Origin of the sequence: Fictibacillus sp. UD (genome assembly GCF_043558025.1) — a bacterium.
Lineage (GTDB): Bacteria > Bacillota > Bacilli > Bacillales > Fictibacillaceae > Fictibacillus.
This window is the reverse complement of record NZ_JARUHH010000003.1, coordinates 1-57490: the sequence shown is the minus strand read 5'-3', so window position 1 is coordinate 57490 and position 57490 is coordinate 1. Positions and strand designations below refer to the sequence as shown.

Here is a 57490-nt window from a genome sequence, read left to right as displayed (position 1 = left end):
TGATCGGCAGAAGGTTACCAGACTCCACAAGTGAGTCGAAGTCAGGAATGTCGTTCAGCATCGCATTTTTAAGCTGTGCTGCATAAATGTAGCCTAAAGCATAAGACGGGAAGTAACCGAAGCTTCCGCCTGACCAGTGAACGTCCTGAAGCACACCTTCCGCATCGTTTTTCGGAGTTACACCAATATTTTCTTGCATTTTTTCGTTCCAGATACGCGGCAGGTCTTTCACTTCGATCTCATCGTTAAACAGACCTTTTTCAATTTCATAACGAACGATAACATGCAGCGGATATGTCATTTCATCTGCTTCAATACGGATGAGTGATGGCTCAACCACGTTAATTGAACGATAGAAATCTTCAAGCTCTACTCCGTTAAACTGTGCACCAGAAACGCTCTTTAACATCGCGTAATGGTTCTTCCAGAAACCAAAGTGACGACCAACAAAGTTTTCCCAGAACAGAGATTGAGACTCATGAATTCCCATCGATGTACCCGTTGCAAGAGGAGTTCCTACAAGCTCTTCAGAAATGTTTTGCTCATAAAGTGCATGTCCGCCTTCATGGATCGTTCCGAAAACGGCCGTACGGAAGTCGTTCTCCATATACTTTGTCGTTACACGTACATCCCCAGGATTTAAACCGATCGCAAACGGATGAACCGTTTCATCCAAACGGCCAGAATCGAAATCATAGCCCATGTCTTTTAGAACATGCATACTGAATTCTTTTTGCTTATCTTTTGGGAAATGTTCGAACAAGAACTTCGTATCAGGCTGACCTGCTTCTGTAACTTTTTGAAGAAGAGGCACGATACGGTCACGCAGCTTAGAGAACGTCTCATCTAAGATCTCAACTGTTACGCCTGGCTCATACATATCTAAAAGCGTATTGTATTTGTTGCCTTCATAGCCCCAATACTCAATAAACTTCTTGTTGAATTCAACTAGCTTTTCTAAGTAAGGCTGGAATAAGGAGAAGTCAGATGCGTTCTTCGCTTCTTCCCAAACGGTTTCAGCTTTCGATTGCAAAATTACATATTCTTTAAATTCAGCAGGTGGAATCTTCGCGTTGCGCTCGTAATCCTTTTTCACTTCTTCTAACGTCTTTTTCGTAACGTCAGACAACGAATCCTGAACTTCTGGCTTTGAAAGTTCTTCGATATAATTTTTCATTTCCTCAGACGTAGACATCGCAAATACATCGGATGATAATGTTCCGATTACTTCAGAGCGTTGTTCTACACCTTTTTTAGGAGCCCCCGTACGAAGATCCCAATACATAAGACCGATCGCTTCGTTTACATGCACCATTTTTTTTACATAATCTAAGAATTCTTTTTCAACAGTTAATTTAGTTTGTGTCATTTCATTTCCATCCCTTCACGGTTTCATTAAAAACATACCGTTATAAGATTTCGTGACACAATAAAAAAGTCCTGCTGGTCGATTTTATTTTTTCTAAAAATCTTCCTTAAACATTTCAGCATATGTCGCAAATGATGGGTCGATATTGTTTACGTGTCCAATTGATTGATGAAGCACATTTTGTATTTCATCTTTATGATGATCCGCTAGATGTGGCTGAAGACTGTGAAATGCCTTTTTAATGCTGTCTAAATGACTGTATTGTGTGTACATCGTATTACCTGCCTTTGTTTATTCGTTAGGCATAGTATGTACAGGTCGTTATGTATATTAAACTGATCCTTTTATCGTATTTGGGTACTTTATTTCAGATGTTTGATAATAGATAAATAAAACTTGTACGGTACGTGAAATTATTAGGTGGATTGAGGAATAAATAGTAAAACAGGCCAGCTCTGTATGAGCCAGCCTGTAATTTATTATGAATTTATTGCAGCATTCCACGAATCTACGATTGTCTAGGTGGTCGCTTCCCGAAGTATTGGTAGTAATCCGTCTTAAGATCACCGTTGTACAATTTGCGTTTCTTTGTTGCTGAACGGCCGTAGTATTCTTCAAACTTTTCGTTTGAAGTAATCACATATACACTCCACGTGTCATAGGGTTTCATCGCATGCCCAAGATCACGGTACATCTGTGCTACTTCATCTCTCTCACCTAATCGCTCTCCATAAGGTGGGTTCGTCACAAGGCAACCGTACTCTTTTCGAGTAGTAAAATCACGCACTTGCATCTGTTTAAACGTAATAAAATCTTCAAACCCGGCTTCGTTTGCATTGTTCTTGGACAGCTCAATCATCTTATGATCAATATCCGATCCTTGTATCTCAAGAGGCAAATCGTATTTTGCAACGTCTTGAGCTTCTCCTACTGCCTCATACCAAACCTTTTTATCGATCCAGTTCCATTTTTCAGAAGCAAACTCACGGTTTAAACCTGGCGCGATGTTTTGTCCGATCATCGCTGCCTCAATAGGAAGTGTTCCTGATCCACAGAACGGGTCAGCGAAAGGTTTGTCTGGTGTCCAGTTTGTCAGCATGATAAGCGCTGCTGCCATCGTTTCTTTAATAGGCGCACCACTGTGCAATTCACGGTAACCGCGCTTATGAAGACCTGTACCACTCGTATCAAGCGTTAATGTTGCAATATCTTTATGGATCGCAACTTCAATCCGATACAATGCACCGTCTTCGGGAAACCATGTTTTACGGTTGTAAGCCGTTTTTAAGTTATCGACTACTGCTTTCTTTACGATCGCCTGACAGTCAGATACAGAGAAAAGCTTTGATTTTACCGATCTGCCGATTACAGGGAATTCTCCATCCTCTGGGATAAAATCAGCCCATGGAAGTGCTTTTGTTTTTTCGAACAATTCATCAAATGTTTCTGCTGTAAATTCACCTACCACAAGTTTAACGCGGTCAGCTGTACGCAGCCATAGATTAGCTTTTACGAGTGTTTTCTCATCACCATCAAAATACACTTTTCCATTTTCAACTTTTACGTTTTCAAAACCTAGTGCGCGCACTTCATTTGCTACAAGGGCCTCTAATCCCATAGCAGCTGTCGCGAGCAGTCGTAATTGTGCCATATCATAAAACTCCTTACTTCTCTTGCATTTAGTGTTGTTAACAGTATACCCTTAATTCCAGACTCTTTTTTATGTAAAATAGAAAAAGCCCCGGTAAACGGGGCCCTCATTCAGCTTTAATTTAGGTACCAATAACGTTCTGTAAGCCATGTTCTGTTCCTTAGTACTGCAAACGGCTGGTAGCCTCGTACACCGGTGGTAATCATCTATCTACAAAAAGCCTTAGCTTTTTGTTCTCCCATTCGTTCAATTCCGAAGTGGGAAACTCCCCTACCATAATTTGGGTTTCTCGCTCGTGGGGTTTACCTCGTTCCACTCCCTCTGTTTCCATCGGGACTACGTCACTGTGGCACTTTCAAGTTATTAACACCATATCCAATGGACTTAGGTGCGTTCCCTGCCGTTAACCCAGTAAGCTCAAAAAGAGCAAACCAAGATACCCTGGCTTATTTTTTGGCCAGGCACGATCATTACGGTCATCTCAGATCCGTGCGAGCATGGACTTTCCTCTAAACTAGAAAATCTAGTCCAGCGATTACCCGAACGTTATTGATTTAGTTTTTAAAAGCAAGATTCATTATAGCATGCAAAACTCATAAAAACAAATGGATAATAACTGGAATCAATCGTATAATTTGCTACCAAAAACATGTTTTTCCAAGTTAGACAAACGCTGAAGAATATCGGAGTTCGTCGTACTTGAAGTTACTGCAGGCATTCTGCGTGTCTGCTGATGATCAGAAGAATTTTGAGCATCTCTGCGCAGTCGATTGTTTTCTTGGACAACCGCATCGTACTCTTTTTGGAAGTTTTCATAATCCTTAATGATAAGATCTAAGAATTTGTCTACTTCGTCTTGATCATAGCCACGAAAGCCTTGTTTAAAGTCTTTTTCCAATATTTCTTTCGCCGTTAAATGAAAACGCTGTTCACTCATGTGAATCACCTCACACAAAGATTCTAAGATTTATTTTTTCATTACCTGACCTAAATGTCAATTTCTTTCTACTTTACTCTTACTTATTCATTGCGATTATATTGTTCTTCTTGAACAAGAACATCCAAGTCATAAGGAGTAATATAAAATATTTCGTACGAATTGTCCATTTCCTGCTTTTGTTTGGCTGCATCGAGATAATACTTCGGCGAACCATCCTTTTCTTCGTCGTAAAGAAGAAGAATAGCATCGCTTTTCTGCACCAGAAACTGATTCTTCACACGCAGCTGGCCAGGCGACTCATAAGGCTTCCGGCTTACAGAATCCACAAAATCTGCCTGAGCTAAAATTTCGTGATATTTTTCTTGTACATTTTCTTTCCACCGTGCTTCTTGCTCTAAAAATGGTGTTAAAACGGCAAGCTTCAGATCAGCGTACTCCAGCTGCAGCTCGAACACCACTTCTGCAGCCCACATTTCCACACCAGGCTGGCCGCTGATGATGACCCATTCTAATCCTTCATCAAGTAAAGAAACGATTCTATTCTGTAGTGCTTTCTTTATGTAGTATACCCCTTCATGCTTATCACTAAAGATGCCTAGCTCATGGGCTTTGTAACCGCTTATGAGTAACGTTTGAAGCATTTAATAAACCCCCTATTAATGAAAACACCCGGCTTCATTCATAGCCGGGCTTTTCATTAAAAGTTTTGTGTTGAATGACTGATTTCATTGCCAATCATAAGCGTTAAACCGACTACAACAAAAAATAGAACGACAATCCACTGCTTCACGTACCATCTCTCCATAGCTTAAAATATATCATTTCCCTCTTTACTTTTTGGGTTATTTTGCGAAAACAATCGAACAACACAGAATATTGACGAAAACCACGTAGAAATATGAGGTTTCATGGCGTATTTTGCGCTTACCCGGGGAATAAAAAGAGGGGAAATTTATTTTTTCAAAAACATTTTCATGTCCTCTCTTATTCTACAAAAAACAAAGGCAATTGAGAAGAGATATTTTGAACTTATTCATAAATTTGACGAATTTTTACGAATATTGGATGATGCGTTGTTCTAATCGTTCGATCCTTTTTGCAAAAGCCCGTTTTTCCTGCTCTTCTTTCCTCTTTGTTAATCTTTTTTTACCCTTCCAGACGGTATATGCGGCAACTGCAAAATGGAGCGCTTTTTCATATTCTTTTTGTACGTGCTCATAATATTTAGAAAGCTCAACTGCAGGCTCTTCATCCAGCTCATTTTCCTGAAGCAATTCAAGCCAGTATTGAACAGAAATCTCTATTTTGTTCTGCTTTTTATATAGAGCAGCAAGCGATTTTTTTGATTGAGATTGCAGTGAAGTTCCCGTTTGAAGGACTTCATCGTAAAGGGATGAAGCAAATTCTATTTCATTTAATGATTCAAACCATCGAGCCGCTTCATACGTTTCCTTCTCTGTCCGGAAACTATTCCCTGTCACAACGCCAGACATATGTGTAAAGAGTGTAATTAAAGATAATACATCCCACTCATTATGCTGAAAAACACCTTCAAGCAGCGACGGATCTCCTTCGTTGCAATATTGAAAATAAAGCATTGGAGCTAAAAATCCAGGAGTGTCGTGTATCCGATTTACGCCTAAAATCTCTTTTTCAACAATCGAAAGCTTTACTGCAGGAAGCGTCTCTTTCCAAAGCCTTCTTGCACCATGCAGCAGATCAAAGTGGCCGAACTCAGGCAATGATGGAACATAATCTCTGATTAGCGTATGACGTGTTTTTACTTGCGGCCAATCAAACGATTTTCCGTTATATGTCACAAGGTTCCGCAAATTCTTTACATGATTTAAAAAGTAATGATAAAGTGCCACTTCAGACCCTGGTCCAGGCAAGAAAAACTGATGAACCAAAACGTGATCTTCTTTTATTTGGCTCATTCCGAGCATGAAGATCGTATTTCCGGCTCCACCGCTTAAACCGGTTGTCTCTGTATCGAAAAATAACAGTTCAGAGACGTCCAGACCTTTAGCGTTGAGGGGATGATGCGCATTTACTTCCTGCCACTGGGCCACTGCATGCTTCACATCAGAAAACTGATAGCGCCCCCAAACTTGATCGAGCGGATATTGCACTTTTCGAATGATGCAATAATCGTCTTCAAAAAAGTAAGGTTCGGCTCCAAACTTCTCCCAATATTCTGCATGATCAATAGTAGTATCTTTTGGAGCCTCAGTAGTCGTTTTTGTTTGAAGAGGTGGTGTCGAAACAGGGTTAACCATATGCTTTTTTAGCCGGTTCAGTTTATTTTGAATCGACATGATGTGCCGCTCCTTTAATCTGAGAAATCAGTTTCACAGCAAGCTCTTTGCTGTTATTTCCTTCTTCCAGCGTACCTGTACAAGACGGGCAGCCGTTTTCGCATGGACAGCGTTTTATCATGGCAAGTGCTTGTTCAAGTACCGTATCCCACGATCCATACACTTTTTCACTTAGTCCGATACCGCCTGGATAACGATCATAGATAAAGATCGTCGGCAGCTGATTATGAACGGCTTTCACTTGTGGAACCACATGTAAGTCATTTGCATCGCACATAACAAATAATGGTGCAACGTGGCGCAGCACGTGTGCAATCCCCAGTAGACCCGCTTCTAGCTTTTCTTCACTCAAGTCTTCATTTTGGAACGTTAACCACGTTGCGGAAGTATGAAGCTCCTCTTCAGGCAGATGAATCGGTCCAGACCCAATGTTATCATGAGTTTCGAATTTAATTTTTTTAAAGATTGTCGCTTTAGCGACGACCATAACATCGCCATAGGCTTTAGCATTTTGTTCGTTTGTCGTTTCTTTGTCCACTTCCAGCACGTTTAATGAAACAGCAAGATTTGCATCCGTAAAATAGTCTACGTCCACTTCACGAACAAATGCTTTCTTCTCTTCATAATCGAGTTTTTCGACTTGATATTGTGTACCTTGATGGAGATAGATGGCTTCTTCATGAAGAAGGGTCATCGAACTGAAGCGGTCCATCTCACCGATTACTTTTACATCAGCGACATTGGTTTGATCTATGATGACGACGTTTTCCTGGGATGCTGAACGCAGTGAGATGTTATGAGCAGGAAACGAATCGTTCATCCAATAAAAATGCTTTCCGCGTTTATGAAGGACTTGTTCATCCACTAAAAACTCTAAAACATCCTGAATCTCTTGATTGCCAAATTTATCGTTTTCTTGAAACGGCAGTTCATAAGCCGCACATTTCAGGTGATCTACTAAAATAATTAAGTTGTCTGGATTCATTCGAGCCGATTCTGGTGAACGTTCAAAGAAGTAATCCGGGTTTTGTATAACATACTGGTCGAGTGGTGATGATGATGCTACCATTATGACCACACTTTCATCCTGACGGCGTCCTGCTCGTCCAGCCTGTTGCCACGCACTTGCAATCGAACCTGGATAGCCAGTCAAAATGCATGCATGAAGCTGACCGATATCGACACCAAGTTCTAATGCATTTGTTGAAACGACACCCATAACCTCTCCGTTTCGAAGTCCTTTTTCAATGGCTCGACGCTGTTTAGGCAGATAGCCTCCGCGGTAGCCTTGAATCGACTTCGTGCCAAACTCCTTTTTCACGAGCTCTTGTAAATAAGTAAGCAGAATCTCAACTCTTACACGGCTTCGCGCAAATACAATCGTTTGTATGTGGTTTTCTAAAAACAGTTTGGCTAGATTTCTGGCTTCCAGTGTTGCACTTCGCCTTACGTTAAGCGGTTTGTTTACGACTGGAGGATTATAAAACAGAAAATGCTTACGTCCAGCCGGGGCACCATTGTTATTAATCAGTGTCATTGGGTTTCCTGTAAGCTGTTCTGCTAACTCTTTTGGATTCGCAATGGTTGCAGAGGTACAGATGAAGATCGGATCGCTTCCGTAAAACTTGCAGATGCGTTTTAATCGCCGGATTACATTGGCCACATGGCTTCCGAACACACCTCGATATGTATGCAGCTCATCTACAACGACATATTTTAAGTTCTCAAATAAAGAGACCCATTTCGTATGATGCGGTAGAACAGCAGCATGAAGCATATCAGGATTCGTCATGACGATGTTCCCCGCTTTTCTCACCACTTGGCGGATATTTGCCGGTGTATCGCCATCATACGTATAACTCTTAATATCGAGTTCCATCTCATCGATCAGTTCATTCATCTCTGATTTTTGATCTTGAGCTAGAGCTTTTGTAGGAAAAAGATATAGAGCACGAGATTCAGGATTGTTTGCTACCTCTTGCAGCACTGGCAGGTTGTAGCAAAGCGTTTTCCCTGAAGCCGTTGGTGTTACCGCTACAAAGCTTTCTTTTCTTAGCGCTGCTTCATACGCCGATAACTGATGAATATATAGTGAAGAAATCCCTCTTTTTTGAAGAGCAGATTGAATGTTTATATGCAAAGAGTCTGGCAGTGGAACCGAAACCGCTTCTTTTGGCTCGATCGTCTTCCAGTGCACAATTTGTTTTGATATATCAGGTTCACGTAAAACATCCATGACTTGCTGGATGGATTTTTTTCGAAACATGTCTACCACCTCAATATCTATTTTAACGAATATTTGTTCGTAATGAAACAGGGACTTAATCATATGATCAAGTCCACAAAAGTTTATCGATTTTTTTGTTGGATAATCTCTTCTTAGCTTACCGCAGATGAACAGCAGGACCGTAAGCAGTAAACTGCAATAAAGTACAATCACTTATCAAAATCTCACATACAATATAATAACAAAATGAAGCTGCAGGTGAATGGACTATGAAAGAGGAATTACTGCCACCAAAGGATTTCTACTTTTCAACACTCGATTGGATAAATATTACGGGGAACCAAGAACGTTTATATGAAATTTACCCGGAATTAAAAAATCCAGCTGTTGGAAGAGTAGAAGAATATAAAATAATTGAAGGAAAACCTGAATACAGCAATAAAGCGTTTGTAGCGAGTTTACCAGGTGGACGAGTTTTGTCTGACAGAGCAGTCATCTCACCAGACAATAAACTTCTATACGACCTCTCTGTTGAATGGATGACTCCACCCGAACAGCACTCTATTTTTAAAGAAAAATCTTTGCCTCCTATGACCCTAATTGATGAGACCGTAGCAATGCTAAATCATCCCGCAGGCTATAACTATTTTCATTGGTTGCTTGAAAATTTGGCACGTATTCATTTAATTGAACAAAGCAACATTAAGATCGATAAATATATAATTAATCACCGTTCACTCCCTTTTCAGCTTGAAACGCTTAGGGCATGTGGAATCACCAATGACCGAATTTTAGTCCCGCATGAAAAGTTCCATATTAAAGCTAAAAATTTAGTTGTCCCCTCTTATGTGAATTTGCCAAATGCTTGGTCGTGCAAATATGTTAGAGATTTGCTTTTATCCAAGTTTAGGGTAGAAAAAAAGAAGAAGTATGAACGGGTTTATATTAGACGTAAGAATAGAAGAAAGGTTACTAATGAAAGAGAGATTTTATCTGTTTTGGATAAGTATGGTTTTAATAGCATATTCCTCGAATCGATGCAGGTACAAGAACAGATCGAAGTTTTTTATTCCGCAAGTATAGTTGTTGCTCCCCATGGTGCGGGGTTGGCAAACCTTGTTTTTTGCGATCCAGGAACGACGGTAATTGAATTATTTACACCTAGTTATATCGAACCGCACTATTGGTTAATCAGCAAGCTAATGAATTTAGACTATCGATTTATTTTAGGAAATAGAGAAAATCCAAATAGTTTTTGGTCCGGTTTTGATGACATGTCGATTGATAGCTCAGCACTTATTCATGAACTAGAAAAAGAATAACCTATCTTGAAAAATTAGCTCCATACCGAGTACTTATCATGTTTGCTAAAGAAGATTTCCGATCATACTGATGCACGATTGATGCAACTTTCCCATTCATGAGTAGGATCTGGTCCTTTTCGTTAATCACTAAATTATTTTCATCTTCCAAAGCTACTGTCATGATTGGGCCGGTTTTATTGTCTGAGAATGATACTGGTTTTATTTTTTCACTATAAACTATATAGTTGTGCACTGCTTGATCAGATAATGAAAAATATCCATTATAAAACAATGCGGCATTCATTTCTTTCAAATATTTGATTATTTGTTTAGACGGACCAAATGTAGTACCTGAACATAAAATAGTTTTATTTTGTAAGGAATTATAAATATGATATCCAAATTTTGTTAATATCCACCTCGTATTATGGATTTCTTTGGATATCTCGCAGCATTCCTTAGCAACTGTAAGAGAATCACGCTTCCAATCTTCTTTAAAAGGATCGGATTGGAAAAATACATCTCGGATATCAGTTAATAAAACGTCTTTATAATTACTTTCATTTTCTACCATGAATTTATAATATAGATAATAACGATAATCATTTATTGCAAAACTATATTCTAGTCCCACACGCTGAAAAGGAATTAAATTAACTGCAAAATTTAATCTTTTTATCATTTCTTGAGTTTCTTGATTAATATTTTCTATAAATAATGTAACCTCACCTGTGTAGCCCGTTTGTTCGAGAGACCAAAAAAATACTCCTATTTTATCCCAATCATAATCTGTAGCAACTGCGAGAATAAGGTTCTTTCTACTTCCATTACCCACTATATAAGCCCTCCTCACACGAAATATCCAATTTTGACTATTACTATAAGTTATGAGAGACATGAAGAGCTTATATCAAGTAATTAACGAAGACTAAATACCAAAATTCACAAGTTAGCTTACACTTCTTAAACCTAAAACAGCATGTATGAAATGCTGTCTAACATTACTTTTTATTTTTGGCAATTTGGGCAATAAAAGGATTTGTGCGTAGTACTTTCTGCTCTTTTGATCTCAGCACCACAGCGATTACACGTTTCACCTTCCCTTTCATATACGAGTGTGTTGCTGTTATACCCTCCTGTCTTTTTGTCTCCTTCATACATTGGAAAATCCATATAACCACCGTATTTAATAGCTCTTGTAAGAACCGGTTTCATGGAATCAAATAACTGTTTGATTTCTGTTACTGACAGGTCGCTTGCTTTTCGAAACGGATCTATTTTAGCTTGAAAACAGATTTCGTCCGAATAACAGTTTCCAATTCCTGCAATGAATTTTTGATCTACCAATAAAGGTTTTAATGATCCTCTTTTAGTTTGTATACGATTTTCAAAGTCATCAATATTTAACTGTAATGGTTCTGGGCCTAGGTCTTGAAGTTTCTCGTCCAATTCTTCCTTACTTAATAAATGTAGATACCCTAATCGCAATCCTATAAAATTGAGCTGCAATTCTCCAAAAGAAAGAATGATTTGTTTCGTGCGATCAGGGCTATTGTTTGTGTTCCCAAGAAACATCAAGCCACCAAGCATAAGATGAAGCAACAGATAATTTCCTGAGCTTAACTCGAAAATTAAGTGTTTCGCTCTTCTTTTTATAGAGGTAATGTTCTTCCCAAGAATGGCATCTGTAAAGCTTTGAACTGATTGGTTGATCGATTTTTCTCTATTAATCTCTACGTTCGTTATTGGCTTATGTAAGATATTGTGACTCAAAAATTCTCGATACGTCTCCATCTCTGGCAGTTCCGGCATACTTTCAACTCCTTATCCTTTCATTAGTATTAAGCCGGTTTCTTATTTTATGTAAACAAAAAGGACAGCCACTAAGAGCCATCCTCTAAAAATTATATACTTGTACGCAGATCCCAAAGCTCTGGAAAGAAACGTTGGTCTAATACTTTCTTTAAATAGTTCACGCCTGATGATCCACCTGTTCCCACTTTAAAGCCGATGATGCGTTCTACGGTTTTCATGTGGCGGAATCGCCACTGCTGCAGCCAGTCTTCAATATCTACGAGCTTTTCTGCCAATTCATAAAGATCCCAATACTTCTCTACGTTTCGGTACACTTCAAGCCATGCTGCTTCTACTGAGCTGTTATATTCGTAGCGTTTTGTAACATCCCGGTTAAGGACTTCTTCATCAATGTGAAGACCTGCTTTTGCTAACGCCTGGATTGATACATCATACAAACTTGGTGTATGAAGAGCGGCTGTCAGTTGTTCGTGAAGGTCTGCATCTTTTTTATAGATCTCCAAGATATGTGGAGTTTTATATCCAAGAGCAAATTCAATCATCCGATATTGATAGGATTGAAAGCCTGATGCTTGTCCTAGCTTATCACGAAACTCCATGTATTCTGCTGGCGTTAACGTTGAGAGTACATCCCACGATTCGATGATCTGAGATTGAATCTTTGAAACACGTGCGAGCATTTTAAAAGCAGAATGAAGGTTCCCGCTTTCGATAGAAGAAATCGCTGATCGTGTTTCGTGCAGAATAAGTTTCATCCATAACTCAGACACTTGATGGATAATGATAAACAACATTTCATCGTGATGACCGGAAAGCCTGTTCTGACCGGATAAAATTTTATCAAGGTTCAGATATTCTCCATACGTCATTTGATTAATAAAATCCGTGTGAATTCCTTTTTCTGTTTCTTTGCTGTCTAATTTTTTCTGTTCTGTCATTCTAATCCACTCCCCCGGACGAGCAACTTGTTTGGTATCGCTTTCATTATACATGATTATGAGTTATGTATTTATCTATAATTGAACAAAAAAAATAAAACCTGGGACGAATCCCAGGTTTTTCTTACAAGGAGGTTACTGATTAACGAAGTCCGCCTAGCGCTTGTGCTACAAGACGCTTAGTGATTTCGCCACCTACTGATCCGTTTGCACGAGAAGTTGTGTCTGGTCCAAGATGTACTCCGAACTCAGCAGCGATCTCTTGCTTCATTGCGTCAAGAGCTCCTTGTGCTCCAGGAACCACGATTTGGTTGCTGTTGTTACGTGCCATGCGATTTCCCTCCTTTGGGAGATAATATGTACGAAAAACTTTTTTGTTTTCCGTTAAAGGTAGTATGGGTTAATTTTGAAAACCTATTCATAGAAATATAAATTTTTTCAAAAAAAAAACAAGAACTCGTCATAAGTCCTTGTTTTTCAGCTCTTTGCTTAATAAATCTTCTTCTATTAATTGTGCTCTCTTTAACTCTTTTGCAGAATGTTTCTTAAAAAAGACAACCGTTCTCCACGCAAAAATCGTAAAAATCGCGAGCGTTATAAAAGCCGGAATGTACTCAAGTTTGTTCTCTGGAAACACAATTGGCAACATCTCTTTGCACCCTTTCGGTAAACAATTACATTTTATTATACCAAAAAAGGACAAGTATTGTTAAATTATAGAGAGGTATTTGTGTTGTTTCTGTTAACGCTCTCTCGATGTTCAATTGGTTTAGCAGTTAGCTTGCTGAAACAGAATACAAGAAATATGCCAAATGCAAAGCCTGCCAGTATGTCAGATGGATAATGGACTCCTACATACACGCGGCTTACACCCAAGAAGAATGGAAGAAGCACTCCAGTCCAAAGGATCCAACGCTTTTGGTATCGTTGATAAATAAGAACTGCTGCAAATAAATAAAACGTTATTCCTACCATGGCGTTCCCGCTTGGAAAACTGTAACCATCTTCCTCCATCAAACGAAAATCCATCGGACGCTCCCGCTCGATCATGTTTTTTACTAGCAAGTTAAGTCCATAAGAAACAACGATACTTCCAAACAGCAAAAAGCTGTTTCGCCATTGTTTCATTATGATAAGAACGATCGCGCCTAGTAGACAGAGTCCCGCGAGCACTTTCGCGTCTCCTATATGCGTGAAGGCTACTACAATTTCATTTAACCATTCCGATCTCAAGCCTAAAATAAATTTTCTAACGATTAAATCAAATGATTTTACTAAACTGGATTCATAAAACGCAAAACTAACAAAAATCAACACACACAAACTCAGGACTATGTAACTTTTTTTCATTTTCACTCCCCCTCCAATTATTTTACGTTAAAACATCCATTAATAGGAATAAAATCCAATGAAACATGTCCTTTTCAACCTTTCTAAGAACAAAGCAAGTGAATTTTCAGCTTCAGAACCAAGTTACCCTTATACCTTAGGGGGTATAAAGGTAAAGGATTCAAGAAATATTTGAAATAATCCTAGAAATTCCGGATTTAATCCGGCGAGTTTTGGCTATAATCCAGCGAATTCAGCACATATATCGGCGAGTCGACGTAACTCGACAAACCCAAACCATCTTATACCTCTCAAGCATAAGCAACAGCATTAACCATAGATTTAAGGTTTCTAACCAACAAAAAAAAGCCCTCCTTACAAAGGAGAACTTTGGCTTTCTGCTTCACATTCTTTTATATAACGATTCCATGGGTGTTCTTTGCAATCTTTGCTGCAAGAGCGCTTATGTTCATGCTCGCAATCTTCACACATCAATAGATGCGCGTTGCATTCTGGGTTTCCGCATTTTACATAACGTTCTTCGAGATTTCCGCAATGATAACACTTTCCCACGACGGTTTCTTCACCGCTTCTGTTTACCGGCACAGATATACGCTCATCAAAGACATAACATTTTCCGTCCCATAGCTTGCCTTTTGCTTCTTCATCATACCCGTAGGAGATGATTCCGCCTTCAAGCTGTGATACGTCTTTAAATCCTTCTTTCACTAAAAATCCTGAGAATTTTTCACAGCGGATACCTCCCGTGCAATAGGTCAAAACCTTTTTGTCTTTAAACTGACTAAAGTTTTCACGTACCCATTGAGGAAGCTCTCTAAATGTTTCCACGTCTGGTCTGATCGCATTTTTAAAATGGCCGAGGTCATATTCATATGTGTTTCGTGCATCAAGAATGACCACATCTTCTTGCTGCATCGCTTCAAGCCACTCTTTTGGAGAAAGATGCTTTCCTGTAAGTTCATTCGGGTTCACATCATCTTCAAGACTCAAATGGACAAGCTCTGGCCGCACACGGACCTTCATCTTCTTAAAGGCATGATCATTCGTTTGCTCTATTTTAAAAACCGTATCTGCAAAACGAGGATCTTCCTTCATCAACTGCATATACTCTTCTGTCTGTTCAACCGTTCCTGAAACAGTTCCATTTATTCCTTCGCGGGCGACAAGAATTCTGCCTTTTAATCCAATCTGTTTACAAAGAGCGAGGTGTTCCTCTTTAAACTCTTCAGGATCGTCTATTGACACATATTTATAATATAACAATACTTGAAAGTCCATATATTCCACCTACTTATGCTTCTTAAAAAACTACCTTTCCTATAATAACAAATTATGAGAAAAAGAAAAATACAGGACGCATCCTGTATTTTAGATTTTATTTAATGTGTAGTTTTGCAATAGCGAAGCGGCCTCAATAGATTCTTCTTCTTCCGCTAATTGAAGTGCGGTCTTCCCATCACCTTTTGCGAGGAAAGGATCGGCTCCCTTTTCTATAAAATATGAAATCATTTCAGGATCGTTGTGCTGTGCTGCTTGATGCAGGACTGTCCAACCCCCGCTCTGCTGTTCGTTAATATCCGCTCCATACGATAATAAAAGACCGATCATCTCTTGACGATTCTTCATATTTGCCGCGGCCGCATGAAGTGGTGTATTTGCCATGTTGTTCCCTGACTTCACATGAACATCTGCTCCTTGTTCAAGAAGCAGTCTTACGATATCAATATGGCCAAAATGCGCGGCCAAATGAAGAGGTGACCACCCATCATTCAATGTATCTATTTGTACATTTCCTTTCTTTAACAAGTCCTCAATTTCGGTTATCTTTCCATCCATCGCTGCTTGGTGCAGACTCATATCATCACCCTTTCTAATTTTTGGTTCAAGACTACTTCTTCTAAACAACATAAAAACCCTTCAAGATACATTTATTTACAAAATTTTTCTGCCATTCCCAGTTGTTTACCGTGCAGAATTATGTGAACATTTAAATAGTGAAAGTCGTTGGGGGAACTGGATATTTGGGGGATATTATGCGTTTAAAAATACTATCTTTATCATTAGCAGCTTTTTTGATGATGGGTACAGCTGCTTATGCTTCAACACCTTATACGGTTCAGCAAAATGAAACACTGTGGAAGATCTCACAAAGTAAAAATGTAAGCCTTTCTCACTTGCTAGGAATGAACCGGCTTACTAGTTATTCGATCTATCCTGGTCAAACGATATACATTCCGTCTTCTTCAAAGATTTATACCGTTAAAACAGGAGACACTCTTTATAAAATCGCTTCGGCGTCAAATGTTAGTTTATGGGCAATACAGCAGGTAAATCCTCAGATCAAGCAAATCAATTGGGTTTATCCTGGACAAGTTTTAGACCTGCCAGCTTCTGCTGCACAAAAACCTGCAGCTTCAGTACCTGCTACAACTTCTGTTGATGCATATGCGACTCAAGTTTCACAGCTCGTGAACCAAGAGCGTCAAAAAGCCGGCCTTGCCCCATTAACACTTGATGCTGAATTAAGCAATGTTGCTATGGCAAAAGCAAAAGACATGATCGCAAAAAACTATTTCGATCACAACTCACCAACTTACGGATCTCCGTTTGATATGATGCGCAGCTTTGGAATCGATTACACAGCTGCTGGTGAGAACATTGCTAAAGGACAAACTTCTCCTCAAGCCGTTATGACGGATTGGATGAACAGTCCTGGTCATCGCCAAAACATTTTAAGCTCTAATTATGACTCCATTGGAGTTGCCTATTACCAAGGAGCTTGGGTACAGTTATTCAAAAAATAAGGATCTTCCGCCGACTTCCACTATAAAAGCATGCAGCTCACTAGCCGCATGCTTTTGTCTACTTTTAAAAACCTTTATTCTCTAGAAAATCGACTGAAATATTACATTGTTCAACTAATATATAATTCATGTAGATGTTTTGTTCACATGATGATATATTTAAATTAATTACCTTAATTATCCTATGGGAGAGAAATCATATGAAATCTAAACTGCATAGCTGGATTCAAAAAAACAAACTGGATTTACAATGGTTCAGCAACGTTAGCGGATTTCCCGCTTACCGAGTAGAGAAGCTTTTAAACGACCCCTTCTACAAACCAGATGGTACTACGATGCGAATTGTACTAAGTATTGTTAAAAAGAAAGATGATTCAGCAAAATTGAGTGATTTCTGGGATGTTTAATTTACTCTTTTTCTTTTATCGGTTCGACGGAAACTCTTCCTGAAAAGAACGTTGCTCCTCCGCCCATGTCAGCGATACGATCTGGAGTCAATGAGTTGACCAGATGTTTTGTTTCTTTATCTGCGCCCCAAAGACCTTGCGTTACTGCTACACCTGAAAGGACGTTGTCACCAGCATCTGCTTTAAGTATACATTCTCCGCGTTCGTTCCAAACCCTAACCTGCTCACCATTTTTTATTCCTAATGATTCAGCATCAGAACGATTTAAAACCACAACTGGCTCTTTTTCTAGCTCAACATGTTTGGATTGGTTCGCAAATGTTGAGTTCAAAAAGTTATGGTTTGGCCCCGCTATAAAAAGGAGGGGGTGTTCGGAATCCTTTGGCAAAGGTATGTAGGTCGGCAAAGGTGGATAACCGTCCTGTTTCATTTTTTCTGAATACAGTTCTATTTTTCCGCTCGGAGTCGGGAGTACGTCAGGAAGTTCCGCTTCTGCTTTTATATATTGATTTTTTGATAAGGTTTCATAGTTTATTTTCGATATAAAAGGATTTAACGGATTAGTGAGTGCTTGATCAATTAACTCCTCGTCCGTCTCTATAAAAGCTATATCGTCAAAATTCATAGCTTTCGCTAAAAGCCTGAACACATCTGTGTTTGATTTAGCTTCCTCATAGGGCTCTATCACTGGCTGCTGAAGCTGAATGTAGTGATGCCAATATGATGTATAAAAATCTGTATTTTCAAAGGAAGACGTGGCAGGCAAAACAATATCTGCATACCTCGCTGTTTCTGTTAAAAACAAATCATGTACAACCGTAAACAAGTCTTCTCGTTTTAATCCTTTTCGAACTTTATTGCCAGCAGGTGCAACTACAGCTGGATTACTTCCATAAACATAAAGAGATTTAACTGGTGGATCAAGCGTAAGTAAGGTATCTCCCAGCACATTCATATTAATTTTCCGCGTTTCCTTATTTTTCAGGAAGTCCGGGCGCTGCAGGGAATCCGTATTGTGGGCCAAGTAAGCGGAATTTCCTTTAATAGCACCTCCCCCTTTTACTTGCCATTGTCCGGTTAAAGCTGGAAGACAGGAGATTGTTCTAACAAACATTCCTCCATTGTCGTGGTGCTGCGGTCCGTTACCAATACGAATTAAGCTAGGTGAAGTCATTCCGTACATTCTTGCGAGTTGCACAATATCCTCTTCTGGTATGCCGGTAATGGCAGCTACAGACGTGGGATCATACTGTTTTACATGCTCACGAAGCTCCTCATGACCCACAGTGAATTGCTCAAGAAATGAGGCGTTCACCATGTTTTCACCAAATAAAATATGCATCATTCCTAAAGCAAGAGCGGTATCCGTCCCAGGCAGGATCGGAATGAACCAATCTGCCAATCTAGCAGTTTGATTTTTATGAACATCAATTACAATGATCTTAGCTCCATTTTGCTTCCTGGCCTTTTGAGCGAGAGCGATTTGATGCATGTTCGTGCTCACCGCATTAATTCCCCAAAATATAAATAACTTGGTATGAATAGTGTCCTCAGGATCAATTCCATAGCTGCCGCCCATTGTATATTTATAGCCAACAGCACCTGCAGAATTGCAGATACTCCTATCAAGCTGAGAGGCTCCCAAACGGTTAAAAAAGCGTCGATCCATACCTTCCGCACTAAGGTTCCCCATATTTCCGTAAAAACTGTATGGAAGGATGCTTTCTGCACTGTCACTTTTCAGAAGTTCTTTCCAGCGAGTAGTAATCGTATCAATCGCTTCATCCCAGCTTATTCGAACAAACTCTCCATCACCTTTTGCGCCAACACGTTTCATAGGATATTTGAGTCGTTTTTCATCATAGATTCGTTCAGTCATATTACGAACTTTATTGCAAATATATCCTTTCGTCACAGGGTGGTTTAGGTCACCCTCGATCTTCGTAATTTTACCGTTCTTTTTATGCAGAAGCAGCCCGCATTGGTCGGGGCAGTCTAGTGAACAAACGGAAGGAAAAATACCATCAGGGCGATCAATAAAATTGGTCAAATTTTTGTTCTCCTTTCCTATCGTGTAGTGTCCTCATTCAAAGTGGCTGTTATAAATTGTCTGTCAGTTAATATATTATCTAACTTTATTTTATCATAGCGTTAGATAGAGATAAGCTCACCTGTATAGGTTAAGAATTAAAAACCATGTAAAAAAACGACCATTTCTGGTCGTTTCCTATTACTATCAATGTTTTTTATAACTTTATTGTGTGGAACCACTTTGCTCTGCTGGTTTTTTTGCGGGAGCAAACCATCCGATAAGTGCAATCGCAATCAATACTCCATAGAAAATGATCGTCCAAACGGTACTGTGAGGAAAATGATGATCTAAAACTCCTATATCTTTGTGTGCAAGTGTAATTACAGCAAGCTTGACACCAACCCAAGCAACAATGGCATACGCAGTTGTTTCTAATGCAGGACGTTTATCAAGCAGCTGTACAAACCAGGTTGCAGCAAATTTAATTAAAATAAGACCCGCAATTCCTCCTAAAAGGACAACGATAAACTGTCCTCCATCCATGCCTCCGAAGTCATCTAGAGGTGAATCTGGAAGACCTAAGGCAAGAGCAACGGCTGCCAAAATCGAATCAATCGCAAAAGCAAGATCAGCTATAGCAATTTTTCCTACCGTTGGCCAAAAACTTTTGCCAGCAGACTCCTCTTCCACTTCTTCTTGAATGTTCTCATTTTCTTTTCCAAATTTCGCTTTAATAACATGCTTTAACCCTAAGTATAGAAGATAGGCTGCACCAATCGCTTGAATCTGCCAAACGTTTGCAATAAATGAGATTGCAAAAAGCGCACCAAATCTAAATACAAATGCCATTATGATTCCATAATTGATTGCTCTTTTTTTCTGTTCTTCAGGTAAATGTTTTGCAATAACAGCTAGTACGAGCGCATTGTCAGCTGATAACAAACCTTCCAACCCGATTAAAATTAACAATGCCCAAGCATACTCTAGCCATATAGACTCCATCTACATCTCTCCCTTATTTAGTACTGCTAAACGATAAGTAATAGCTATAGAATTCCCCGTTTAGCCACAAGGTACTCCTAATAATAACGGTTTATCCTTATCTCAAAACGATTCCTATACTTGTGCCAGACTCATCAATACATTAACTATACAACAAACACTGTAACAATGAATGTTACAGCGTTCCCTTGATTAATCCTTTATAAGTGAAACACGGAAAGGGTGAAGGTTCCCCGTCATGATTTCACCTCTGATTGCTGGGTCGTTCTCCATTATTCTTAGCGCTTCTTCTTCATTCGTATCTTGAAGGATGACTATACCAAATGATGCATCTAGACATGGACCGGCTAGTACTAATTTCCCCTCTTCTAAAAGGTTTTGGAGGTATTCAAAATGGGATTGCAAAGTTTTCTGTTCGGCATCCGTTTGATTCTCCATAAAATGAGCCCTTACCGGTTTAATTTGATATAAGAATTCTGTAGTTTCTATACAATATCTCCCCTTTATAGAGATTGAGATTCTATAAATGATGGAAATATCCTTTTTGTTGTTTTTATCTTCTTTTTTTGCTTGTTTCCGATTTTAAATGAGCAGGCTTTGCGCTTTTTGGTGCAGCTAAACGTTTATCAGACGTTCTTGCTTTCTCGGAATCCTCTTTTATAATAACTTGTCCTTGTTCAAGAAATTGCTTTTGAAGAGGTACATTCATCTTAGCTGTCCATTTTTTTACGGAAGTTAATTCAGTTTTTGTTACAAGAGATACAACCGTTCCTTCTTTACCCATGCGGCCTGTTCTTCCGGAGCGATGAACATATTGTTTAACATCTTCTGGCATTTCAAAATGAACAACATGTGTAACATCTGGTATATCCAGTCCGCGCGTAGCCACATCCGTCGTTAAAAGAACAGGAATTTTTCCATTTTTAAAGTCATTTAATACTTTTTGTCTTTCTTGTTTTGTTGAATTTCCTGCTAAAACACCCAGTTTAATTTTTTTATACTCAAGCTTAGTAGCAAATTCATCCATCTTCATGGAACTATTGATAAATACCATCGCTTTAATACCTGGCGTATGACGTATTAGCTTTCGCAAGTTATCAACTTTGTCACGGTAATCAGATACCATGAATGTATGCGTAACTTCACTCTTTACTGCTTCTTTTTCAACTTTAACAACAACAGGATCTACCGCTAATTTTCTTGACCAGTCTTCTGTCTTATTATTAATAGTAGCTGACACAAAAACAAGCTGGCGGTCTTTTAATGTTGCAGCGATTACTTGTTCGACATCTCCATTGAAACCTGCTTCGATGATATGATCTGCCTCATCAATCACTATCGTTTTCACTTCATGTACTTTTAGTTTTTTGTTTTGGATCAATTCTTTGACACGGCCAGGTGTACCGACGATATATTGCGGCTTCTTTTTCAGTTTATCTAACTGGCGCTGCATGTTGGCTCCACCAATAAGAGAAGCACCGCTAAAACCGCTGTTTTCTGTGAACTTTTGACAAACCTCATAAATCTGCATCGCTAGTTCTCGTGTGGGTGCCAAAAAGAGAACTTGAGCATTTTTTACTTCTGGGTTTAATTTCGCAAGAGCAGGCAAAGCATAGGCAAGTGTCTTACCAGTACCTGTTGGTGATTCAATGATCAAGTCCTTATTTTCTAATTGATCTGGTATTGATCGTTCTTGAATATCTGTTAATGCTGAAAAGCCGCTCTTGTTCCAAGCGTTTTGTATGAATTCCGGAAAATTATGTAGCGATTGTGTCATTTTTTATACCCCTTAAAATAGTCATTCATTTCGTTCATAGACGTTATTAATTGTTCTAGTACAAGTGAAATTCGTTCAGGCTCTTCTTCTTGTGCTGGCTTCTGTAATTGAATGGAGATCGTATCGCGAAATACATGTCTCGGCTCTCCATATATATAGGTAAGCTTTTGCTGAATGTCACCTTTTAAATCACCGTTTCCCCATTTTTTTAAAATAGACTGAATCTGCTTGCAGTCTGTTTCAATTTCGTATACGGGTGTTTCAATACATACTGAGAGCTTGCTGCCCGCTGCGTCAGGATTGTCGTTCAGCTTCTCCATCGCCAAATCTTCGAGAGTTGACGTTAATCTAATATTTCCTCTCATTAACTCTCCGATCGTTGAAACCACAAAATCAACAGAATAGTTCCTCTCCATGATTGCATGGTCCAATAAATCTTTACGGTTAACTATTTCAATTTCTCCTGAAAAATCAAGGTCATAAATTGCTCCTTCGAGCACAACCTTTAGATTATCATAAACGGATGGATGATACATCTTGTTCTCTCCCTATTTTTGAAAACGATATTTAATTACGGTACGTGAAATTTTTTTATGATTGCTGCTCAGACATTTGATCTTTCAGCTGGTTCAAAACATAGAGAACAGATTTTACCATTTCCGTTATGCGTTTATCTTTCATTTTCTTTTGAAAGACATAGACTCCTAAATAGCCGATATTTTCTGCGGCTGTCTTGATCTGGATCGGATAAAGGTATTTAGGCTTATTCGCGATCACCCAATCCCTTGCAAGAGGTTCCCACTCTTTTACACGAAAGTGTATGCGATCGGCAAATGGTTTAACTTCTGTAAAAAAGTCCGCTTCTGTTTCCCTTGTTTTTGTTTCTGTTTTAAAAATATGAAACGCTTCATCTATATCCGCGATTAGTTCGTTCGTTAATTTATATAAATGGCTCATAAAAAAGTCCCTCCATTCTTTATATCCTACCAAAGAATGAAGAGACTTACACTTTTTGATTTTTTTTTAAGTTGTTTGCTTGTACTAGGTAAATATTGAGAGAGGTTGATTTCCGCTTCAGATGCTCGCTTTCCGCGGGGTGTGCGTTGAGCCTCCTAGCGCTTTGCGCTGTTAGGAGTCTCACCTGTCCCACTCATCCCGCAGGAGTCTCGCATCCTACGCTCCAATCAACTTGTCAATGAAGTAAAATGAAGGAACGTGCAAACTATAAAATATTTTTCAAAATTTATTTACAGAGTAAACAAGCTCACGAACCAGTTCTTTTTTGGCTTTTCTTTTACGTATAACCGCTCTTCTGGAAAATCATTTTTCAACAGGGCTACTTCCAGATCTTGAAGACGTGCTTCCATGTTCTCCATCTTTTTGATAAGCTCTTCCAACTCTGAAGCATGCTGCAGCATCTGATAAGATACAACTGCATCTGCTTTCTCTTCGACTTTTTTCTCTAAAGCTTCTATGGCAGCATTCAAGCGGTTGAACTTCTCTTCAAATTGGGTTGGCAGCTCAAATGATTGTTCTGTTGTTTGGATCGTTTGGATTTGAATGTCACTCATCAAAAGTCCGTTGTCTAGCTGCGTTTTAATTTCTTTTAACTGATCAATGTCTTCTTGTCTGAATAAATAGTGTCCGTGCTCATTTTTGTCACATTGAATGTTAAAATGCCTAACCCAGCGTTGTACTGTTGTCGGATTCACCCCAAGCTCCTCAGAGACAGTTTTGGTTTTCATCAACACCATTTCCATCATGAATCCCTCCCCGTTTTCTTATGCTAACTCATTTCGAGCCGTATCCTTCCTTCCCCTTCACACCTGACAAAACTAGTTTTCATTCGGCAAAGAAAGTGGAATACCACGTAATCATTACAAATTCGACACTCAATTTGTTGATTGTTTGTATATTCAGTCGCAACAACTCCAAAACTAAGGACAGTTCAGGTGATACAAAAAGGAGGTGCCAACATGAACCAAGAAAGCAAACAGCAGCAACAGCAGCATCAGTATACGAATCAAGATGAAACGGGTACTCAGAAAAAGAATCAAAAAGAAAACACAGGCTATGGTGATAAAAAGCTTAACGGCCCAGATATTCCAAGCACGTAAATAGTTAAAAGACGGCTCTTTGTTGGCCGTCTTTTTTATGCATGCTGAATCCATTCTTTTAAAAGAATCCCTATTTTCAATTGTCTTTGCTTTTGTCTATACCAGTCAGTCAGACAAATCTTGTGTAGCGGTTTAACTGCTCCATAAAATTTTTCGGTATTCATGTTTTTTTTGTACCAGTCGACTCTGTTTGATGAATGATGCTTTATGACCGGAAATGCCACGCGTAAAAAAGGCGTTTCTCTTTTTTTCTTCGGGTATATATACCTCTCAAAATCATGTCTGGATCCTGTATGTGTTACTTTGTTCGAGAAGGACAAGATCTCTTCGCTCCATTTCGACTCAAAGAGGATGGTATATAAAGTTTTGCCTGTTTCAATTCGGTTGCTTGTTTTTTTAAAACCATGTATAGAAATTCCGATTACATCTCCTGACTCTACAGGAAAAAGCACTGTGCTAAAATGCATATAGTCTTGTAAAAGAAACGGAACACTCGAAAATATTCTTCTTTTATAAAAACCATCTTTAATCACAGGCTTTTCAATTACATGCTGTTCGTTGATTATTAATGACGTACATAATCGCTTTAGATCTCTCTCTCTCCAAAATCGCTTCCATTCTACCTCCATGAATCTTGAAACGCCCAAACATTTTAACAAGTGAAAAAAAGGTATTCCTTGTTGTTTCGAATATTCGTATAGCAAAAGCTGAGGAAACGCATCTTGAAAGATAAGCCAGTTCGCCCGCTCGTACGTTAAAAATAAATGCTTCCTTGTGTCAGCAGATAGCATTCTTGGCAGCCAGTCCCCTTTAAGATCACACATACTATACCCCGCGTTTCTTGAAACAAGGCTCCCGAGCATCGCCCATCGGATCTCAGGGTTTCTTTTATAAAATGAGGCATAACTTACGGTACGTGAAATATTATCACGATTTTGTGAATTCGTTTCACTTAGTATGTTGTGAACAATCTCCTCAATAGCCCTCTCCACGCTGTTCCTCCATGCATTTTGTCCTATTTTCTATCGTTTGCTTTCATGCTATAAAATATTTGTGTCACATAAGAAAAAAGAGTAAACTAATGGTTATGAAAGATGCATTTGGAAAAAGGAGGCATAAACATTTTGGAGAAAAAAGTAATTATATACACACAAGAAACATGCCCTCCATGTTTTGCAGAAAAAGAGTGGCTAAAAGCAAATGACATTCCTTTTGAAGAACGAGATATACGTAGAACCCCTGCGCATATGCAAGAAGTGATCGATCTGGGTGCTTCTGCTACACCTGTGACCGTTATTGAAACGACTGAAGGCAAAGAGGTCGTTATGGGCTTTCAAGAAGATGAACTTTCCCGACTATTAAAAAAGTAAACATCTAACGGCTATGTGTATCTTTTTCTTAATGCGCATAGCCATCTTTCGTTGTAAAGGAGATGAATCATGGGTACTTTCCATTATCCGAACGGTAAGAAAGTGACTTCTATCGTGAAAAAACAATCCTCATCTTCTATGAAAAAAGAGATTTCTTACAGCAATAGAGGAATGTCGTTAGAAGATGATATCAATCAAAGCAACGAGTATTATCTTCTAACCAATCAAGCGATCATCCATAAGAAACCTACTCCGGTTCAGATCGTAAATGTAGAATATCCAAAACGATCTGCCGCCGTCATCCGTGAAGCGTACTTCAAACTGGCTTCCACGACCGACTATAATGGGGTGTATAAAGGAAGATACATTGACTTTGAAGCAAAGGAGACGAAGAATAAAACGAGCTTTCCTCTAAAGAACTTTCATGAACACCAGCTCACCCATATGCAGCACATCTTGGATCATGGAGGCATCTCGTTTGTTATTCTCCGTTTCTCATCAACAGATGAGAGCTATTTATTCGACAGCTCTCACTTGATTCATTTTTGGAAAGAACAAAGTTTGGGAAGAAAATCCATTCCGAAGGGTGAAATTGAAGAAAAAGGACATTCTATTACTATCGGGTATCAGCCTCGGCTTAATTACTTACACGTAGTAGATTCAGTCTATTTTTAATCATCACCTTCATTGTTCATAAATTGTCAAAAGCCGTCGAATAATTGAACATGTTCATTTTTTTATGAAGTTGAAAGGTTGGTAAAGCTATGTCAAAAGATTACCGAAGCCGTATGGAACGCAGACAATCAAGTGATGGTTCCAAACCGGCAAATAAAACGAAAACCAAAAAACCTAGAGGTGGGCGCAACTGGAAGAAGACCCTCCTGTTGCTTGCTGTTATTCTAGGAATCCTAGGACTATTAACTGTAGGTGTGATTGCAGCAACATCACCAAAACTAGATCCAAAAGAACTTGAAACACCAGTATCCTCTAAAATAATGGATATGAATGATAAAGAAGTTTCCCTTGTGGCAGGGGATGAAAAACGAATTCGTGTAAAGATCAATGAGATCCCAGAACCTGTACAAAACGCATTCATCGCAACAGAAGACGTTCGATTCCGACAGCATAGCGGTATTGATGTACGCCGTATCGCGGGTGCCGCGTTCGCTAACGTACGAGAAGGATTTGGAGCAGAGGGTGCGAGTACGATCTCTCAGCAGGTTATTAAAAACACCGTATTAACGAATGAAAAATCACTTACTCGTAAAATTCGTGAAGCGTATCTTTCTGTTCAATTGGAACAAAAGTACTCAAAAGATCAAATCTTAGAAATGTATTTAAATAAAATCTACTTTGGTAACGGAGCTTATGGAATTGCAACTGCTGCGAAAGTTTACTTCGACAAAGATGTTTCAGAACTCGAAGTACAAGAAGCAGCACTTTTAGCTGGGCTTCCTAAAGCACCGAGTTATTATGATCCTACGAGAAATCCGAAAGAATCAGAACACCGACGCAATGTTGTGTTGAATCTGATGGCTCAGCATAAATTCATATCAAAAGAAGAAGCTGAAAAAGCAAAGAGCATCCCTGTGAAAGACATGATTGAAAAAGGTGATGTAAAAACAGAAACACGCCCTTATGATGCTTATATCAAACAAGTGATGGATGATATTAAAGATATTGAGGGCATTGAAGAAGCGGATCTTTATTCTTCAGGATTAAAAATTTATACAAACCTTGATACGAAAGCACAACAAGCTACAGAAGATGTACTAAGAGCGAAATTAGAAGGCCGAAATGAGCTTCTTCAATCAGGAGTTGCATTAGTTGATACGAAGACAGGCGCGATTCGAGCAGTCGGAAGCGGTCGCGGAGGCAAATTAAGCAACTATTACTCTTCAAAGATTAACCGTCAGCCAGGTTCAACGATCAAACCGATCTTAGATTATGGTCCTGCGATCGAGAACAAAAAATGGAACACGGGATATATCTTAAAAGATGAACCAGTAGAACTAAAAGACATTACAATTAATAACTTTAACGATAAAAACGTTGGAGACATCTCGATGCGTCAAGCACTTGTTGAATCCAAGAACACAACAGCTGTTCGTGCGTTCCAAGAAGTGGGACCTGAAGAAGCAACTGATTTTGCAAACAAACTAGGATTTGATTTGGATCCAGATACAACCTACCCATCTTATGCGATTGGTGGTTTTGAAGGTGGTATCTCTCCTCTTACTCTTGCTGGAGCGTACACGTCGTTCGGTAACGGAGGAGTATATTCAAAGCCTACAACCATTCGTAAAGTTGAATTTCCTGACGGCCGTGTGGTTGAGGTAGATCCAGAGCCTAAAGCGGCAATGAAAGATTATACCGCTTATATGATTACAGATATGCTTAAAGATGTAATGGATCGCGGGACTGGCCGTGAAGCGAATGTTAATGGATTAAATCTAGCTGGTAAAACTGGAACAACGAACTTCTCAAAAGATGATCGTGACAAATATGGTTTGCCTAGCAAAGCAACAAAAGATGCATGGATGGCCGGTTATACACCAACATATACAGCAGCCGTTTGGACGGGGTATGAAAAAATTGGAGAAGGCCTCTATCTAAACGACAATGAAGCGGATTATTCTAAACAGATTTTCCGTGATATCATGAGCCAGCTTGATCATAAGAACACCGACTTTAAGAAACCGAAATCTGTAACTGAAGTTGCGATGGAAAAAGGAACAGGCAAACGCGCAAGTGAGTTCACACCTGATTCTGAAAAAATTATCGAACTGTTCGTCAAAGGCACTGATCTTCCTGGCGTAAGTGATAAGTTTGAAAAGCCATCAACAATTAAAGGTTTAGAAGCGAAGTTCAATGAGAACAAAAATGAGATTGAAGTGAAATGGAAGTATGAAAAGAAAAAAGGTGTAACATTTAAAGTTCTCGCGAGCTATAACGACGGACCGATGCAGGAACGTGCTACGATCAACGATACGAAATTTGTTGTTCCATCACCTGCTCCTGGTAAATATTCGTTCCAAGTAATAGCGGTTGACAGCGAAAACAACACTCAAAGTGAACCTGCGGAAACATCTATCACGATTGAAGCACCTGAAGGAGAAGGTCCTCCTCCAGGCGAGGGTGAGCCTGGCACTCCTCCAGGGCAAGAACCTGGTACAGAGCCTCCTAGTGAAGGTGAACCTGGTACAGAGCCTCCTAGTGAGGGTGAACCTGGCACTCCTCCAGGACAAGAGCCTGGAACCGAGCCTCCTAGTGAAGGTGAACCTGGTACTCCGCCTGGTCAAGATGGAGATAGAGAAGAAAATGGTGGAAACGGAGGAGGACTCCTCCCTCCATTCAACCAATAAACAAAAAAAAGATCCGTCAGCATTATGCTGGCGGATTTTTTGTTTGCCAAAGTTTAAAGGCTTTTTTAAACGGTGCTGCTAATCGTTTTCTCGAATTTTTAAAGTGGGAAAAAACGAGAAGCTTAGCTGTTTGAGTTGTGTTAATAATGTAAACAGTACTCACTTAATGTTATAACGGTCAACTAAATAATTCCAAAATACAGGATATCCGAATGAAAGATTCCAAAAACTTACTCCTGCAAATCCGTACTGATCTACAACATCAAACTTTGCTTTCATACTCCTGAGATCCTCAAACCAAACGACATGCTCTTTTTTGTCTTTGTCCCAATATCGATAAAAAGGTGCTTCATCTTTTCGGCTGTACTTGATTGCAGCTTGCCTTTTTCCAGCTAGCTGTGTGGCTTGAACAGGATTTAGAGCTTTCGCAAACTCACCCCCTGGTTTATAAGGAAGTTTCCAGTCATAACCGTATAGATTGATTCCCATCAAAATTTTCTTTGGATCGATCTCACTAACCGCATAGTCTAGCACTTTTTTTACAGAAGGAAGTGGACTTACAGCCATCGGCGGACCGCCGCTATATCCCCATTCGTAAGTCATAAGAATCACGTAATCCACAATCTCCCCGTGTGCTTTATAATCATGTGATTCGTACCATTCTCCTTGCTGAGTGGCAGAAATTTTCGGCGCGACCGCAGTCATCACGATATAGTTTTCTTTGTGCATCCTCTCTGTCAGTGTTCTTAAAAATTGATTATAAGCTTCTTTATTCTGCTTTCCGAGAAACTCAAAGTCAACGGAAATTCCCTGGTACCCTTTTTGTTTCATGATACGAAGGGACTCGTCTATTACTTTGTTCGTAATTTCTTTATTCGTCAAAATTGCCGTTCCAACTTCTTCACTGAACTCACCGTCTTTAATGTTTGTGATTGCCATGATTGGTCGAACATTTTTATTCTTTGCTTCTTTTAAGAAATCTGTGTCATTTAGTGGTTTAAACACACCTTTTTCATTCACTTCATAACTAAACATCGTAATATAACTTAATCCTTTTGCAGCTGCAGTAAAGTTTTCTTTTGCTTTTGGAACAGGCTCTGCAAACGCGTTCGTTATGATCGTCTTCTTACTTCTCTGTGGAACATTCAATTGGGTTCCAGCTTGTAAAGTCTCGTCTGTTTCACCTGGATTCGCCTGCTGAAGCTGTGCGACGGATACTCCGATTCTTTTACCGATCTCTTCTAAAGAATCACCTGGCTGTACGGTGTACGTAAATGGTGTTGGAATAAAAAGTGTTTGACCCACAGTAAGAACATCTTTCTCTGTAAGTCTATTTACCGCGGCCAGCTCTTGCCAAGGCAATTTATAGTATTGTGAAAGCTTCCAAAGAGAATCCCCTCTTTTCACCACATGAATCTGCATGATACCCCTCCTAAAAAACGTCTCATGTCATCATCATATGTCCAAGAGCCTTGTCCTTATGTACTTCGTCTAAAAAGTATGACACTTTTCTTTTCCCATTCTGAAAATAACTCACTAAGCTGGATAAAAGATTGGTAATGATCTGGCTGCTCATCGATAAAAATAAGTCGATCTATCGCATTGACCGGTAGATGCTTAAATCCCTTCAAATGATCTTTCCAGTTCTTCAATTCTTGCTCCGTTGCCCTTTGACCGTTAACGACATATAAAACATATAAAAAACGGTTTAAGAAATATACCATTGGTTCTCTTGCTCGTTTTCTGTCGCGATCTTTAAAGTAACGAGCGATTTCCTCTGAGTTCTCTTTCCATTCTAAAAATATCTTTTCTGGATTTTCATTTTGAGTCATTTTAACCCCTCCATGTTTATCTGCAAACTAAAAAGAGTTTATCTATCCCTTATCTAAACGTATTGTAACTCTTTAAAAGAGCGTATTCCAAGTTGATTGTCCATCCATTTCGTCTGCTTACATAAAAAGACTCAAAAAGACATTATGTCATTTTTGAGTCAGTTTTTTCTTCTCTTTTTGGTTCATCCGCTTCTTGCCTTCACGACATATTGAAAGTAGCGGACATTCCGGACAGTTCGGGTTTTGGGCTTTGCAATGGTATCTGCCAAAGAAAATTAACCGGTGATGAGTGGCACCCCAAAGGGCTTTTGGAATCTTCTTCATAAGTGTTTCTTCGACCTGGAGTACAGAATCTTTCCATTTGCAGATTCCAAGCCTTTTTGATACACGCTCAACATGAGTATCAACAGCAATTGCAGGTACGCCGTATGCTACAGATACAACAACGTTTGCCGTTTTTCTTCCTACACCAGGAAGTTTCGTCAGTTCATCACGATCTTTCGGGATTTCACCGCCGTATTCAGTTAAAACAAGTTCGCTCAGTTTTTGAATGTTCTTCGCTTTATTTCGATATAGTCCGATCGACCGGATATCATCTTGCAGCTCTTCTATAGATACGTTTAGATAATCCTGTGGTGTTTGATATTTTGCAAATAGATTCGGCGTTACTTTATTTACAAGTGCATCTGTACATTGAGCAGACAGAAGTACAGCGATTGTTAACTCGAACGGATTTGAGTGATTCAGCTCACAGTGAGCATCTGGAAACATGTCCTCTATCTGTTCTAAACAAAATTGAATCTGTGCTTTGTTTAACACGAAGCTTTTCCTCCTATTATAAAAAGAAAGACCTAAAAGGCCTTTTCATGTTTTAAGATTCCAGCCAGTTGTATGCAGGTCTTTTTAGTCCAGAGTCTTTTCGAGGCTGATCCTGTTGGCCAGATCTTTGCAGCTGTCTGACTCTGAACTTTTCACCGTACATTTTTGCAGCTTCTGGACTTTTTATTCCGTTTTTCTTCCACTCGAACAAAATACGGTCGATATATCTGAAGTTTAATTTTCCTGATAGAACGGACTCTTTCAGTGCTGAAAGAATCAATTGTGGCGATTGCTGATCTTCATCCATCCAAATCTTCAGGGTTTCAAGCTCCATAGGAGATAATGGACGTCCAAATTCTTTTTCAAATAGTACAAAAACATTCTGTTCTTGGTTTTCCTTATGAACCTCTTTTTGGAGCTGCTCTTCTTCTTTTAAGCTTTGAAGAAGTCTGTTCCATAAGGGCTGTAGGGTGTAGGCTTCAAAATAGACCCCTTTTTCTTTATCTTCGTATTGATCCATACCGAGAACGCCTCTTCCGATCAACGAACGCAGCATTGAAGACACATCGTTACTGGATGCTGACATTCGTTCAGACAGCTCGTCTGGCGTCGGAAAATAGTTTCCTGATTCTATAAAAACATGAAGCTGTATAAACAACATGCATTCGTTATCAGATAAACCGATCTGTTTGTATGTTTTTAACAGCATGTTAGGAATACTGATCGACCCTTCAGCCATCCATCGTTCAAATAATGTACCGTTCATTTTTAAAACACCTCTATTTCTATTATAGCATATAAAACTAGCTTTTTTTATTTTGACTATACTGGTGAATGTTGAGAAAAAGTAGGTAGGAAGTTCACAAGCAGGCTCTAGTTTTTTCGAAATTTGCAGAACGGCCTTTATGGTGTACAAATCCATTAAGGGTCTAAATAGAAATAACATTTTCACCTTCTAAAATACTGCTGAAAAAAATAAAAAAATCTCCCATGACCTGGGAGATTTCTTAAATTAACTTAAGGGTATAAACGGTTGAGCAGACGCGGGAATGGAATCGTTTCACGAACGTGCTCCGCTCCTGAGATCCAAGCTACCGTACGCTCTAATCCAAGACCGAATCCTGAATGAGGAACGCTTCCGTATTTTCTAAGTTCTAGATACCATTTGTATGCATCGTCAGTTAATCCGTGCTCTTCATAACGCTGTTCCATAAGTGCAAGGTCATCAATACGCTGACTTCCACCGATGATTTCTCCGTACCCTTCAGGAGCGATCAGATCTGCACACAATACAACATCGTCACGGTTCGGATCTGGCTTCATGTAGAACGCTTTAATGTCTTTTGGATAGTTCGTGATGAATACCGGCTTGTCGAAGCTCTCAGCGATCGCTGTTTCGTGAGGCGCACCGAAGTCGTCTCCCCACTCAATATCATCAAAGCCTTTTTCCTTTAACATCTTAATTGCGTCGTCATATGAAACACGAGGGAAAGGAGCTTTAACGTTTTCTAGTTTAGAGATATCGCGTCCAAGTGTCTTCAGTTCGTTTTCACAGCGTTTGATCACTGATTGAACGATATGTGAGATGAACTGTTCTTGAATCTCAAGAGATTCTTCGTGTTCAACGAAAGCCATCTCAGGCTCGATCATCCAGAACTCGATCAAGTGACGGCGAGTTTTTGATTTCTCTGCACGGAATGTCGGACCGAATGAATATACTTTTCCAAGTGCCATGGCTGCTGCTTCCATGTAGAGTTGTCCACTTTGTGAAAGATAAGCATCTTCTTCAAAGTATTTTGTGTGGAACAGTGATGTTGTTCCTTCAGCAGAGCTTCCAGTTAAAATCGGAGGATCTACTTTTACAAAGTCATTGTTGTAGAAGAACTCGTTCACCGCGTGGATGATCTCGTTACGGATCTTTAAGATTGCGTGCTGACGCTTAGAACGGATCCAAAGATGACGGTGGTCCATCAAAAATTCTGTTCCGTGTTCTTTCGGTGTGATCGGATAGTCAACAGCTTGATGAAGCACTTCAACATCTGTTACTTCAAGTTCCACACCAAGTGCAGATCGCTCGTCCTCTTTAACGGTTCCTGTAACGTAAAGGCTAGATTCTTGAGTAAGTCCTTTTGCTTTTGCAAAGATCTCTTCACCAACTTCACTCTTTACGACAACACCTTGAACAAATCCGGATCCATCGCGGAGCTGTAAGAAGGCGATCTTACCAGAAGAACGCTTATTTGAGAGCCACGCTCCGATCGTTACGGTTTTGCCCACATGTTCACTAAGCTTTTTTATAGTCGTTTTCACTACATGTACCTCCACTGTACTAAATATCAATATCTACCAAAAAATTATGAATGAGAACTTTCTAAAAATCAATCATTACTTGCGCTTTGAGTTGATAAAACGCTCGATTCGGTCTAACGCTTCCATGATCGTTTCAAGACTTGTCGCATATGAAAGTCTCACGTTGTCAGGAGCACCAAATCCTGATCCAGGAACGAGGGCCACTTTTTCTTCTTCTAAAAGAGCTTCTACCCATTCATCCACTGAAGAGAAACCTGTCATTTTGACCGCTTCTGTTGCATTTGGGAACAGATAGAATGCACCGTTCGGTTTTACACACGTGATCCCAGGAATGGTGATCAAACGGTCGTACACTTTGTTCATACGCTCTTCAAAAGCTTGACGCATTTCTTCAACAGGTTCTTGAGTGCCGTTATAAGCAGCAAGTGCACCATGTTGAGACGTTGTCGTCGGGTTCGATGTGCTATGACTGTCTAAGTTCGTCATTGCTTTAATGATTTTGGAATCCCCTGCAGCAAAACCGATTCTCCATCCTGTCATCGCATGGGATTTAGATAGACCGTTGATGATGATGGTTTGTTTTTTCAGTTCAGGTGAGAGCTCTGCGATTGATGTATGCTTCACTCCGCCGTATACGAGTTTTTCATAGATTTCATCAGAAACGATCAAGATATCGTTCTCTAGACACACTTGACCGATCTCACGCAGCTCTTCCGCTGAATAAAGAGATCCTGTCGGGTTGCTTGGAGAGTTTAGTACTAATGCTTTTGTTTGTTTTGTGATCACTTTTTTCAAATCTTCTGACGTGATCTTAAACTGGTTCTCTTCTTTTCCTTCAAGATAAACAGGTGTCCCGTCAGCCAACTTCACTTGTTCAGGGTAGCTCACCCAATAAGGAATCGGGATGATCACCTCGTCACCTTCATCTAAAATGGCTTGGAATAAAGAGTACAACGAATGTTTTGCTCCTGTACTTACGATGATCTCAGAAGGCTCATACGTTAATCCCTGATCTTGTTTTAGTTTGTTTGCGATTGCTTTCTTCAGAGAAAGAAGTCCGCCAGAAGCGGTATATTTCGTGTGCCCTTCTTTCATAGACTCATATGCAGCTTCAATAATATGTATTGGTGTATTAAAGTCGGGTTCACCTGCCCCAAGTGCGATTACATCGTGCCCTTCTGATTTTAATTGGTTTGCCTTTGCTGTAATTGCCAGAGTTGTTGAAGGAGTTAATGCCTCCACACGTTTTGCAAGTTTCATACTACTAAATCCCTCCACTTTTTATTATTGCTCAGCTTCTTTAAGACGATAGATTTCGTAACGTTTACCCGTTTCAAAATATCCATAATAATAGGTGTAGCGACCTTGATCATCATAATAAACAACTTCCCACAATGGAATACCATCTTCCATACCTAAACGGCTGTCGATAATTTCCTTTGCATCATAGTTTGTTTTTACAAAATCAAGAATTTGTTTCTCTGATAACCCTTTTTTTGCGATCTCGGAAGTAACTTCTTTATCTTTTCCGACCCAAACGACCATATCTGTGCCGTTTTCGTTCTTGCCTTCTACTACATAATAAGTTTCATTCTTAAAAAAGTGTTCCACATTTGTAATCGAGACAAGATTTTTCTCTCTTTTTGCGATATCAACAGCTTCTGCTTCTTTCTTTGCAGGCTTGGCTTGCACGCCATTATAAAGATAATAGGCTTGCCAGCTTGCTAAGAGAAGGATTCCAATAATAACAAGTATCCACTTTTTTCCCATATTTAAGCCTTCCTATGTGCGATAGATCGTAAAAATCATCTTATTTTTATTTTCGTCATCTAACGCGAGACCAAACATTAAATCTTGGTGCTTTAATGTTTTGTTCAGTTCAGATACTACTTTGTACAAATCACTGGACTTGTCTACTTTTAGCGTCGAAAGAACTTCAATTTTACTTTCCACGGTTCTTCCTCCTCATACATTACAATCTTATCCCTGTTTACTATAGCAGAAATTCTATGAAAGTGGTACTTTAGAATCCGTGAAACGGACGGAAAATGTCCTTGTTTAAAGCTGTTGTGATAAAGTTGGATGTATTTTCAAATTTCGTTCAAAGTTTTTGAAAAACGTAATATAAATACATACAAAAGATTAAAAAAAGCTAGATTTGTTTTTTAAATTTGGAGGCAGCTTTTTTTGTTCATAAACTCCTCTCTTACGTTATACCCATCTGGGTATATAAGCTATTAATCCAAGATATTACATAATTAATTCTAGAAATATCGAACTTAATTCAGCGAGATTTAACAATAATCCTGCGAGTTTTGCTCATATATCGGCGAGTTGGTAAATTTCGACAAAGTCCAAAATGAATATACCCCTACACCTGAAACAAAAACAAACATATTCAATTGTCTAAGCTCTAAACACGATCAAACCGACCAGATTTTTGTCTGATCGGTTTGAAGGGAAATTACATGATTCAATTAATCTATTTTTACGTTTACAGGGGTTATATCCAAAGATACATTTATAAAAGAATAATCATCTTTCTGCCCGTCAGTGTACCCCCAATAGCCCTCTGTTTCAACCGTTTTTCTAAAATTCAACTCAAATCCTTTACCGTTATTAAAACTGTAGCTTTTTACACTCTCTGCTCCAGCATTATCTACTAAATTGTAAGAGATGAATTTGTTTAACACGCCGTGAGCACTCAAGACACCTGAATGAGGCGGTACTTTATGATCATAATACTCATATCCTGTTGTGCTGTCTTTGCTATCGTTAATTGATATTTTCTTTGTTGCAAGATCGAGCTCATCGCCTTGATTGATCCACGATAGCTTAATATTCTTAAACTGACTCTGACCAAGATCTGGACTTTTTACCTGTTTGGATAGATCAACTAAAGTTACCCCACCCCTGCCTACAACTTCTGCTTTTTTCTCTTCGTTGTATACGACTAGAGCTGTATCCTCATCAATGCCATATGAAAGTTTACCAGGATCGCCTTTTTCATCAGAGACCGCAATTAATCGGCCAAGACGCGCTTTGTTATCAAAGTGCTGATCCACAATGCCATACTCAAAGAAACCAAGCCCTCGTTCCAAGTATCCAGGTCCGCCTTCTTGCTGCAGCATGCCGTCATACGTTTCTGTAAAACCAGATGCAAGGGTATCGTAACTTCCACCTCCGGCAATCATAACATCACTCATGATTGCAGCTCCGGCACTCGTGCCGCCAAGGACAGCTCCATTTCTATACGTTTCCCAAATGGCATTCAATGCTTTAGAATTTGTTCCGTCACCGTTCAATAAAGAAGCTGTAATTTTGGTTTGATCTCCACCTACAAACCATACTGCATCTAAATCCTCTACTTTTTTAGCAAGTTCTTCGTTATTTTTATTTAACTCTGCCCACTTTGACTCATCTTCTGGTGTTTTTTTGTCATTTGTTATGGAGAGCGGTAGGATCTCTATCTGTTCTGCACGCATTCCATAGCGAACGAGATCTTCTTTGAAGTTTCTTGAAGATGCTAAGCTTGAACTTGCGGCAGGAATGATTCCAACTCTTGAATCCTCTTTTTGTTTCGCAAGATCGATAAATTTCTCATAAACATCAGCGTTTGTACTGCCTAAAGATCCACCAGCAATCAAAAGTTTTCCTTTGACAGGCTGTGAACGATCAATGACGGGTGCTGTAAACTCTGAAGGCTTGTATGCTGAGAATGCATCCTTATTTTCTTTAAAACTCACCTTTTTAGGTTCTACATCAAATGCGACGTTTGTAAACGAATAATCGTCTTTTTGTCCGTCTTTATAGCCCCAATAGCCCTTTGAATTCTCTGTTTTTCTAAACACAAGCTGAAAACCATCACCAGCAGAATCATATAAATAACTCTTTACAGCATTCGTTGTTGCATTATCGACCAATGAATAAGCAATGTATTCTTTTAACCTGCCGTAAGAAGTAAACACTCCTGTTGCGTCGAGGGGTTTAAATTCGTAATATTCATATCCGTTCGTTACATCTTTATGATCACTAACAATAAATTCTTTTGTTGATACATTTAGTTGATCACCTGAAACGAGATGGCTGATGTAAACGTCTTTGAAATGAGCTTTTTTTGAATCGATAACTTTAGCCTTACTTACATCTATTACCGATACCCCGCTTTTTCCGACAACCTTCACTGTTTTTTCTTTGTTGTTTACAACAAGTGCGGTATCTTCATCCACGCCATAAGCATACTGACCTGTTGCTTTTTCTTTTAGGGCTGTCATCACTAAACGGCCAAGGCGAGCGCGTTCATCAAAGTGCTGATCAACGATACCGTACTTAAAGAACCCTAGACCTTTTTCAAGATAAACTGGTTCGTATTCTTGGCTAGAACCTGCCTTATCTTTCGTAACAAACTCATTGTTTAAAGCACCTAAGCTGTCACCACCTGTAATCATCACATCGCTCATTATGGCTGCCCCTGCACTCGTACCTCCGATAACACCTCCTTCACGATACACCTTCCATATAGCTTCTAACGCTTTCGTTTGATCTCCATTCGGTTTTACTAAAGTATCCGTGATCCGCAGCTGATCACCTCCAACAAACCAGATTGCGCTTAAGTCTTCAATTTCGTCTGCTATACGGTCACTATTGGCGTTCTTCCTCCACTTGGATTCATCTTCTGGTGTACCGCTAAAATCACGATTAGCAAGAGGTACGATCTCAATCTGTTCTTCATCCACTCCATACAAAATCAAATCTTTTTTGAAACTTAATGATGATTTCAGAGAGCTGCTCGCTGCTGGTATAATACCAACCTTGGCATCTTTCTTACCGCCAGCCAGTTGAATAAACTCTTTATAAACTTCTTTGTTGCTGCTCCCTAAAGCTCCCCCTGCAATTACTAAATTTCCTTGAATGTCATCCCTTTTTTTCGCAAAGCTTACAGAAGATGTAGATAAGGTTAAACCTAGTGCAAGAGATAGTGTTGCAGCCATCCATTTTTTGTTCAAAATTGCATCTCTCCTTCATTATTTTAGATAGCCCTTTTTTAAATTAGGTTAAAATGGAAGCTACCTATTATTAGAAAATTCTAATATATACATGCAAGTTGTGTGCCAAAACAGCAAGAGCTTGTCCCATAACAATCAAAAGAAATTACACCCTGATTTGGTCATGATTAGGTTTTAATAAAAAATCCAAAACACAACCAAATATACTGTTTTTGATGCCGTTCTTATTGACATCGTTCTTATATTCTTAGATCGTTTTATCCTCAAAAAAAGGTGCATTTCCATTGTGGAAATGCACCCGATCGTTAAAAAGTAAAATTCATATTGAATGTATTAAAAAGAAATCCTCTAATTCTCAATCACAATTTCTCCTTCACCTTTTGGAGTTTCGAAGCCTTTAAGGTAGGAAATTAAAGTCTCTTCTGTAATCGGGAAAGAATTCGCATCAAATCGTTGACTTCTTATCTTAAGTCGCTCACGTAAGTTATCAGGGTGTACGTTCAAATAAACAAGCTTCCATTTACCGCCGGCTTTTTCAATCATTTGTTTATAGAGGTTTCTCCTATCACGATCCCAAAAACTGAAGTCAATCACCACGTGTTGTTTTTCATGAATGAGTTCTATTAATCGGTTTCGCAATTTTCTTTCTGCATCCTTCTTAAAGTCCTCGATCTTTTCAAGTGGGAAATCAATACCATAGCGACCATTCGTTGCCCATATCTCTTCATCAATCGAAAGACGTACAAAACCTTCTTTTTCAAGCTGTTGTGCGAATGTTGTTTTTCCAGAACCAGCCACTCCACACATCATTACGACTAAAGGGGTTAGATTATCACGTTCACGATATATCAGATCAAAGTTAAACTTTTCAAACATATAGATACCCCCTGATAGGTATAAACATATACAATCCCTGCTGCATCTGACTGTGGAATATAACCCACAGAGATCTCTGTCTGAAATCGTTTTACATATCTTTTCCTATTACCGATTTATTTTAGGTTAAACATCCCTTTTCCACTATCCATATCTATTGGCAATGATGAATGTTCGTGTGTTATATACCAAGAGTCATTTACTTTTTTTAAGCCAAATGTAAAACGGTTTGTTATTTGACGAAGTTTCTCTCCCGATTTTTCACTGTAAGCAGCGAATGTGACAGCACAATAAACAAAAGCAACATTAGTATTTTCCTCAATAGTTAAATCCTTAAAATCTACTTTTAGTAAATCTTTGTCTTCACTAAATCCATTAAACCACTTCATTACATTTTCTCTCCATAAAGAAATACCCTTACACTCCCAGTTACCCCAGCAATCATATATATGTACATCAGAAGCATAGATAGATAGAAATTTTTCAACATCTTTTTCATAAACGGCACTTCTGTAATTTTCAAGTACATCCCGAACTGTACTAATACAAATCTTCATAAAGTCATCTCCTTTATAAAAAGTTAAGTTCGTTTATTATTTCCATATTCAAACCTTTTTTCCTTCTTCAACTCTGCTACGAATAAGAGTATAAAAAATCTTATGGAATCAACAAAACAGCCATCTAATTCAAAAGGAAATTAGGTGGCTGTTTGCATTACTATTTTCTATTTTGTAATCTTAACAAGCGTTCAAGAACCGATTTATTCCATCCATTCATCTAATTCTGAAACGAGTTCATCGATTGGCTTAATCGAAACCGGAAGCTTTGGCAGTGATTGAACAAACGACTTTCCATATCTCGTCTCAATCATTCTTCGATCAAAAACGAAAACGGCTCCTTTATCACGGCTGCTTCTAACTAATCGGCCAAAGCCTTGCTTGAACCGGATGATCGCCTGTGGAAGCGATAAATCGTAGAAGGGATTACCGCCTTCTGCTTTTAGCTTCTCACTTTTTGCGGCCATCACGGGCTGATCCGGCGGAGTAAACGGCAGTCTGATGATTACGAGACAGGATAAATCATCACCTGGGATGTCGATTCCTTCCCAAAAACTGTTCGTACCAAACAGAATGCTGTTATCAAAACGCTGGAAGTTCTTCGTGAGACGAGCCCGGCTTCCAGAGTCAACGCCTTGTGCGATCAGAACGAACTCTTCAGAAACCATCATGTTCTTAAATGCTGCATGCGTCTCTTTTAACATCTCATAAGAAGTAAAAAGTACGAGCATACGACCCTTTGTCACTTTTGCGATCTCATAGAGAGATGATGAGATCTTAGAAACAAACGTTTTTTGATCAACTTCATTTATGAGCGGAATGTCTGTTGGCACCATCAGTTTAGCTTGTTGTTCATACTGAAAAGGTGAAGGCAGCTGAGCGCTTATTGGACCAAAATCAAGAAGTCCGAGCCTTTCAGACAAATAGCGAAAACTGTTCTTCACACTCATGGTTGCAGAAGTCAGTACAACTGAACTTTTCTTGCCAAAGAATTTATCAGCTAAGATCTGGTCGATCTCTACTGGTTTTGCAAAAAGGGTGACTGCATGTCTCGGTCCTTTAGATTCAGCTTCCATCCAATACACTTCTTCTGAAAGCGGACACGACAAAAGGTGGTGCAGGTTCGTCATCTCGTCTTGCAGGTCGTTAAGTATACCTTCAAGATCCACTAAAAACCCTTTTTGTTGCACTGTTAAATGGTCTTCGTATTGATCAAGACTTTTTAATACTCGTTTTACCGGCTTTACAAGATCCGCAATAAACTGACGAGCTCTCTCTTCCATCTCTAAAACAGGTTCCCAGACCGCTGTTTCAATATCTTCTTTTGTATATCGAAGAGTAAGTCTCGTTAACTCTGTAGCTCGAGAAGATTTCGCTTTTCTTAAGCAAATGGATTTGATCTGCTTAAAGATTTCGTCCAGTTCATTTTTCACGTCTGAAAACAGAGTATCCCAGTTCGCAAGGTGATGCTCATACTTTGGAATTTCAAGCAAGTCACAGATCTCTCTGAACGTGTTCATCATTCCGTCCCCATCCGTTTGTGAAAGTCTGTCAAGCAGCTTAACGAATGAAAAATAATCCGTTTCCTTCCCAAAATGATCACTTACGACTTCTTCAACGTGATGTGCTTCATCTAACACTACTTCTTTATAAGCGGGCAGCAGCTGATTATCCGATTTTAAATCAGTAAACAGCAAAGCATGGTTCGTAATCACAAGATCTGATTCATGAGCCGCTCTGCGCTGCTTATGATAATAACATCTTGAGAACCAAGGACATCGGTGGTTCAAGCACGAATTGGCATCACTTTTGACCGTGTTCCAAAACAGCTTGCCTCCAGATGCCATCGACAGCTCTTCAACATCACCTGTTTCAGTTTCAGTAAGCCAGATGATCAACTGTGCTTTTGTAAAGTTCATATCATAGTTATCATCATGGTTGTCCATTAAGGTATGTTCAAATTTTCTTAAACAAAGATAATGGTTCCTTCCCTTAAGAAGTGTTGCTGTAAAATCAAATGGCATGATCCTTTTTAAAAGCGGAACATCTCGCTCTAAAAGCTGCTGCTGCAGCTGAACAGTATGTGTGGAAACGACAAGCGGGCGGTCTTTTTCCTTAGCATAACGGATACCTGGAATAAGATAGCCTAATGATTTACCAACACCCGTTCCTGCTTCAATGACAAGATGCTGACTCGTATGAAGCGCTTCGTCGACTAGTTCAACCATTCTTTGCTGACTTTTCCGAACTTCATAATGCTGCATATGCTGCTGAAGCTGATCCTGCACTTCCTCGTCTTTAAACTCTTTAAAATCGCCATCTACCAATTGAACGGCATCTGGTTTTCTCTTTAATGCAAGTTTTCGGTAGAAATCATATGTCTCTTCATCTGCTAAAAAAGCGGACTTTTCAGCAATCATATCTCCAACAATGCTTTCTAAAGAACTTTGCAGCTTCTTTAAAAAGGGATTGAGCCGCTCGAGCGTTGCTAAAGGCAAGTTTTCAAGCTTTTCTAAAAGATGAATGAGAAGTCTTGCCGTCACCTCTGCATCACTGTCTGCTTGGTGAGGGTTAACATGTTCTAACCCGAGATAGTCAGCAAGCATGCCGAGCTGATAACCGTCTGCTCCTAACAGAAGGAGCCTCGACATCTCGACTGTGTCGATCAGCGGCATGGATAATCTGGAATAACCAGAACGGTCTAGCTCACCTTGCAGAAATGAATAATCAAACATAACATTATGAGCAACAAAATAAGCTCCTTCTAACATCTGAAGGAGCTTTGGTGCCACTTCTTCAAACAACGGGGCATCTTTTACCATTTCGTCGTTGATGCCCGTCAATTGTTCAATAAATGGGGGGATGGGAACTCCTGGCTGGATGAACGTCGAAAATCTGTCCGTTATCTGCCCTTCCTCAACGGCGACCGCACCAATTTGGATAATTCGGTCTCCTTTTGCTGCTGAATTTCCTGTTGTTTCAAAATCGATAACGACATATCGCCGTGTCATAGCCTTTCACCTCATTCCCCTGTGGCTCGTTTATAACGAATTAATAAATAGTAGCCTCAGGTTCAACTCCGAGCATCTCATGTACTCGATTATTTTTATCCATAATCGCAACTTTCGGTACATGATGTCTTGCTTCGGTTTCATCATACATTCCGTAAGAGATAACAATAACAACATCCCCTTCTTGAACGAGACGTGCTGCAGCGCCATTCAGACACATCACACCAGAACCTCGTTTTCCAGGGATAATATAAGTTTCAAAACGTGCTCCATTATTATTATTAACAATCTGCACTTTTTCGTTCGGAATCATATCAACAGCATCTAAAATATCTTCATCAATCGTGATGCTGCCAACATAGTTTAAGTTAGATTCAGTTACCGTTGCACGGTGGATTTTAGCTTTCATTAACGTACGGAACATGTTTCTTCCCCACTTTCTTGTCTCGTTAAAATGTTGTCTATGATGACATTATCGATCAAACGTGCTTTGCTGAATTTAACAGCGACCGCAATGATCAATTTTTTTGAATCTAGTGTTGGAGGAAGAAGTTCAGGATACGATAGAATTTTGCCATATTCAACAAAACCGCTCGTATGTTCCTCCAAGTATTTTATCATTTTTTGTTCGGCCTCACCACTATCACCTTCCAATAGCCAGTTCTTCGCTTTTAGCAGTGATTGATTTAGGTGGCAAGCTTCTCTTCTTTCAGTTTCCGTTAAGTACACGTTTCTTGAACTCATCGCAAGGCCGTCTGACTCTCTCTTCGTCTCACAGCCTATAATTTTTACAGGAAAGTTGAAGTCATCTACAAGCCCTTGAACGACCGCAACCTGCTGAGCATCTTTCAGTCCAAAATAAGCAAAATCAGGTGAAACGATATTAAAAAGTTTGGTGAGTACTGTGGCCACTCCGTCGAAATGACCTACTCGACTCTCTCCACAAAGGGCATCTACTCTTTTATTTACGGAAACCGTAACGACTGGCTCATCAGGATACATCTCATTCGTGTCTGGAAAGAAAAGTACGTCCGCACCAGCTTCTAAAGCAAGGTGTTTATCTCGCTCAAGATCACGCGGATATCTGTCAAAGTCTTCGTTCGGCCCGAATTGAAGCGGGTTCACAAAGATGCTGACTACGATTACATCAGACTCTTTTTTCGCTTGTTTCATGAGCGAAAGATGGCCGTCATGCAAATAACCCATCGTAGGTACGAACCCTACTGTTTTGCCCGACTTTTTTTCTTCTGAAATAAAAGTCTGTATGTCTTTGATGCTGTTGATCAACTTCATGATTTAACTCCTCCGTACAATGAGTCGAGCGTTTCTGATTTCATATTAAAACTGTGGTTTTCTTCTGGAAATTGACCTGCTTTTACTTCATCTTTATATTTTAATAGTCCTTCGACCATTACATCTTTCACGTTAGCATAGGTCTTCACAAACTTTGGCACGTGGTGAAACCCGTAGCCGATCATATCGTGATAGACGAGTACTTGCCCGTCTGTATGTTTACCTGCACCGATGCCGATTACAGGAATGGAAAGTTTTTTTGTTACGATTTCGGCAAGCTGCTGAGGAACACACTCTAATACGATGGCAAAAGCCCCTGCTTTTTCAAGCAAAAGACTTTCTTCTATAAGTCTCTCAGCTTCTTTTTCCTCTTTTGCTTGAACACCATAACCACCCATCACACCAACCATCTGCGGTGTGAGACCTAGATGTCCCATTACAGGAACTCCTGCATCTGTCAGCCGTTCAACCGTCTGAACGATCTGTTTGCCGCCTTCAACTTTAACAGCCGATGCACCACTCTCTTGCAGGATCCGTCGTGAGTTGTTCAGTGTGTCATCGATCGAACCGTGATAGGTCATAAAAGGCATATCCGTAACGATAAAGGTGTTCGGTGCACCGCGTTTTACCGCTTTTGTATGATGAATCATATCTTCCATCGTAACGGGAATCGTGGAATCATAGCCCAATACGACCATGCCAAGAGAATCTCCAACCAACAGAAGATCCATCTCCGCTTTTTCACAGATAACAGCCGTCGGGTAATCATAAGCGGTTACCATCGTAATTTTTTCGCCGTCTCTTTTCATTTTGAGAAAGCTTTTCGTCGTTTTCATAGTTTAGCCTCCCTGTTATTTGTTTGGCTCTTTTCCATATCTCCTTACTTTAGGAATGTTTTCAAAATCTTCATCGATAAGTTGATTGAAGTGCAAGGCGCGAGACTCCTGGGGGATCAGCGGGACAGGTGAGACTCTTAATAGCGTAAAGCGCTAAGAGGCTCACCGCACGCCCCCAGGAAAGCGAGCGCCTGGAACGGAAACCAACTTCATTCAAAAGCAGCAGAGGACTACGGAAAAGGCTTTTAATAAACAGGGCCAGAAGTGCAAAAAACCTTCTTTCCAAAGAGGAAGAAGGCATAGGAAAACATCCTAGACTTTTGTTGTTTGCTCCCTCTGTCCCGGTCCTGATTTTGGATCTAGGCAGATATAGTATTTGTGGGTAAAACTAGACAAACTTAGTGCAGTTCCACACGGATACCGCCTACGATTTTATTTTATCACGTACTTATCTTAAGGAGAAGGAATTTCAATGTCTGCTGAATAGATCGAGTGTACCTGACCCATATCATCTTCTAAAAGCAGTACACCTTCTTCTGTAATCCCTTTTGCATATCCTGTTATAGAGCCTGATACAGACCTCGCCGTAATCCGCTTGCCTAAACTGAATGCTCTTGCTTCCCATAAGAGCTTGATCACACCAAATCCTTTTTCAAGATATTGATGATATAACATCTCAATCTCTTGCAGAAGAACACCGATTATTTCCGCTCGCTTGTACGTTTGTCCGCCTTCAATCGAAAGACTTGTTGCAATTTGAGCGATTTCATCAGAAAAATGCTTACTTTCCTGATTGACGTTCATCCCGATTCCTACGATAACCGAATGGATGGAATCCGCTTCTGCCTGAAGCTCTGTTAAGATGCCTGCAGTCTTTTTGCCATTAATTAAAATGTCGTTCGGCCATTTGATAGCCGCTTCAAGACCCGTAACTTTCTCGATCGCCTTTGAAGCTGCTACCGCGATCAGCAAAGTGAGCTGCGGCGCTTTTTGAAGAGGAATATTAGGTTTTAGAATCAAGCTCATCCACACACCAGTCCCAGCTGGAGACTGCCATGCTCTTCCTAATCTTCCTCTTCCACCTGTTTGTTCATCCGCAAGCACGATGCTTCCTTCAGCTGCTCCTTCTCTTGCTAGACTGTGAGCGATCTCTTGCGTACTTTTGACAGAGGATTTGTACGTGATTTTCTTTCCGAACGTTCCGTTGCCCGTATATAATGAAACTTCTTCTGCGGTAACTAGGTTTGGTGAAGTAACCAATCGGTATCCCCTCTTTTGTACCGCTTCTATCGTATAACCGCTTTTACGAAGTTCTGATATGTGCTTCCATATTGCCGTTCTAGAACAGCTGAGTTTATTACTGATCTCTTGACCAGATACAAACTCTCCTTCGTTTTCTGAAAGCATATGCAATAATGCTTCTTTCATTATGGCTCCCACCTTTTTACCCAATCCTTAAGCACAGATTCTGATAGGCTAAGATCTCCCTTAACGATTTTTTCTTCCATCTCGTGCAGGAGCTTGCCTAACCAGACACCTGGTGCTTTTTGTTTGATTTTCAGTATCTCTTCACCGTCTATCGGTAGATCTTTTCTAGATGTGATCGGAATCTCACTAGCTAGTTTTCTAAGATCTTGCTTTTCCTGTTCGTAAGGTACCTTTTCTATCGTACTCTTTAACGTCATACTCTCTAATGCCGTAGAAAGCCCCGTTCGATACAAATCGATCTTACTCCACGTTCTCACCTCAAAAGCAGATAAAAGCTCTTGAACTTTATTGATCGTGGTGTTTGGAAGCTTCCACCTTTTCAAGAATTCTCGTGAATCACGAACTTGTGATAAAAGGATGATGGCAGCCCAACGTTGATCCTCGGTATGAAGCAAGGTCCACTCTAACCCTAAGTAGCCATCAATCTTTTTTTCCTTCAATGGATAAGGCAGGTAATCCATTACAGCACTTTGTTTCATAAACTCAAGTGCTTGACCCGCCTGCACTCCTTGAAGCAGTTTGATGAACTCAATGGAAATACGTTCGGTTGAAATTTTTTTAAGCAAAGGGGCTTTTTTTTCGATTGCCTTCTTTGTTTCCGTTTCTATCTTCATGTCGTACACACTCATAAAACGGCATGCTCTCATAAGGCGGAGCGGATCCTCTGAGAATCTCAGATGAGGATTTCCAACTGTACGGATCTGTCCGAACTTAAGATCATCTCTTCCCCCAAAGTGATCAATCAAGTGAAATGACGTATCCATCGCCATCGCATTAAACGTAAAATCTCTTCTAGAGAGATCTTCTTGCAGATCATCAACAAACCATACTTTTGAAGGTCTTCGATAGTCTTCGTATTTATCTTCTTTCCTGAAAGTCGTTATCTCATAAGACACATGATTATGTCTGACAATAACGGTTCCATGCTCTATTCCCACTGGAATGGTCTTTGGGAAAATTCTTTGAATCTCTTCAGGTCTTGCGCTCGTTGCAATATCAATATCTTTGATTGGCCGCTCTAAACAAAAATCACGCACACATCCGCCGACAAAATAAGCTTTAAACCCTGCTTCTTCTATTTTCTTTAAAACAGGCAAAGCTTCATGAAACATTTCGTTCATACGGAGCGATCCTCTACTAAAGAATAATAGATGTCTTCATAGATTGAGACGATCCTGTCAGATAAAAAGTTCTCTTTTACATGTCTTACCGAATTTTCTCTAAAAAGGTTCAGCTTTTCTTTGTCCTGTAAGAGCGCAACGGCTTTTTCTGCTACCATGTCTGGGTCTCCTACTTTCACCATATATCCTGTTTCACCATCAACGATTACTTCAGGGATACCGCCGATACTTGTCCCGATAACAGGTACACCACAAGCCATCGCTTCAAGCAATACGAGTCCAAAGCTTTCTTTTTCTGATAAAAGAAGTTTCAGGTCACAAATGGAGAACAATTCTCCTACATTTTCTTGTTTACCTAAAAACAAAACGTCATCTTCTATATTCAGCTCTCGGACCAGCTCACAGGCAGTTGTTAGTTCGGGACCGTTGCCGATCAACAGAAGTTTTGACGACAGCTGTTTTCGAATCAATGCAAACGATTTAATCACATCTTCAATTCTTTTAACTTTTCTGAAGTTCGAAATATGGACGATCACTTTCTCGTTTTCACTGATTCCGTATGTTTTTCTTAATTCAGAATCGTTGTTTCTTCTGTAATAAACTCTTTCATCTACGAAGTTATGTACAGGAATAATATCTTTATTGATGTTAAGCAGCTCTAACGTATCTGCTTTTAATTGGTGAGAAACAGATGTTACAACATCCGACTTCTCGATACCGAACTTAATCATCTCACTAAGAGATGGATCATATCCGAGTACCGTTATATCTGTTCCATGAAGGGTTGTGACAATTTTGATTTTATCGTTCAGCATCTGTTTAGCTAATACGGCACAAACCGCATGCGGAACAGCATAATGAACATGAAGCAGATCAAGCTTTTCTCTTTTCGCCACTTCTGCCATCTTGCTCGCAAGCGCAAGGTCATAAGGAGGATATTTAAACACAGAATAATGATTTACTTCCACCTCATGAAAGAAGACGTTCGGATAAAATTTACCTAATCGAAAAGGAATACTTGACGTAATAAAATGAATTTCATGCCCTTTTTCTGCTAAAAGTTTTCCTAGTTCAGTCGCAACCACTCCAGATCCGCCTACAGTCGGATAGCAAGTGATGCCTATTTTTAACGTCATGGCTTACTCCTTATAAATTGTTGGTTACATAAGTTTGTTCTGGTATGAAGCCTTCTGCATAAAATGCACCAGCTTCAATTCCAAAGAGCTTGTCACGGTTTTCCACTCGTTCTATATACCCGTTCGTAAGCGGAGTATCTACGCTGTCTGCTGTTTTAATAAACTGAGATGGATATGCTTTTAACGCATCAATCTTGGAAGAATACGAAGAGCTCACATCTACGAACAGGTGCGGTTTTTCCGTGCTATTAATTAAATAGTAAAAGATATTACTCACTTTATGAGCTGGCAAATTTCCAGGATCTTTAACATTTTTGATTCCAGCAGAAAAGACAGCTTCCTTCACAAGACGAGCACAGTTTCCGTGATCCGGATGACGATCGATCCAATACGGCGCAAAAACATATTGAGGTTTATGCTCGCGAATCACAGAGACCAGTTTTAAAATATAATCATGCTGCAAATAAAGCCCGCGGTCTGGTAACTGCAAGTTCCTTCTTTTTGTTACACCTAAAAGTACAGCTGCTTCTTTTGCTTCTTTTTTCCGGATATGAACTGTGCCATTGGATGATAGTTCTGCTTCTGTTAAATCACAGATCACTACTTCACGGCCTCTTTTTGTTTCTTGCTTGATCGTAGCTCCCATACCGATTTCTACGTCATCAGCATGTGCGCCAAAAGCAAGCCAGGTTTCAACGTTCATTTTTTCTCTGACTCTCTTTCATCTATAATTTTTCGCCAGTCAAGATCTCCACGTTCGAGCGAACGAATAAAAAGTTCTGCAGATGCAACGTTTGTCGCTAGCGGAATTTGATATACATCACATAAACGCATTAATGCTGATACATCTGGTTCATGCGGCTGTGCTGTAAGCGGATCTCTAAAAAAGAGAACAAGATCCAGATCATTTTCAGCAATTAATGCACCGATCTGCTGATCCCCACCTAATGGACCTGATTGAAACCTTTTAATATCGAGTCCTGTCGCTTCCTGAATCTTAGAGCCTGTCGTTCCTGTTGCAAACAAAGTATGATCTTTTAAGATAGGTGCATAAGCGACGGTAAAATTAATCATATCGTTTTTCTTCTTATCGTGTGCAATAAGAGCTATTTTCATAGTATCCCCTCTTATTCCATAATATTTTCAAGGCCATATACAAGGCCTTCTATGTTCATTACACTTTCAACAGCCAGTCTGACTCCAGGCATAAAAGAGGTTCTGTTTATCGAATCATGGCGTATCGTCAATACTTGCCCAACACCCCCGAAAATGACTTCTTGGTGTGCAACTAGACCTGGCAATCTTACACTATGAATCCTAATTCCTTCTAGTTCAGCGCCTCGTGCACCTTCCAGATCTTCTTTTTCATCAGGATGACCTTGTCTTTTTTCTTCACGTACTTCAGTAATAAGCTGTGCTGTTTTTAAAGCTGTTCCTGAAGGGGCGTCTAGCTTTTGATCATGATGCTTCTCAATGATCTCGATATCTGGCAGATACTTTGCTGCTTCTCTAGAGAACTTCATCATCAGAATCGCTCCAATCGCAAAGTTTGGAGCGATTATGGCACCCGTACTTTTTTCTTCAGCCAGCTTCGTTAAACGTTCTAGATCATCGTTTGTGAAACCAGTTGTTCCAATTACGGTACGAATCCCATGGTTTAATGCCAGCTCAAGGTGCTTCTTCCCGATGTCCGGGCGTGTTAAATCTACAACTACATCTGCCTCTATAGCTTGTATACAGTTTTCCATATCATCATAAACCGGAGCATCCATTGACCCAGGAGCTCCTGATAAGTCTTTTACTTGTAATCCATCATTTTTTGAGTCTACAGCTGCCACTAGTTCAAAATGAGGCGTTTCCTCGATCATCTTTAATGCTTCTTGTCCCATTTTCCCGCGTGGTCCAGCCAAAATAATTTTAATTTTATTCATGAATCTATCTCTCCTTCTTTTCGTGTCCATCTGTCTTTATCGCGCGTTTCAAATTTCTTCATTACCGTATTCAGCGCTTCGTCTAAATCTATATTTAATGAATTTGCAAGACAAATTAAAACAAAGAACATATCGCCGAGTTCTTCTTCAACGGTCTTACTATCTTCTGTGGATTTTTTTGGTTTCTCACCATAATGATGATTCACTTCACGAGCAAGCTCACCCAATTCTTCTGTTAATCTTGCAAGCATTGCTAACGGACTGAAATAGCCCTCTTTAAATTGTGATATGTATTGATCTACAACGTCCTGACTCTCTTTTAAGGTACGGTTGGCCATGATGTTGACACTCCTCATTCTATATTATTCTTCTTTATGTTATCGGTAATTTTTCTGTTTGACAAATTTCATGAAATTTTGATTATAATAGGAAGGCATGATTGTAAACTAACGTCGTATTTATAAGGAAAGTAGGCATTATATGAAATATCCAATCAAACTAAAAAATATCTTTTTTATCCTGTTTGGATCTGCTATCTTCTCGTTTGGAATTGTCCATTTTAACATGGCGAACAACTTAGCAGAAGGCGGTTTCACAGGGATCACTCTAATACTTTATTTTCTATTCTCTATTGACCCCTCATATTCTAACCTTGCATTAAACATTCCATTATTTTTTGTGGGATGGAGACTGCTCGGTAAGAATGCTTTTATCTACACGGTTATCGGAACGGTTGCCGTATCTGTATTTTTATTTATCTTCCAGCGTTTCACCTTCGTAACCATTGATCTTAAAGAAGATATGACGCTTGCTGCACTTTTCGCAGGTGTATTTATCGGAGTCGGCCTGGGTATCATTTTTAGATTCGGTGGTACGACAGGCGGAGTTGATATTATCGCAAGGCTTGGTCATAAGTTCTTAGGCTGGAGCATGGGTAAGACGATGTTTATCTTTGACTTCGTAGTTATCGCGATCTCCCTTGTTTACTTAGATTACAAAGAAGCGATGTACACACTAGTTGCTGTATTTATCGGTGCACGCGTGATTGATTTTATGCAAGAGGGAGCATATGCTGGTAAAGCGGTCATGATCTTCTCAGACAAAAATACGGAGATCGCAGCAGATATCATCAAAGAGTTAGACCGTGGTGCAACCATCTTAAACGGAAAAGGTTCCTTTACTGGCAATATCCGTGAAGTGCTGTACTGCGTAATCGCTAAGAATGAAATCGTTCGCATCAAGCAGGTTATTGAGCGTGTTGATCCACATGCTTTCGTTACGGTTAATGATGTACATGAAGTAATCGGCGAAGGTTTCACGCTCGATGCTGATAAAAATCCGATAGGCAGATAAAAAAAGCTCCCGATACTTAATCGGGAGCTTTACTGTTTCATAAAATTAGTCGTCTTGGTTCATCCCTAAGAACATGAAGATGAAACGTGCTAGTTCAAGTAACGCTACTAGAGCACCTGCAACATAGGTTAATGCAGCAGCGTTTAACACTTTACGTGCGCCGCGCTCTTCGTTATTACGAATTAATCCGGTTGAGACGATTTGGTCCATCGCGCGTGAGCTTGCATTAAATTCTACAGGCAATGTTACGAATTGGAACAGAACTGCTACTGACATGAAGATGATCCCTAGAAGAAACATGTTCATTGAACTTAACAGCATACCGCCGAGTATTAAGAAAAACGAAAAGTTCGAGCCGATATTTGCGACAGGAACTAAGGCATGTCTGAATCTTAAGAACGCATACCCTTCTGCATCTTGAATCGCATGCCCTACTTCATGGGCTGCAACAGCGGCACCTGCAATCGAACTTCCGTAATAGTTGTCTTCAGATAATCGAACAACTTTACTGCGAGGATCGTAATGATCGGAAAGCATTCCTCTAACAGGTTCAACCTGAACACTGTAAAGTCCATTTTGATCTAAAATCTCTCTTGCAACTTCAGCACCCGTTTTCCCAGTGCTGTTTCCAACTTTCGAATATTTCTTGTACGTGCTTTTCACTCTCATCTGTGCCCAGATGGGAACAATAAGCAAAATTGCGAAGTAGATTAAGAATCCACCCATTGTTGGCATTCCTCCATATAAAAAGCTTTTGTTAATTACATTTTACGTTTTCAGCTCATTGTTTGTCAAAGAATACGCATGAAATCAGCGTTTATCTGGAACGCGCAAATCTTCTTGATCACCCTTATATTTTCTCCATCCTACGTAAATTAATGTTGAAGAAATTATTCCACCAATCGAGAATATTAGCCAAAATAACGAAGGCTCGGAATTATCCTTTTTAGCGAAGAATAGCGCTTCAAAATCGGCAGCTGCCGTTTCAAGCTGTTTCTGATGTGCGGTGTCTGTCATTATATGATTACGGTTAGTGTCAACATAAGAAACATGTTCATCAAGCAGTTCCACTTCTTCAGCAGACAAATCGACCATTAACGCCGGTCTTACCGTTTCATAGCGTTCTAGCAGTAGATTGGCTGCCTGATGAAACGCAACAGAATCATCTTCGCTGACCCCTTTTTCCATCGTAATAAATGGTTCAAGCATCATCAGTCCAGTTTTTTTCCACAATGGCTCATAACTCGTCTGAAGGGCGTCTACTAATAATCTAACCTCAGTTAGTTTGTTTAATTTTTTCTCTTTGGACCACTCAGGATTTTGAAGAGATGATAGGGCATCAGCCAAAGTATTTTGAACAATACGCTGCTGTTCTGGCCCTAAGGATACGACATCTTCTATGTGCACAATGTTTTCTGTAGTAAACTTTAAAACGTTTGCCGCTTCTTCATATCGTTCTATTTTACCAAGCTCCCAGATCTCACTCGTTAGCTCATTAATTTCAGACCACTCTTTTACTTCTGTATGATTTGATGCAAATGCTGGCATAGAAAGTCCAAAAACCATACAAAGAACCATAAATGCCCATCCTAACCTTCTCATCCTTTGTCCCTCCTGTACCCTTATACTAAAACGTATGAGAGCTGGGACAAGGTTAGACCTATATTCGATGAATTAAGAAGACCCGCTAAGGTCTTCTTATTTTCCATAAAATAAATACAGATAGCGCAGAAAGCCAAAATGTTAAGTAACCGATTGTATTTTGATACGGAGAAAGGACGGGGTACCTTGGCATCATATCAAATACGTAATCGATAATCTCGTTATGAAACAGTACGAATGCAGCAAGTACAATGTGCCATCCTTTGATTTTGTAATAAGGTGCATATAAAAGACCCTGAACCGCCATACCTAAATGAGAAAATATAAGCATGTAGTTAACGAAATCCAATGGTGTTCCGACAAATGCTCCTCCAAGATTCATGCCTACTGCCCATATTCCGTACTTAAATAGTGTCGCTACAGCGAGCGCCTCTATCCATCCTTGTTGTTTCTTTGTTAAAAAACCGATGATTACAAATACAAAAAACAATGAAGCTGTCGGGCTATCAGGAACGAACGGCAAAAAAAACCAAGGTGTTTCTTGGAGCTGATAAAGATACCAATAGTATCCATAGATCGTGCCAAAAATGTTGATCCAAAGAAGAGTGATTAAAAACCAACGTTCCATAATGATTGTTCGTATCCATGACATGAACATAACTCCTTTTCTTTTCAGAAAAAAAGCCGACCCATACCGAGCCGGCTTCTAACTGTTACTTCTGTTCTAGTTTGGAGATGAATTCAGCTAATTGTTTCAGCTCATCATCAGAACCTTTAAACGCATTAGGCGGCATGCCTGGTGGCTTACCTTCTTTTGCGATTTTCATGATTTCTTCTGGCTTTAATCCTGTTCCAATCAATGATGGTCCAGATGCTCCGCCTGATAAGGTGTTACCGTGACAGCCTACACAGCTCTGTTGTTGGTAAATCTTATATCCAGGATCGTTTTCATCAAAACTTACATCGACGATCTTACCTTGAGTCTTTGCTTTCTCCCAATCGTGTGTCACAACGGATTCCCATGTTAAATATGTAACAGAAATCAAACCTAGTAACATTAATCCTGTTGCGATCGGACGTTTAGAAGGTCGTCGCTCTAAACCTGTATCCAGGAATGGCGCCAACATTAACGCACCAAATGCAAGACCCGGTATGATAACAGTACCGATAAGAACATAATCCCCTGCCGCATACTTGTACTTCAGAAGCTGGTATAAAAATAGGAAGTACCAGTCTGGTAGAGGAATATATCCAGCATCGGTAGGATCTGCTTTTTTCTCCAACGGAGATTCATGGACAATTGTCAGTACAAGGTATCCAATCAAGAATACAGCTCCTACCATCCATTCTTTTAAAAGAAAGTTTGGCCAGAACGCTTCCGTTTTCCCTGGAAACTCCGAATAGTCTTTAGGGATATTCGGCTTGCGCTCAGCAGGGACACGAGAGTCACCGACAAACTTCATTCCTTTACCGCGATGCATATATTTCCCTCCTTTGCTCTTATGAAACTTTAAATCTTATGTTTGTTTTTACAACGGTCCGGAAATACCTTGTTTACGGATCATTAAGAAGTGGGCACCCATTAGACCTAACAATGCTGCAGGAAGGAAGAATACGTGAATCGCAAAGAATCGCGTAAGCGTCTGTGCTCCGATAATCTCTCCGCCGGCAAGGAATGTTTTAGCGATAGGACCAACTACAGGAATCGTCATAGCAATCTCGATACCTACTTTAGTTGCGAATAGCGCTTTCATATCCCAAGGCAATAGATAACCTGTGAAACCTAAACCTAACATAACAAAGAAAATAAGTACTCCAACAACCCAGTTTAACTCTCTTGGCTTTTTATAAGCTCCCTGGAAAAATACGCGCAATGTATGTAGAAACATCATTACGATAACAAGGCTTGCGCCCCAATGGTGCATTCCGCGTACGATAACTCCAAATGCCACTTCATTTTGCAGGTAATATACGGATTCCCAAGCATTCACGATATCAGGCACATAGTACATGGTTAAGAACATACCTGAAAGAATTTGGATAACCGTGATGAAGAAGGTTAGTCCACCAAAACAGTAAACAAACGCAGAAAAATGATGTGCGGGGTTTACGTGTTCAGGTACTTCATGGTCTGCAACATCTCTCCAAAGCGGCGTAATATCCAGGCGCTCATCTACCCAGTCATAAATCTTTTGTAGCATTCATTACGCCCCCTTTCTTGGTTTTGCCTTTCCTAAGTAAAGCTTCCCATCTTTCACCTGGCTGTCATATACATCCAGCGGTGCAAGAGGTGCCGTACCCTTAACGTTCGTTCCATCCTTCGTATAACGGCCTAAGTGGCAAGGACAGAAGAATTGGTTAGGGTGCGATGGATCTGTATTCCAGTCTACCGTACAACCTAGATGTTTACAGATCGGAGAAAGTGCTATGATATCACCATTCTTCGCTTTATAAACCCAGGCAGATTGAGTTACATCAGACTCGTACCAGCCATCTTTTTGTTTGATTTTAAAATCGAAACGCTTTGGTTCGTTCGCTAGTTCTTCAACGCTCGTAACCGCTACCATTTCTTGATCTGAACCCTCTTTTAAAATCGGATCAAGGGCGAAACGGACCATTGGCATAAGCATGCCGGCAGCCATAAATCCGCCAACGCCAGTTAATGTGTAGTTTAAGAACTGACGTCTTGAAATATCTTCCTTTGACATTGTTTTCCCCCCCTTATGCTGTAAATGACGGTCCATCCGGACTTTTACACACATATTACTAGGACATAAACATGATAGCTTATGTTGTCTTTTAATGTCAATATGACATGTGGTAAATATTACGAATTTATACTTCTTTGCCAATCGTTAAAAATAAGCTGAAATAAAGGTTTTACCTGTTCTTTTACAACTTCAAGCTTATAGTTTTCATCCATGCTATCAAGCGGCAGAGCAGGCACCCAAAAAAGTTGTCCACTTAAACGCTGTTCGAATTCCTTCCAATATACGTCCGAGGTCATCAAAAAAATGTGCTTAAAGTGTCCGGAATTTGTAACATGTTCTATAAAACTTGTTAATCTTTCTATAGCCGGCTCACTCTTTACATAAGTAAAATTAGGCGCTAAAAATAATCTGCCGTGCAGCTGGCGTTCCATTTCTCCGCAAAGAAGTTCTGTATACTCCGCCATCGTTACACTAGACTTGAAATCTTGTGTAAAACTTACAGGCGTTAATGGGATTAAGAGAGAGTCCACATACTCCCCAGACTTTAAGAATACATCTGCGTCTTTCGTTTTCCATTTCATGTTATGAAGTTCTCCTTACTTGGTATGTACTGCTTTTATCGTACCATATTTCTTTTATCATAAGCTGATTGGTTTTTAAAAATGTGGCGGATAAAGAGGAGACGGTAAACTCTAGATGTGTCTAGGTGTCGTATTTTTCATATGGCGCTCGTATTTTTCATATGGCTCGTATTTTTCATATGGCTCGTATTTTTCATATGGCTCGTATTTTTCATATGGCTCGTATTTTTCATATGGCTCG

The 57490-nt window shown here is 39.7% G+C and carries 60 protein-coding genes and 1 other RNA gene (1 of these 61 cut by a window edge); 8 read left to right on the top strand and 53 right to left on the bottom strand.

Annotation, left to right across the window (positions count from 1 at the left end):
• The 8 genes from P8610_RS06605 to P8610_RS06570 all read right to left on the bottom strand — a co-directional run.
• Positions 1-1369, bottom strand: the 5' portion of a protein-coding gene (locus P8610_RS06605; RefSeq protein ID WP_394603659.1) for a carboxypeptidase M32. The gene continues 152 nt to the left of window position 1, outside the view; only the first 1369 of its 1521 coding nucleotides appear in the window; the start codon lies at positions 1367-1369; its stop codon lies off the left edge, out of view.
• A gap of 93 nt (positions 1370-1462) precedes the next feature.
• Positions 1463-1642, bottom strand: a complete 180-nt coding sequence (locus P8610_RS06600) for a hypothetical protein (protein WP_394603658.1) — start codon at positions 1640-1642, stop codon at positions 1463-1465.
• Positions 1643-1877: 235 nt separating this feature from the next.
• A complete protein-coding gene (locus P8610_RS06595) occupies positions 1878-3020 on the bottom strand; it encodes a THUMP domain-containing class I SAM-dependent RNA methyltransferase (protein WP_394603657.1) in 1143 nt (380 codons plus the stop codon).
• Positions 3021-3157: 137 nt separating this feature from the next.
• An RNA gene (gene rnpB / locus P8610_RS06590) (RNase P RNA component class B) lies at positions 3158-3567 on the bottom strand.
• Positions 3568-3642: 75 nt separating this feature from the next.
• The gene (gene gpsB, locus P8610_RS06585) at positions 3643-3957 is read right to left on the bottom strand and encodes a cell division regulator GpsB (RefSeq protein WP_289495379.1); all 315 of its coding nucleotides are present in this window, start codon (positions 3955-3957) and stop codon (positions 3643-3645) included.
• Between the two features lie 83 nt (positions 3958-4040).
• Complete coding sequence (locus tag P8610_RS06580; RefSeq protein WP_289495378.1) at positions 4041-4601, bottom strand: DUF1273 domain-containing protein; 561 nt, start codon at positions 4599-4601, stop codon at positions 4041-4043.
• A gap of 411 nt (positions 4602-5012) precedes the next feature.
• Positions 5013-6278, bottom strand: a complete 1266-nt coding sequence (locus tag P8610_RS06575) for a ribonuclease H-like domain-containing protein (protein ID WP_394603656.1) — start codon at positions 6276-6278, stop codon at positions 5013-5015.
• Positions 6262-8544: a DEAD/DEAH box helicase gene (locus P8610_RS06570; RefSeq protein ID WP_394603655.1), complete on the bottom strand. Its 2283-nt coding sequence runs from the start codon at positions 8542-8544 to the stop codon at positions 6262-6264. Before P8610_RS06570 ends, P8610_RS06575 begins: the two co-directional genes overlap by 17 nt.
• A gap of 230 nt (positions 8545-8774) precedes the next feature.
• Here P8610_RS06570 and P8610_RS06565 point away from each other — a divergent pair, with 230 nt between their 5' ends.
• Positions 8775-9827 carry a glycosyltransferase family 61 protein gene (locus tag P8610_RS06565; protein ID WP_394603654.1) on the top strand — a complete coding sequence of 351 codons (1053 nt, stop codon included), beginning with the start codon at positions 8775-8777 and terminating at the stop codon, positions 9825-9827.
• 1 nt (position 9828) lies between these two features.
• Here the strand turns inward: P8610_RS06565 and P8610_RS06560 are convergent, their stop codons facing one another.
• The 8 genes from P8610_RS06560 to P8610_RS06525 all read right to left on the bottom strand — a co-directional run bounded on the left by P8610_RS06560 (position 9829) and on the right by P8610_RS06525 (position 15769).
• Positions 9829-10644, bottom strand: coding sequence for a hypothetical protein (locus tag P8610_RS06560; protein WP_394603653.1), 816 nt, complete (start codon positions 10642-10644; stop codon positions 9829-9831).
• 173 nt (positions 10645-10817) lie between these two features.
• Positions 10818-11621, bottom strand: a complete 804-nt coding sequence (gene mutM, locus P8610_RS06555; protein ID WP_394603652.1) for a DNA-formamidopyrimidine glycosylase — start codon at positions 11619-11621, stop codon at positions 10818-10820.
• Positions 11622-11713: 92 nt separating this feature from the next.
• A complete protein-coding gene (kynA, locus tag P8610_RS06550) occupies positions 11714-12562 on the bottom strand; it encodes a tryptophan 2,3-dioxygenase (RefSeq protein ID WP_289495372.1) in 849 nt (282 codons plus the stop codon).
• Between the two features lie 142 nt (positions 12563-12704).
• Positions 12705-12893: an alpha/beta-type small acid-soluble spore protein gene (locus P8610_RS06545; RefSeq protein WP_066395381.1), complete on the bottom strand. Its 189-nt coding sequence runs from the start codon at positions 12891-12893 to the stop codon at positions 12705-12707.
• 129 nt (positions 12894-13022) lie between these two features.
• Positions 13023-13211 (bottom strand): hypothetical protein, encoded by a 189-nt coding sequence (locus P8610_RS06540; RefSeq protein WP_289495369.1) that lies wholly within the window; start codon positions 13209-13211, stop codon positions 13023-13025.
• Between the two features lie 65 nt (positions 13212-13276).
• Positions 13277-13912 carry a phosphatase PAP2 family protein gene (locus P8610_RS06535; protein WP_394603651.1) on the bottom strand — a complete coding sequence of 212 codons (636 nt, stop codon included), beginning with the start codon at positions 13910-13912 and terminating at the stop codon, positions 13277-13279.
• A gap of 354 nt (positions 13913-14266) precedes the next feature.
• Positions 14267-15190, bottom strand: a complete 924-nt coding sequence (locus tag P8610_RS06530) for a rhodanese-related sulfurtransferase (protein ID WP_394603650.1) — start codon at positions 15188-15190, stop codon at positions 14267-14269.
• 90 nt (positions 15191-15280) lie between these two features.
• Positions 15281-15769 carry an ankyrin repeat domain-containing protein gene (locus P8610_RS06525; protein ID WP_394603649.1) on the bottom strand — a complete coding sequence of 163 codons (489 nt, stop codon included), beginning with the start codon at positions 15767-15769 and terminating at the stop codon, positions 15281-15283.
• Between the two features lie 176 nt (positions 15770-15945).
• On the opposite strand from P8610_RS06525, the gene P8610_RS06520 reads away from it, so the two are divergent.
• Together P8610_RS06520 and P8610_RS06515 are read left to right on the top strand one after the other, a co-directional pair.
• Positions 15946-16716: a LysM peptidoglycan-binding domain-containing protein gene (locus P8610_RS06520; RefSeq protein WP_394603648.1), complete on the top strand. Its 771-nt coding sequence runs from the start codon at positions 15946-15948 to the stop codon at positions 16714-16716.
• Between the two features lie 200 nt (positions 16717-16916).
• Entirely contained in the window at positions 16917-17123 is a 207-nt protein-coding gene (locus P8610_RS06515) for a hypothetical protein (protein WP_394603647.1), read from the top strand.
• Between the two features lies 1 nt (position 17124).
• Here the strand turns inward: P8610_RS06515 and P8610_RS06510 are convergent, their stop codons facing one another.
• From P8610_RS06510 to racA, 7 genes are all read right to left on the bottom strand, one after another.
• Positions 17125-19173: a molybdopterin-containing oxidoreductase family protein gene (locus tag P8610_RS06510; protein ID WP_394603646.1), complete on the bottom strand. Its 2049-nt coding sequence runs from the start codon at positions 19171-19173 to the stop codon at positions 17125-17127.
• Positions 19174-19377: 204 nt separating this feature from the next.
• Entirely contained in the window at positions 19378-20157 is a 780-nt protein-coding gene (locus P8610_RS06505; protein WP_289495362.1) for a TerC family protein, read from the bottom strand.
• A 192-nt stretch (positions 20158-20349) separates the two neighbouring features.
• A complete protein-coding gene (locus P8610_RS06500) occupies positions 20350-20595 on the bottom strand; it encodes a YciI family protein (protein ID WP_394603645.1) in 246 nt (81 codons plus the stop codon).
• A gap of 115 nt (positions 20596-20710) precedes the next feature.
• Positions 20711-21934 carry a DEAD/DEAH box helicase gene (locus tag P8610_RS06495; protein WP_394603644.1) on the bottom strand — a complete coding sequence of 408 codons (1224 nt, stop codon included), beginning with the start codon at positions 21932-21934 and terminating at the stop codon, positions 20711-20713.
• Positions 21931-22470, bottom strand: a complete 540-nt coding sequence (locus P8610_RS06490) for a hypothetical protein (protein ID WP_394603642.1) — start codon at positions 22468-22470, stop codon at positions 21931-21933. The genes P8610_RS06495 and P8610_RS06490 overlap by 4 nt, the downstream gene beginning before the upstream one ends.
• Before the next feature lie 55 nt (positions 22471-22525).
• Positions 22526-22891 carry a YppE family protein gene (locus tag P8610_RS06485; RefSeq protein ID WP_394603641.1) on the bottom strand — a complete coding sequence of 122 codons (366 nt, stop codon included), beginning with the start codon at positions 22889-22891 and terminating at the stop codon, positions 22526-22528.
• 290 nt (positions 22892-23181) lie between these two features.
• The gene (racA, locus tag P8610_RS06480; RefSeq protein ID WP_394603640.1) at positions 23182-23694 is read right to left on the bottom strand and encodes a chromosome-anchoring protein RacA; all 513 of its coding nucleotides are present in this window, start codon (positions 23692-23694) and stop codon (positions 23182-23184) included.
• Between the two features lie 216 nt (positions 23695-23910).
• On the opposite strand from racA, the gene P8610_RS06475 reads away from it, so the two are divergent.
• Positions 23911-24051 (top strand): hypothetical protein, encoded by a 141-nt coding sequence (locus P8610_RS06475; RefSeq protein ID WP_394603639.1) that lies wholly within the window; start codon positions 23911-23913, stop codon positions 24049-24051.
• A gap of 35 nt (positions 24052-24086) precedes the next feature.
• Here the strand turns inward: P8610_RS06475 and P8610_RS06470 are convergent, their stop codons facing one another.
• A complete protein-coding gene (locus P8610_RS06470; RefSeq protein WP_394603638.1) occupies positions 24087-25043 on the bottom strand; it encodes a DUF2515 family protein in 957 nt (318 codons plus the stop codon).
• 132 nt (positions 25044-25175) lie between these two features.
• On the opposite strand from P8610_RS06470, the gene P8610_RS06465 reads away from it, so the two are divergent.
• The 3 genes from P8610_RS06465 to P8610_RS06455 all read left to right on the top strand — a co-directional run bounded on the left by P8610_RS06465 (position 25176) and on the right by P8610_RS06455 (position 28786).
• Positions 25176-25421 (top strand): glutaredoxin family protein, encoded by a 246-nt coding sequence (locus tag P8610_RS06465; protein ID WP_394603636.1) that lies wholly within the window; start codon positions 25176-25178, stop codon positions 25419-25421.
• A gap of 69 nt (positions 25422-25490) precedes the next feature.
• The gene (recU, locus tag P8610_RS06460; RefSeq protein WP_289495352.1) at positions 25491-26096 is read left to right on the top strand and encodes a Holliday junction resolvase RecU; all 606 of its coding nucleotides are present in this window, start codon (positions 25491-25493) and stop codon (positions 26094-26096) included.
• Between the two features lie 89 nt (positions 26097-26185).
• On the top strand, positions 26186-28786 hold the full coding sequence (locus P8610_RS06455; protein ID WP_394603634.1) for a transglycosylase domain-containing protein: 2601 nt from the start codon (positions 26186-26188) through the stop codon (positions 28784-28786).
• Between the two features lie 159 nt (positions 28787-28945).
• Here P8610_RS06455 and P8610_RS06450 read toward each other — a convergent pair whose 3' ends face one another.
• The 22 genes from P8610_RS06450 to P8610_RS06345 all read right to left on the bottom strand — a co-directional run bounded on the left by P8610_RS06450 (position 28946) and on the right by P8610_RS06345 (position 51340).
• Entirely contained in the window at positions 28946-30208 is a 1263-nt protein-coding gene (locus tag P8610_RS06450; protein WP_394603633.1) for a glycosyl hydrolase family 18 protein, read from the bottom strand.
• Positions 30209-30264: 56 nt separating this feature from the next.
• On the bottom strand, positions 30265-30618 hold the full coding sequence (locus P8610_RS06445; protein ID WP_394603632.1) for a YpoC family protein: 354 nt from the start codon (positions 30616-30618) through the stop codon (positions 30265-30267).
• 147 nt (positions 30619-30765) lie between these two features.
• Positions 30766-31437 (bottom strand): endonuclease III, encoded by a 672-nt coding sequence (nth, locus tag P8610_RS06440; protein WP_394603631.1) that lies wholly within the window; start codon positions 31435-31437, stop codon positions 30766-30768.
• A gap of 52 nt (positions 31438-31489) precedes the next feature.
• A complete protein-coding gene (locus P8610_RS06435; RefSeq protein WP_394603630.1) occupies positions 31490-32203 on the bottom strand; it encodes a DnaD domain-containing protein in 714 nt (237 codons plus the stop codon).
• 251 nt (positions 32204-32454) lie between these two features.
• A complete protein-coding gene (gene asnS, locus P8610_RS06430; protein ID WP_394603628.1) occupies positions 32455-33747 on the bottom strand; it encodes an asparagine--tRNA ligase in 1293 nt (430 codons plus the stop codon).
• A gap of 75 nt (positions 33748-33822) precedes the next feature.
• Entirely contained in the window at positions 33823-35007 is a 1185-nt protein-coding gene (locus P8610_RS06425; protein ID WP_394603627.1) for a pyridoxal phosphate-dependent aminotransferase, read from the bottom strand.
• 24 nt (positions 35008-35031) lie between these two features.
• A complete protein-coding gene (locus tag P8610_RS06420; protein WP_289495344.1) occupies positions 35032-35517 on the bottom strand; it encodes a DUF5590 domain-containing protein in 486 nt (161 codons plus the stop codon).
• Between the two features lie 12 nt (positions 35518-35529).
• On the bottom strand, positions 35530-35700 hold the full coding sequence (locus P8610_RS06415) for a YpmA family protein (RefSeq protein ID WP_082820684.1): 171 nt from the start codon (positions 35698-35700) through the stop codon (positions 35530-35532).
• 524 nt (positions 35701-36224) lie between these two features.
• Positions 36225-38753 carry a cyanophycinase gene (locus P8610_RS06410; protein WP_394603626.1) on the bottom strand — a complete coding sequence of 843 codons (2529 nt, stop codon included), beginning with the start codon at positions 38751-38753 and terminating at the stop codon, positions 36225-36227.
• A gap of 348 nt (positions 38754-39101) precedes the next feature.
• The gene (locus tag P8610_RS06405) at positions 39102-39629 is read right to left on the bottom strand and encodes an AAA family ATPase (protein WP_394603625.1); all 528 of its coding nucleotides are present in this window, start codon (positions 39627-39629) and stop codon (positions 39102-39104) included.
• A 116-nt stretch (positions 39630-39745) separates the two neighbouring features.
• A complete protein-coding gene (locus tag P8610_RS06400; protein WP_394603624.1) occupies positions 39746-40186 on the bottom strand; it encodes a YybH family protein in 441 nt (146 codons plus the stop codon).
• Between the two features lie 203 nt (positions 40187-40389).
• On the bottom strand, positions 40390-43197 hold the full coding sequence (dinG, locus tag P8610_RS06395; protein ID WP_394603623.1) for an ATP-dependent DNA helicase DinG: 2808 nt from the start codon (positions 43195-43197) through the stop codon (positions 40390-40392).
• A 40-nt stretch (positions 43198-43237) separates the two neighbouring features.
• Entirely contained in the window at positions 43238-43621 is a 384-nt protein-coding gene (gene panD / locus P8610_RS06390; protein ID WP_289495339.1) for an aspartate 1-decarboxylase, read from the bottom strand.
• Positions 43606-44490: a pantoate--beta-alanine ligase gene (panC, locus tag P8610_RS06385; RefSeq protein ID WP_394603622.1), complete on the bottom strand. Its 885-nt coding sequence runs from the start codon at positions 44488-44490 to the stop codon at positions 43606-43608. Before panC ends, panD begins: the two co-directional genes overlap by 16 nt.
• Entirely contained in the window at positions 44487-45326 is an 840-nt protein-coding gene (gene panB, locus P8610_RS06380; RefSeq protein ID WP_394603621.1) for a 3-methyl-2-oxobutanoate hydroxymethyltransferase, read from the bottom strand. Before panB ends, panC begins: the two co-directional genes overlap by 4 nt.
• A gap of 453 nt (positions 45327-45779) precedes the next feature.
• Positions 45780-46766: a biotin--[acetyl-CoA-carboxylase] ligase gene (locus tag P8610_RS06375; protein WP_289495336.1), complete on the bottom strand. Its 987-nt coding sequence runs from the start codon at positions 46764-46766 to the stop codon at positions 45780-45782.
• Entirely contained in the window at positions 46754-47935 is a 1182-nt protein-coding gene (locus P8610_RS06370; protein ID WP_394603620.1) for a CCA tRNA nucleotidyltransferase, read from the bottom strand. Before P8610_RS06370 ends, P8610_RS06375 begins: the two co-directional genes overlap by 13 nt.
• On the bottom strand, positions 47932-49071 hold the full coding sequence (gene bshA, locus P8610_RS06365; protein WP_289495334.1) for an N-acetyl-alpha-D-glucosaminyl L-malate synthase BshA: 1140 nt from the start codon (positions 49069-49071) through the stop codon (positions 47932-47934). Before bshA ends, P8610_RS06370 begins: the two co-directional genes overlap by 4 nt.
• A gap of 10 nt (positions 49072-49081) precedes the next feature.
• Positions 49082-49774 (bottom strand): bacillithiol biosynthesis deacetylase BshB1, encoded by a 693-nt coding sequence (gene bshB1, locus P8610_RS06360; RefSeq protein WP_394603619.1) that lies wholly within the window; start codon positions 49772-49774, stop codon positions 49082-49084.
• On the bottom strand, positions 49771-50187 hold the full coding sequence (gene mgsA, locus P8610_RS06355; RefSeq protein ID WP_289495332.1) for a methylglyoxal synthase: 417 nt from the start codon (positions 50185-50187) through the stop codon (positions 49771-49773). The genes bshB1 and mgsA overlap by 4 nt, the downstream gene beginning before the upstream one ends.
• Positions 50188-50198: 11 nt before the next feature.
• Positions 50199-51002: a 4-hydroxy-tetrahydrodipicolinate reductase gene (gene dapB / locus P8610_RS06350; RefSeq protein ID WP_394603618.1), complete on the bottom strand. Its 804-nt coding sequence runs from the start codon at positions 51000-51002 to the stop codon at positions 50199-50201.
• Positions 50999-51340 carry a nucleotide pyrophosphohydrolase gene (locus P8610_RS06345; protein WP_394603617.1) on the bottom strand — a complete coding sequence of 114 codons (342 nt, stop codon included), beginning with the start codon at positions 51338-51340 and terminating at the stop codon, positions 50999-51001. The genes dapB and P8610_RS06345 overlap by 4 nt, the downstream gene beginning before the upstream one ends.
• 142 nt (positions 51341-51482) lie before the next feature.
• Here P8610_RS06345 and P8610_RS06340 point away from each other — a divergent pair, with 142 nt between their 5' ends.
• Entirely contained in the window at positions 51483-52355 is an 873-nt protein-coding gene (locus P8610_RS06340) for a YitT family protein (protein WP_394603616.1), read from the top strand.
• 45 nt (positions 52356-52400) lie between these two features.
• Here P8610_RS06340 and P8610_RS06335 read toward each other — a convergent pair whose 3' ends face one another.
• The 7 genes from P8610_RS06335 to P8610_RS06305 all read right to left on the bottom strand — a co-directional run bounded on the left by P8610_RS06335 (position 52401) and on the right by P8610_RS06305 (position 57249).
• Positions 52401-53081 carry a zinc metallopeptidase gene (locus tag P8610_RS06335; RefSeq protein WP_289495328.1) on the bottom strand — a complete coding sequence of 227 codons (681 nt, stop codon included), beginning with the start codon at positions 53079-53081 and terminating at the stop codon, positions 52401-52403.
• Between the two features lie 84 nt (positions 53082-53165).
• A complete protein-coding gene (locus tag P8610_RS06330) occupies positions 53166-53957 on the bottom strand; it encodes a sporulation protein YpjB (protein WP_394603615.1) in 792 nt (263 codons plus the stop codon).
• An 85-nt stretch (positions 53958-54042) separates the two neighbouring features.
• On the bottom strand, positions 54043-54609 hold the full coding sequence (locus P8610_RS06325; RefSeq protein WP_394603614.1) for a DUF1405 domain-containing protein: 567 nt from the start codon (positions 54607-54609) through the stop codon (positions 54043-54045).
• A gap of 61 nt (positions 54610-54670) precedes the next feature.
• Positions 54671-55438, bottom strand: coding sequence for a menaquinol-cytochrome c reductase cytochrome b/c subunit (locus P8610_RS06320; protein ID WP_289495325.1), 768 nt, complete (start codon positions 55436-55438; stop codon positions 54671-54673).
• Positions 55439-55486: 48 nt separating this feature from the next.
• Positions 55487-56158: a menaquinol-cytochrome c reductase cytochrome b subunit gene (gene qcrB, locus P8610_RS06315; RefSeq protein ID WP_066241815.1), complete on the bottom strand. Its 672-nt coding sequence runs from the start codon at positions 56156-56158 to the stop codon at positions 55487-55489.
• 3 nt (positions 56159-56161) lie between these two features.
• Positions 56162-56665, bottom strand: a complete 504-nt coding sequence (locus P8610_RS06310) for a ubiquinol-cytochrome c reductase iron-sulfur subunit (RefSeq protein ID WP_289495324.1) — start codon at positions 56663-56665, stop codon at positions 56162-56164.
• A gap of 119 nt (positions 56666-56784) precedes the next feature.
• A complete protein-coding gene (locus P8610_RS06305) occupies positions 56785-57249 on the bottom strand; it encodes a YpiF family protein (RefSeq protein ID WP_394603613.1) in 465 nt (154 codons plus the stop codon).
• Between the last annotated feature and the right edge of the window lie 241 nt (positions 57250-57490).

What these genes read in the sequence shown, in the direction of transcription:
- P8610_RS06600 (WP_394603658.1), bottom strand. Translation starts at nt 1,642, where the DNA reads ATGTACACACAATACAGTCATTTAGACAGCATTAAAAAGGCATTTCAC.
- P8610_RS06595 (WP_394603657.1), bottom strand. Translation starts at nt 3,020, where the DNA reads ATGGCACAATTACGACTGCTCGCGACAGCTGCTATGGGATTAGAGGCC.
- gpsB (WP_289495379.1), bottom strand. Translation starts at nt 3,957, where the DNA reads ATGAGTGAACAGCGTTTTCATTTAACGGCGAAAGAAATATTGGAAAAA.
- P8610_RS06580 (WP_289495378.1), bottom strand. Translation starts at nt 4,601, where the DNA reads ATGCTTCAAACGTTACTCATAAGCGGTTACAAAGCCCATGAGCTAGGC.
- P8610_RS06575 (WP_394603656.1), bottom strand. Translation starts at nt 6,278, where the DNA reads ATGTCGATTCAAAATAAACTGAACCGGCTAAAAAAGCATATGGTTAAC.
- P8610_RS06570 (WP_394603655.1), bottom strand. Translation starts at nt 8,544, where the DNA reads ATGTTTCGAAAAAAATCCATCCAGCAAGTCATGGATGTTTTACGTGAA.
- P8610_RS06565 (WP_394603654.1), top strand. Translation starts at nt 8,775, where the DNA reads ATGAAAGAGGAATTACTGCCACCAAAGGATTTCTACTTTTCAACACTC.
- mutM (WP_394603652.1), bottom strand. Translation starts at nt 11,621, where the DNA reads ATGCCGGAACTGCCAGAGATGGAGACGTATCGAGAATTTTTGAGTCAC.
- kynA (WP_289495372.1), bottom strand. Translation starts at nt 12,562, where the DNA reads ATGACAGAACAGAAAAAATTAGACAGCAAAGAAACAGAAAAAGGAATT.
- P8610_RS06545 (WP_066395381.1), bottom strand. Translation starts at nt 12,893, where the DNA reads ATGGCACGTAACAACAGCAACCAAATCGTGGTTCCTGGAGCACAAGGA.
- P8610_RS06540 (WP_289495369.1), bottom strand. Translation starts at nt 13,211, where the DNA reads ATGTTGCCAATTGTGTTTCCAGAGAACAAACTTGAGTACATTCCGGCT.
- P8610_RS06535 (WP_394603651.1), bottom strand. Translation starts at nt 13,912, where the DNA reads ATGAAAAAAAGTTACATAGTCCTGAGTTTGTGTGTGTTGATTTTTGTT.
- P8610_RS06530 (WP_394603650.1), bottom strand. Translation starts at nt 15,190, where the DNA reads ATGGACTTTCAAGTATTGTTATATTATAAATATGTGTCAATAGACGAT.
- P8610_RS06525 (WP_394603649.1), bottom strand. Translation starts at nt 15,769, where the DNA reads ATGAGTCTGCACCAAGCAGCGATGGATGGAAAGATAACCGAAATTGAG.
- P8610_RS06520 (WP_394603648.1), top strand. Translation starts at nt 15,946, where the DNA reads ATGCGTTTAAAAATACTATCTTTATCATTAGCAGCTTTTTTGATGATG.
- P8610_RS06515 (WP_394603647.1), top strand. Translation starts at nt 16,917, where the DNA reads ATGAAATCTAAACTGCATAGCTGGATTCAAAAAAACAAACTGGATTTA.
- P8610_RS06505 (WP_289495362.1), bottom strand. Translation starts at nt 20,157, where the DNA reads ATGGAGTCTATATGGCTAGAGTATGCTTGGGCATTGTTAATTTTAATC.
- P8610_RS06500 (WP_394603645.1), bottom strand. Translation starts at nt 20,595, where the DNA reads ATGGAGAATCAAACGGATGCCGAACAGAAAACTTTGCAATCCCATTTT.
- P8610_RS06495 (WP_394603644.1), bottom strand. Translation starts at nt 21,934, where the DNA reads ATGACACAATCGCTACATAATTTTCCGGAATTCATACAAAACGCTTGG.
- P8610_RS06490 (WP_394603642.1), bottom strand. Translation starts at nt 22,470, where the DNA reads ATGTATCATCCATCCGTTTATGATAATCTAAAGGTTGTGCTCGAAGGA.
- P8610_RS06485 (WP_394603641.1), bottom strand. Translation starts at nt 22,891, where the DNA reads ATGAGCCATTTATATAAATTAACGAACGAACTAATCGCGGATATAGAT.
- racA (WP_394603640.1), bottom strand. Translation starts at nt 23,694, where the DNA reads ATGGAAATGGTGTTGATGAAAACCAAAACTGTCTCTGAGGAGCTTGGG.
- P8610_RS06475 (WP_394603639.1), top strand. Translation starts at nt 23,911, where the DNA reads ATGAACCAAGAAAGCAAACAGCAGCAACAGCAGCATCAGTATACGAAT.
- recU (WP_289495352.1), top strand. Translation starts at nt 25,491, where the DNA reads ATGGGTACTTTCCATTATCCGAACGGTAAGAAAGTGACTTCTATCGTG.
- P8610_RS06455 (WP_394603634.1), top strand. Translation starts at nt 26,186, where the DNA reads ATGTCAAAAGATTACCGAAGCCGTATGGAACGCAGACAATCAAGTGAT.
- P8610_RS06450 (WP_394603633.1), bottom strand. Translation starts at nt 30,208, where the DNA reads ATGCAGATTCATGTGGTGAAAAGAGGGGATTCTCTTTGGAAGCTTTCA.
- P8610_RS06445 (WP_394603632.1), bottom strand. Translation starts at nt 30,618, where the DNA reads ATGACTCAAAATGAAAATCCAGAAAAGATATTTTTAGAATGGAAAGAG.
- P8610_RS06435 (WP_394603630.1), bottom strand. Translation starts at nt 32,203, where the DNA reads ATGAACGGTACATTATTTGAACGATGGATGGCTGAAGGGTCGATCAGT.
- P8610_RS06425 (WP_394603627.1), bottom strand. Translation starts at nt 35,007, where the DNA reads ATGAAACTTGCAAAACGTGTGGAGGCATTAACTCCTTCAACAACTCTG.
- P8610_RS06420 (WP_289495344.1), bottom strand. Translation starts at nt 35,517, where the DNA reads ATGGGAAAAAAGTGGATACTTGTTATTATTGGAATCCTTCTCTTAGCA.
- P8610_RS06405 (WP_394603625.1), bottom strand. Translation starts at nt 39,629, where the DNA reads ATGTTTGAAAAGTTTAACTTTGATCTGATATATCGTGAACGTGATAAT.
- P8610_RS06400 (WP_394603624.1), bottom strand. Translation starts at nt 40,186, where the DNA reads ATGAAGATTTGTATTAGTACAGTTCGGGATGTACTTGAAAATTACAGA.
- dinG (WP_394603623.1), bottom strand. Translation starts at nt 43,197, where the DNA reads ATGACACGGCGATATGTCGTTATCGATTTTGAAACAACAGGAAATTCA.
- panD (WP_289495339.1), bottom strand. Translation starts at nt 43,621, where the DNA reads ATGTTCCGTACGTTAATGAAAGCTAAAATCCACCGTGCAACGGTAACT.
- panC (WP_394603622.1), bottom strand. Translation starts at nt 44,490, where the DNA reads ATGAAGTTGATCAACAGCATCAAAGACATACAGACTTTTATTTCAGAA.
- panB (WP_394603621.1), bottom strand. Translation starts at nt 45,326, where the DNA reads ATGAAAACGACGAAAAGCTTTCTCAAAATGAAAAGAGACGGCGAAAAA.
- P8610_RS06370 (WP_394603620.1), bottom strand. Translation starts at nt 47,935, where the DNA reads ATGAACGAAATGTTTCATGAAGCTTTGCCTGTTTTAAAGAAAATAGAA.
- bshA (WP_289495334.1), bottom strand. Translation starts at nt 49,071, where the DNA reads ATGACGTTAAAAATAGGCATCACTTGCTATCCGACTGTAGGCGGATCT.
- bshB1 (WP_394603619.1), bottom strand. Translation starts at nt 49,774, where the DNA reads ATGAACGTTGAAACCTGGCTTGCTTTTGGCGCACATGCTGATGACGTA.
- mgsA (WP_289495332.1), bottom strand. Translation starts at nt 50,187, where the DNA reads ATGAAAATAGCTCTTATTGCACACGATAAGAAGAAAAACGATATGATT.
- dapB (WP_394603618.1), bottom strand. Translation starts at nt 51,002, where the DNA reads ATGAATAAAATTAAAATTATTTTGGCTGGACCACGCGGGAAAATGGGA.
- P8610_RS06345 (WP_394603617.1), bottom strand. Translation starts at nt 51,340, where the DNA reads ATGGCCAACCGTACCTTAAAAGAGAGTCAGGACGTTGTAGATCAATAC.
- P8610_RS06340 (WP_394603616.1), top strand. Translation starts at nt 51,483, where the DNA reads ATGAAATATCCAATCAAACTAAAAAATATCTTTTTTATCCTGTTTGGA.
- P8610_RS06335 (WP_289495328.1), bottom strand. Translation starts at nt 53,081, where the DNA reads ATGGGTGGATTCTTAATCTACTTCGCAATTTTGCTTATTGTTCCCATC.
- P8610_RS06330 (WP_394603615.1), bottom strand. Translation starts at nt 53,957, where the DNA reads ATGAGAAGGTTAGGATGGGCATTTATGGTTCTTTGTATGGTTTTTGGA.
- P8610_RS06325 (WP_394603614.1), bottom strand. Translation starts at nt 54,609, where the DNA reads ATGTCATGGATACGAACAATCATTATGGAACGTTGGTTTTTAATCACT.
- P8610_RS06320 (WP_289495325.1), bottom strand. Translation starts at nt 55,438, where the DNA reads ATGCATCGCGGTAAAGGAATGAAGTTTGTCGGTGACTCTCGTGTCCCT.
- qcrB (WP_066241815.1), bottom strand. Translation starts at nt 56,158, where the DNA reads ATGCTACAAAAGATTTATGACTGGGTAGATGAGCGCCTGGATATTACG.
- P8610_RS06310 (WP_289495324.1), bottom strand. Translation starts at nt 56,665, where the DNA reads ATGTCAAAGGAAGATATTTCAAGACGTCAGTTCTTAAACTACACATTA.
- P8610_RS06305 (WP_394603613.1), bottom strand. Translation starts at nt 57,249, where the DNA reads ATGAAATGGAAAACGAAAGACGCAGATGTATTCTTAAAGTCTGGGGAG.